This is a genomic window from Prochlorococcus sp. MIT 1303, from assembly GCF_001631965.1.
GTDB lineage: Bacteria > Cyanobacteriota > Cyanobacteriia > PCC-6307 > Cyanobiaceae > Prochlorococcus > Prochlorococcus marinus_D.
In genome coordinates this window covers 1-55,980 of record NZ_LVHK01000033.1, presented here as the reverse complement: position 1 = coordinate 55,980, position 55,980 = coordinate 1, and the positions used below count along the sequence as shown (strand labels likewise).

The 55,980-nt window shown below is 52.4% G+C and carries 47 protein-coding genes, 1 tRNA gene and 1 pseudogene; 25 read left to right on the top strand and 24 right to left on the bottom strand.

Annotated elements, in window-relative coordinates:
• Positions 1-970 (top strand): nitrate/nitrite transporter (locus PMIT1303_RS02950; RefSeq protein ID WP_231901268.1); only part of this gene is annotated, 970 nt, incomplete at its 5' end.
• 19 nt (positions 971-989) lie between these two features.
• Here PMIT1303_RS02950 and PMIT1303_RS02945 read toward each other — a convergent pair.
• Positions 990-3,764, bottom strand: coding sequence for an RNA helicase (locus PMIT1303_RS02945; RefSeq protein WP_063397443.1), 2,775 nt, complete (start codon positions 3,762-3,764; stop codon positions 990-992).
• Between the two features lie 131 nt (positions 3,765-3,895).
• Between PMIT1303_RS02945 and PMIT1303_RS02940 the strand changes: the two genes are divergently transcribed.
• From PMIT1303_RS02940 to bioA, 6 genes are all read left to right on the top strand, one after another.
• Complete coding sequence (locus PMIT1303_RS02940; protein WP_063397442.1) at positions 3,896-5,038, top strand: 8-amino-7-oxononanoate synthase; 1,143 nt, start codon at positions 3,896-3,898, stop codon at positions 5,036-5,038.
• Complete coding sequence (locus PMIT1303_RS02935; RefSeq protein ID WP_063397438.1) at positions 5,035-5,751, top strand: alpha/beta hydrolase; 717 nt, start codon at positions 5,035-5,037, stop codon at positions 5,749-5,751. Before PMIT1303_RS02940 ends, PMIT1303_RS02935 begins: the two co-directional genes overlap by 4 nt.
• On the top strand, positions 5,748-6,503 hold the full coding sequence (locus PMIT1303_RS02930) for a methyltransferase domain-containing protein (protein ID WP_063397437.1): 756 nt from the start codon (positions 5,748-5,750) through the stop codon (positions 6,501-6,503). Before PMIT1303_RS02935 ends, PMIT1303_RS02930 begins: the two co-directional genes overlap by 4 nt.
• Positions 6,470-7,168, top strand: a complete 699-nt coding sequence (bioD, locus tag PMIT1303_RS02925) for a dethiobiotin synthase (protein ID WP_231901266.1) — start codon at positions 6,470-6,472, stop codon at positions 7,166-7,168. Before PMIT1303_RS02930 ends, bioD begins: the two co-directional genes overlap by 34 nt.
• Positions 7,165-7,320 (top strand): hypothetical protein, encoded by a 156-nt coding sequence (locus tag PMIT1303_RS13730; protein ID WP_011825131.1) that lies wholly within the window; start codon positions 7,165-7,167, stop codon positions 7,318-7,320. The genes bioD and PMIT1303_RS13730 overlap by 4 nt, the downstream gene beginning before the upstream one ends.
• A 460-nt stretch (positions 7,321-7,780) precedes the next feature.
• The gene (bioA, locus tag PMIT1303_RS02920) at positions 7,781-9,109 is read left to right on the top strand and encodes an adenosylmethionine--8-amino-7-oxononanoate transaminase (RefSeq protein WP_063397435.1); all 1,329 of its coding nucleotides are present in this window, start codon (positions 7,781-7,783) and stop codon (positions 9,107-9,109) included.
• A gap of 41 nt (positions 9,110-9,150) precedes the next feature.
• Here bioA and PMIT1303_RS02915 read toward each other — a convergent pair whose 3' ends face one another.
• Together PMIT1303_RS02915 and PMIT1303_RS02910 are read right to left on the bottom strand one after the other, a co-directional pair.
• Complete coding sequence (locus PMIT1303_RS02915; RefSeq protein WP_063394933.1) at positions 9,151-9,417, bottom strand: DUF3143 domain-containing protein; 267 nt, start codon at positions 9,415-9,417, stop codon at positions 9,151-9,153.
• Positions 9,359-9,991, bottom strand: coding sequence for a J domain-containing protein (locus PMIT1303_RS02910; RefSeq protein WP_063397434.1), 633 nt, complete (start codon positions 9,989-9,991; stop codon positions 9,359-9,361). The genes PMIT1303_RS02915 and PMIT1303_RS02910 overlap by 59 nt, the downstream gene beginning before the upstream one ends.
• On the opposite strand from PMIT1303_RS02910, the gene rsmG reads away from it, so the two are divergent.
• On the top strand, positions 9,990-10,733 hold the full coding sequence (rsmG, locus tag PMIT1303_RS02905; RefSeq protein WP_063397433.1) for a 16S rRNA (guanine(527)-N(7))-methyltransferase RsmG: 744 nt from the start codon (positions 9,990-9,992) through the stop codon (positions 10,731-10,733). The genes PMIT1303_RS02910 and rsmG overlap by 2 nt on opposite strands.
• Here the strand turns inward: rsmG and PMIT1303_RS02900 are convergent.
• From PMIT1303_RS02900 to rpsT, 14 genes are all read right to left on the bottom strand, one after another.
• Positions 10,730-11,950: an aldo/keto reductase gene (locus tag PMIT1303_RS02900; protein ID WP_063397432.1), complete on the bottom strand. Its 1,221-nt coding sequence runs from the start codon at positions 11,948-11,950 to the stop codon at positions 10,730-10,732. The genes rsmG and PMIT1303_RS02900 overlap by 4 nt on opposite strands.
• Before the next feature lie 6 nt (positions 11,951-11,956).
• Positions 11,957-12,337: a ferredoxin gene (locus PMIT1303_RS02895; RefSeq protein WP_011825124.1), complete on the bottom strand. Its 381-nt coding sequence runs from the start codon at positions 12,335-12,337 to the stop codon at positions 11,957-11,959.
• A 16-nt stretch (positions 12,338-12,353) separates the two neighbouring features.
• Positions 12,354-12,746 (bottom strand): DUF1257 domain-containing protein, encoded by a 393-nt coding sequence (locus PMIT1303_RS02890; protein WP_063397431.1) that lies wholly within the window; start codon positions 12,744-12,746, stop codon positions 12,354-12,356.
• Entirely contained in the window at positions 12,746-12,949 is a 204-nt protein-coding gene (locus PMIT1303_RS02885) for a DUF2997 domain-containing protein (RefSeq protein WP_041375041.1), read from the bottom strand. The genes PMIT1303_RS02890 and PMIT1303_RS02885 overlap by 1 nt, the downstream gene beginning before the upstream one ends.
• Before the next feature lie 100 nt (positions 12,950-13,049).
• On the bottom strand, positions 13,050-13,841 hold the full coding sequence (locus PMIT1303_RS02880; RefSeq protein ID WP_063397430.1) for a HEAT repeat domain-containing protein: 792 nt from the start codon (positions 13,839-13,841) through the stop codon (positions 13,050-13,052).
• Positions 13,842-13,875: 34 nt separating this feature from the next.
• Positions 13,876-14,001: a hypothetical protein gene (locus PMIT1303_RS14200; protein ID WP_011825119.1), complete on the bottom strand. Its 126-nt coding sequence runs from the start codon at positions 13,999-14,001 to the stop codon at positions 13,876-13,878.
• A 51-nt stretch (positions 14,002-14,052) separates the two neighbouring features.
• On the bottom strand, positions 14,053-15,822 hold the full coding sequence (locus PMIT1303_RS02875; RefSeq protein ID WP_063397429.1) for a sodium:solute symporter family protein: 1,770 nt from the start codon (positions 15,820-15,822) through the stop codon (positions 14,053-14,055).
• Positions 15,823-15,864: 42 nt separating this feature from the next.
• Positions 15,865-16,935, bottom strand: a complete 1,071-nt coding sequence (rlmN, locus tag PMIT1303_RS02870; protein WP_063397428.1) for a 23S rRNA (adenine(2503)-C(2))-methyltransferase RlmN — start codon at positions 16,933-16,935, stop codon at positions 15,865-15,867.
• Positions 16,932-17,084 carry a high light inducible protein gene (locus tag PMIT1303_RS02865; protein ID WP_011130872.1) on the bottom strand — a complete coding sequence of 51 codons (153 nt, stop codon included), beginning with the start codon at positions 17,082-17,084 and terminating at the stop codon, positions 16,932-16,934. The genes rlmN and PMIT1303_RS02865 overlap by 4 nt, the downstream gene beginning before the upstream one ends.
• 59 nt (positions 17,085-17,143) lie before the next feature.
• A complete protein-coding gene (locus PMIT1303_RS02860; protein ID WP_063397427.1) occupies positions 17,144-21,268 on the bottom strand; it encodes a DNA-directed RNA polymerase subunit beta' in 4,125 nt (1,374 codons plus the stop codon).
• A gap of 47 nt (positions 21,269-21,315) precedes the next feature.
• On the bottom strand, positions 21,316-23,220 hold the full coding sequence (locus tag PMIT1303_RS02855) for a DNA-directed RNA polymerase subunit gamma (protein ID WP_063397426.1): 1,905 nt from the start codon (positions 23,218-23,220) through the stop codon (positions 21,316-21,318).
• A gap of 49 nt (positions 23,221-23,269) precedes the next feature.
• Complete coding sequence (gene rpoB / locus PMIT1303_RS02850) at positions 23,270-26,563, bottom strand: DNA-directed RNA polymerase subunit beta (RefSeq protein ID WP_011825113.1); 3,294 nt, start codon at positions 26,561-26,563, stop codon at positions 23,270-23,272.
• 283 nt (positions 26,564-26,846) lie between these two features.
• On the bottom strand, positions 26,847-27,680 hold the full coding sequence (locus PMIT1303_RS02845) for a TatD family hydrolase (RefSeq protein WP_011825112.1): 834 nt from the start codon (positions 27,678-27,680) through the stop codon (positions 26,847-26,849).
• A 47-nt stretch (positions 27,681-27,727) separates the two neighbouring features.
• Complete coding sequence (gene rpsT, locus PMIT1303_RS02840) at positions 27,728-28,030, bottom strand: 30S ribosomal protein S20 (protein WP_011825111.1); 303 nt, start codon at positions 28,028-28,030, stop codon at positions 27,728-27,730.
• A gap of 130 nt (positions 28,031-28,160) precedes the next feature.
• On the opposite strand from rpsT, the gene hisD reads away from it, so the two are divergent.
• Positions 28,161-29,489, top strand: coding sequence for a histidinol dehydrogenase (hisD, locus tag PMIT1303_RS02835; protein WP_063397441.1), 1,329 nt, complete (start codon positions 28,161-28,163; stop codon positions 29,487-29,489).
• Positions 29,490-29,494: 5 nt separating this feature from the next.
• Here the strand turns inward: hisD and rpiA are convergent, their stop codons facing one another.
• The 4 genes from rpiA to PMIT1303_RS02810 all read right to left on the bottom strand — a co-directional run bounded on the left by rpiA (position 29,495) and on the right by PMIT1303_RS02810 (position 33,980).
• On the bottom strand, positions 29,495-30,211 hold the full coding sequence (rpiA, locus tag PMIT1303_RS02830) for a ribose-5-phosphate isomerase RpiA (RefSeq protein ID WP_011825109.1): 717 nt from the start codon (positions 30,209-30,211) through the stop codon (positions 29,495-29,497).
• A 42-nt stretch (positions 30,212-30,253) separates the two neighbouring features.
• Positions 30,254-31,411: a trypsin-like peptidase domain-containing protein gene (locus PMIT1303_RS02825; protein WP_156486886.1), complete on the bottom strand. Its 1,158-nt coding sequence runs from the start codon at positions 31,409-31,411 to the stop codon at positions 30,254-30,256.
• A gap of 535 nt (positions 31,412-31,946) precedes the next feature.
• A complete protein-coding gene (locus tag PMIT1303_RS02815; protein ID WP_063397424.1) occupies positions 31,947-32,939 on the bottom strand; it encodes a hypothetical protein in 993 nt (330 codons plus the stop codon).
• Between the two features lie 39 nt (positions 32,940-32,978).
• Positions 32,979-33,980, bottom strand: a complete 1,002-nt coding sequence (locus PMIT1303_RS02810) for a hypothetical protein (protein ID WP_063397423.1) — start codon at positions 33,978-33,980, stop codon at positions 32,979-32,981.
• 585 nt (positions 33,981-34,565) lie between these two features.
• On the opposite strand from PMIT1303_RS02810, the gene PMIT1303_RS02805 reads away from it, so the two are divergent.
• The 6 genes from PMIT1303_RS02805 to grrM all read left to right on the top strand — a co-directional run bounded on the left by PMIT1303_RS02805 (position 34,566) and on the right by grrM (position 40,780).
• A complete protein-coding gene (locus tag PMIT1303_RS02805) occupies positions 34,566-36,776 on the top strand; it encodes an arylsulfatase (protein WP_231901262.1) in 2,211 nt (736 codons plus the stop codon).
• A 94-nt stretch (positions 36,777-36,870) separates the two neighbouring features.
• A complete protein-coding gene (locus tag PMIT1303_RS02800; protein WP_011130884.1) occupies positions 36,871-37,746 on the top strand; it encodes a formylglycine-generating enzyme family protein in 876 nt (291 codons plus the stop codon).
• 178 nt (positions 37,747-37,924) lie between these two features.
• Positions 37,925-38,806: an extracellular substrate binding-like orphan protein GrrP gene (grrP, locus tag PMIT1303_RS02795; RefSeq protein ID WP_063397439.1), complete on the top strand. Its 882-nt coding sequence runs from the start codon at positions 37,925-37,927 to the stop codon at positions 38,804-38,806.
• A 51-nt stretch (positions 38,807-38,857) separates the two neighbouring features.
• Positions 38,858-39,223, top strand: a complete 366-nt coding sequence (gene grrA, locus PMIT1303_RS02790) for a GrrA/OscA1 family cyclophane-containing rSAM-modified RiPP (protein WP_011825101.1) — start codon at positions 38,858-38,860, stop codon at positions 39,221-39,223.
• Between the two features lie 122 nt (positions 39,224-39,345).
• A complete protein-coding gene (gene grrA / locus PMIT1303_RS02785) occupies positions 39,346-39,585 on the top strand; it encodes a GrrA/OscA1 family cyclophane-containing rSAM-modified RiPP (protein ID WP_063397420.1) in 240 nt (79 codons plus the stop codon).
• A 19-nt stretch (positions 39,586-39,604) separates the two neighbouring features.
• Positions 39,605-40,780: a cyclophane-forming radical SAM/SPASM peptide maturase GrrM/OscB gene (gene grrM, locus PMIT1303_RS02780; protein ID WP_063397419.1), complete on the top strand. Its 1,176-nt coding sequence runs from the start codon at positions 39,605-39,607 to the stop codon at positions 40,778-40,780.
• 129 nt (positions 40,781-40,909) lie between these two features.
• On the opposite strand, the gene PMIT1303_RS13920 is transcribed toward grrM, so the two are convergent.
• Positions 40,910-41,119, bottom strand: coding sequence for a hypothetical protein (locus tag PMIT1303_RS13920; RefSeq protein ID WP_231901272.1), 210 nt, complete (start codon positions 41,117-41,119; stop codon positions 40,910-40,912).
• Between PMIT1303_RS13920 and PMIT1303_RS02775 the strand changes: the two genes are divergently transcribed.
• The 3 genes from PMIT1303_RS02775 to PMIT1303_RS02765 all read left to right on the top strand — a co-directional run bounded on the left by PMIT1303_RS02775 (position 41,118) and on the right by PMIT1303_RS02765 (position 44,986).
• Positions 41,118-42,482, top strand: coding sequence for a DUF1254 domain-containing protein (locus tag PMIT1303_RS02775; protein WP_369818697.1), 1,365 nt, complete (start codon positions 41,118-41,120; stop codon positions 42,480-42,482). The two genes, PMIT1303_RS13920 and PMIT1303_RS02775, sit on opposite strands and share 2 nt — an antisense overlap.
• Before the next feature lie 38 nt (positions 42,483-42,520).
• Positions 42,521-44,068, top strand: a complete 1,548-nt coding sequence (locus tag PMIT1303_RS02770) for a DUF1254 domain-containing protein (protein ID WP_063397417.1) — start codon at positions 42,521-42,523, stop codon at positions 44,066-44,068.
• Between the two features lie 444 nt (positions 44,069-44,512).
• Positions 44,513-44,986: a hypothetical protein gene (locus PMIT1303_RS02765; protein ID WP_063397416.1), complete on the top strand. Its 474-nt coding sequence runs from the start codon at positions 44,513-44,515 to the stop codon at positions 44,984-44,986.
• Between the two features lie 42 nt (positions 44,987-45,028).
• On the opposite strand, the gene PMIT1303_RS02760 is transcribed toward PMIT1303_RS02765, so the two are convergent.
• A complete protein-coding gene (locus PMIT1303_RS02760; protein ID WP_231901260.1) occupies positions 45,029-46,132 on the bottom strand; it encodes a mechanosensitive ion channel family protein in 1,104 nt (367 codons plus the stop codon).
• 267 nt (positions 46,133-46,399) lie between these two features.
• On the opposite strand from PMIT1303_RS02760, the gene rimP reads away from it, so the two are divergent.
• From rimP to PMIT1303_RS13045, 5 genes and pseudogenes are all read left to right on the top strand, one after another.
• The gene (gene rimP, locus PMIT1303_RS02755; protein WP_063397414.1) at positions 46,400-46,864 is read left to right on the top strand and encodes a ribosome maturation factor RimP; all 465 of its coding nucleotides are present in this window, start codon (positions 46,400-46,402) and stop codon (positions 46,862-46,864) included.
• Positions 46,865-46,917: 53 nt separating this feature from the next.
• Positions 46,918-48,372 (top strand): transcription termination factor NusA, encoded by a 1,455-nt coding sequence (nusA, locus tag PMIT1303_RS02750; protein WP_063397413.1) that lies wholly within the window; start codon positions 46,918-46,920, stop codon positions 48,370-48,372.
• Positions 48,369-48,647, top strand: a complete 279-nt coding sequence (locus tag PMIT1303_RS02745) for a YlxR family protein (RefSeq protein WP_011130895.1) — start codon at positions 48,369-48,371, stop codon at positions 48,645-48,647. Before nusA ends, PMIT1303_RS02745 begins: the two co-directional genes overlap by 4 nt.
• 63 nt (positions 48,648-48,710) lie before the next feature.
• Positions 48,711-52,085 (top strand): translation initiation factor IF-2, encoded by a 3,375-nt coding sequence (gene infB / locus PMIT1303_RS02740; RefSeq protein ID WP_063397412.1) that lies wholly within the window; start codon positions 48,711-48,713, stop codon positions 52,083-52,085.
• A gap of 25 nt (positions 52,086-52,110) precedes the next feature.
• A pseudogene (locus tag PMIT1303_RS13045) lies at positions 52,111-52,668 on the top strand (low-complexity tail membrane protein); the annotation flags it as partial.
• A 33-nt stretch (positions 52,669-52,701) separates the two neighbouring features.
• Here PMIT1303_RS13045 and PMIT1303_RS14320 read toward each other — a convergent pair.
• Positions 52,702-52,866 (bottom strand): photosystem II assembly family protein, encoded by a 165-nt coding sequence (locus PMIT1303_RS14320; RefSeq protein ID WP_369818040.1) that lies wholly within the window; start codon positions 52,864-52,866, stop codon positions 52,702-52,704.
• A 138-nt stretch (positions 52,867-53,004) separates the two neighbouring features.
• Between PMIT1303_RS14320 and PMIT1303_RS02730 the strand changes: the two genes are divergently transcribed.
• A tRNA-Thr gene (locus tag PMIT1303_RS02730) sits at positions 53,005-53,076 on the top strand.
• Positions 53,077-54,554: 1,478 nt separating this feature from the next.
• On the top strand, positions 54,555-55,742 hold the full coding sequence (locus PMIT1303_RS02720) for a DUF389 domain-containing protein (protein WP_063397409.1): 1,188 nt from the start codon (positions 54,555-54,557) through the stop codon (positions 55,740-55,742).
• Positions 55,743-55,980 lie beyond the last annotated feature (238 nt).

The following is a 55,980-nucleotide window of genomic DNA, read 5'->3' as shown; positions in this document are numbered from 1 at the left end:
TGCTGGGACTAGGGCGCTTGATGCAGGGATTGGGCAGTTCAGTTGCTTATCTCGGCGTCATCTATCTCGCCATGATCTGGTTGCCGCCAAAACGCATTGGATGGTCCCGGGTTTAACAGTAGCGATGGGCACTCTGGGCGCATCTTTCGCTCAATACCCACTTCTCATTCTGACGAAGTCATGGGGTTGGCGCGTCCCTTTGCTGGTTTGTACAGGGGCGGGTCTGGTCATCGCTTTCATGCTGTGGAAACTCCTACCCAAACGCCCCAATTGGTTCGTGGAGTTGATGCGAGAAGACGGGTTTGATCCAAAGAGTCCCCAACCACTCGCGAGTCTGATCAAGGAAATCATGCGCGACCGGAATATCTGGTGTTTTTCTCTCGCCGCAGCAGGTTTATATCTCCCGATCTCAGTGATTGGCGATCTTTGGGGAGTGACCTTCCTGCACATCCACTCAGGTTTGTCGACAGGGCTGTCGAGTTTGCTCACCACTCTCATCTTCATTGGTTTCGCCGCCGGAGGAATTGCAACTGGGCACTTATCCGATCGCTTGAAGCGCCGCAAGATTCTTTTTGTCACTGGAGCAATCTTGTCGTCCGTGATCGCCGTTGCGATTGCCTTGACGAACTCAGCCCCGCTTTGGTGGAACGCGATGTTGATGATCGCGCTCGGATTGACAACAGGTTCCCAGCTGCTGGCTTTCGTGATGACGGCCGACGTGGCAAAACGTCATAACCGCGCAGTCAAACTAGCTTTCGTGAACTTCGTTGTCATGGTGCTGCCAGTATTCATTCAGCCCGCTGTTGGCTTCCTTGCTCAAATAGGGGTTGCTAAGGGCTTGGTCCCATCTCCGGGCCAGGAACTCCAAGGCTATGGTCTCGTTGTCGTCCTGATGTTCATATCAACAGGGCTCTCCCTCTGCGTGAAAGATACGAAACCGCGCAAGGAGAAATTTGTCATCGCCCACTAACCAACCAGAACTCGCCTGATCAAGCCACCCGCTCTGTAGCAGGATTGAGTTCTTCGTCAACTGCAGCCGCATCTAACAGATCCTCTGCCTCACACACAGGGAAGCGATTGATCGCTTTCAGTGCCAAACGTGCATTACGACGCAACTGCTCACTGATCGCCTCGCAGTAAGGAACCTGTGCGAGCAGGTCCACCGTGCGGCGGAGGATCCGCACGACATCGCCCTCATCCAGTGACGTATTGGCAATCAGATCACTCCAGGCAGTACCACGGGCCCAGGCATCGACCAAACCCATCAGCTCAGGCTCCCACCAAGCGGGGACAACCACTTGGCAGCGCTCCTGTGCCCGCAAGAGCTCTCGGCGAATACCTGCTAGATCATGGAGGGCCTCCTCCGCACTCGCCGGTGGTGGGTAGCCACTCCAAAGATCAGGACGATTGACCTCCGTGCTGATCGCCTCGAACACCGCCGCCAGATTGGCAGGGTGCAAGTCATCCAAATGGCCACTCATCAATGCAAGACCCAGCCAAAGTTCGTTGTCGCCCCGCATCGCCGCCACAGTGCGTCCAATCTCCGTGGGATCCAAATCATCAAGACAACCAAAGTGCTGCAAGATCTCGATCAAACTCAAAAAGGTCTCCCAATGACGGTTGGCCCTCTGGTGCAGCAACTGTTGACGTTCGCAGATCTCAAGCTCAAGCTCCTCCATACGACGGCGATGTTTCTTGAGCTGTTTGCGATCCCCCCAACGATGAGCCGGTTGCTGCTCTAACTCTTCCTCAAGACCACGAACCCGCTGCGCCTGGGCCAACACCTCACCGGCCAGGTCGTACTGGGGAGTCGTCATGTCGTGACGCTTGGCCATATGGGCGACAGCAAGAGCAAGGCTTCCACTGTGCTGATCCCCATGACGAAGTTCGCCAGAGCGCTGCAGATCCGGCTCAATCATTTCAGTCACTTGCAAGCAGCTCAATTCCGCATGCAGACTGACAACCGCCGGACAGGGCAGCAGTAGCCAAACGTTCTCATCGGTTAGGCAAAGCAGAAGCGGAAACTGACCTGGGCCCTCAAGCTTGTCGACGATCACAGCTGGAGTGACACGTCCCCGCAACTGGGGGGCCTTCAGGCTCACCAACGTGCCAACACTGGCAAACTGCAAAGCCAGGGTGAGCTCATTGGCCAAGGTCTCCTCAGCCTGTTGCTGCAAAATCCGCAACAAACGCCGCTCCTCACGCAATCGACTGCGTCGCTTTTCATAATCCTCAAAGTCTTGCCAGGGAACATCACCAGCAACTCCCTGCAGTTGCCCCAGCTGTAGCCGCAGTTGTTCCAGCGATTCCTCCTCGTACACCAAATCCAGGCTGGCTAAATAGCGACCAAAACTGCGTTCTACAAGTTCCCTTGCCTTCTTGAGGTCATGGCGCTGCAACAAGTTCAGCACCATGCCGTAGCTAGGGGTGAACTGACTCACAAGAGGATCTGCTGGGCTGGTGGCCAGCTGGCCTGCCTCACGCACGCCCTCGAAACGACTTTGCACTGTGACCACATAACCCTGAGAATCCAACCCGCGCCGCCCGGCACGGCCCGCCATCTGTAAAAATTCACTGCCCATCAGTGGTCGGTGGCCACGCTCAGTGCGCTTCGACAACGCTGAAATCACAGTGCTACGTGCCGGCATGTTGATCCCTGCCGCAAGCGTTTCAGTGGCAAACACCACCTTCACAAGCCCCTGCTGAAACAACTCCTCGATCAGTTCCTTCCACGCAGGCAGCACACCAGCATGATGAGCAGCAATGCCCCGCAGTAGGGCATCAGCATGGATGCCATCACGAACAGCCTCTGGATTGGTCTCGCTATAGGTTCGAAGACGCTGGCGAATCTGCTCTTGCTGGGTCGGTGAGACCAGACACTGAGAGCCAAGATCCTTAACGGATTTATCACAGCCACGACGGCTGAAGATGAAATAAATCGCCGGCAACATTTCGCGCTCCGCCATCTGCGCAATCACAAATCTGATGGGCGGTGGTTCTGGCTGAGGGGGCTTAGGGGAACGCCCCTTGCGCTTGTGTCCCTTAGGAGCACGCCACACCTTGCTGTTGGGATGAAGTCCTGTGCCCGCATCGTTGAGCAAAGGATGCAATCCCTTAGCACTGCAGAAGCTGAACTGCAGTGGTACCGGCCGATAATCGCTGAACACCAACTGTGTAGGGCCATGCACCCGCTCGATCCAGTCGGTGAGCTGTCCAGCATTGGCCACCGTTGCAGAAAGCGCCACCAATTGCACAGACGCTGGACAATGAATGATCGACTCTTCCCACACCGTGCCCCGTTGAGAGTCATTCATGTAATGGCACTCATCGAGCACCACCGCTTCCACGTCAGCCAACGGATCGTCAGCCTGGTCTGCTTCCGCATAAAGCATGTTGCGGAAGATCTCGGTGGTCATCACCACAATCGAAGCCTCACGATTGACGCTCAGATCACCGGTCATCAGCCCCACGTTCTGCGAACCAAACTGTTCACGGAAATCGCGCAACTTCTGATTTGAAAGAGCCTTCAGGGGCGTGGTGTAAAAAACCTTCTGTCCATGGGCAATCGCCCTATGGATGGCATATTCGCCCACCAATGTCTTACCGGATCCCGTAGGAGCACTAACAACCACAGAATGTCCATGGTTAAGTGCGGCAATGGCCTCAAGCTGGAATTCATCCAGCGGAAAAGAAAAGATCGCGAATGGATCCAGTTCAAGCTTGGCGACGTCGGAAGCAGTCGTGACGTGCGCCACTGAACTCATGGTTTCAATCCTAAAGAGCCCTGCAATCCACTTCTGGCAATCGTTGGCATTGGCACCAGCCAACATGCCAACAAGGCAAAATCAAGCCAAAGAAGCCATCCTGAACTGCGCAGGGCTTGCAGACTGGACCCATGCAAAGCCAGCCCACAGCACGTCGCCGCCAGCTGCGCACCTGGCGGCCAGGGCCAGGGCCAGCTGAGTTCAAACCAGTGTCAGCTCAGGGGAAATCAAAACCTCTACTAGATCTGGCCAGCAACGATTACCTAGGCCTATGTCGGCATCCTGATCTGATCGAAGCCGCCGGAGCGGCCTTGCATTCAGAAGGTGTTGGAGCAGGTGGATCCAGGCTAGTAACTGGCAGCCGGCCAGTGCATGTTGCACTGGAAGAAGCACTCGCCGACTGGCTAGGTCGCGAGCGGGTCTTACTTTTCCCAAGCGGGTTCCAAGCAAACCTGGCAGCAGTGATCGCACTGGCCAACCGCAATACCCCAGTACTGGCTGATCGCCTAGCTCACCATTCTCTATTGATGGGTGTCAAAGCAAGTGGCGCCAGGCTGCAGCGTTATGCCCACAATGACCTGGCAGACCTTGAGCGGCGGCTCAAGCTCTGCCGGCATCATCAACCGCATCAACCGCCGCTTGTACTCACCGAAAGCCTATTCAGCATGGAGGGCACCAGTCCACCGCTCTCAACAATGGCCGAGCTCTGCGAAGTGCATGGTGCCAAGCTGCTCGTGGATGAAGCCCATGCCCTGGGTGTCATCGGTCCTCAAGGGCGAGGTCTTTGCCATGGGCTCTCTGCACCAGTGTCAATCATCAGCGGCACCTTCGGAAAAGCATTCGGTAGCGGTGGTGCCTTCCTGGCAGGTGATTCCGCCATGGGCGATCACCTTCTGCAAACCAGTGGCGCCTTTCGTTACACCACAGCACTGGCACCGCCTTTAGCAGCGGCAGCTCTCACTGCCCTAAACCTGATCCAATCTCACCCTCAATGGGGCAAGCAACTGCAAGAGCGTGCCGAACAATGGCGTGGTCAATTGGCCGCTAGCGGATGGGCTCGCCCACCTGGATATGGACCCATCCTCTCTCTGCTGATCGGTTCCGACCAACAAGCTCTGAATCGCCAAAGTCAACTCGAGGAAGCTGGCCTTCTTAGCGTGGCCATCCGTCCTCCCACTGTTCCAGAAGGCACGGCGCGCCTTCGGCTTGTGCTGCGCAGGGGGCTACCCGATGAGACATTGGAACGGCTGATGAGCGCCCTTGAAACTGGATGAAAGAGGTAATCGCCATGCACGGATGGTGTGGCGATAGCAACACCTGGCAGCTCTGGGCCCGCCATTTTCAAGCCCATGGCTGGTTGTGGCAAAGCCAAGAACAGGGCTACGCAACACTGCCACCGCTTCAACCCCAATGGCATAACGCCCCTGAACCACAAGCAGAGCAAAGGCGGGTGGTGGTTGGCCATTCTTTAGGCCCACACCTGCTCGCCAGCGAAGTGCTTGCGCAGGCCACCGATCTGGTGCTGCTGGCAAGCTTCGGGGGTTTCTTGCCCAAAGGACCAGCAAACCGTGCCCTACGCACTGGCCTAAACGGCATGCAAGAACGCCTCGGCACAGCAGCTGAAAGCGCCATGCTCCACACTTTCCTCGCTCGGGCCGCCTATCCAATGCCCGCTAGCGCCTTGCCAGCGGGACCCATCCAACAAGGCCTCTCAGCAAACGGCCGCAAGCAACTGCAGGCTGATCTCGAATTACTCATCAAAACTGATGGTTTACCAGCAGGACTTCCTGCCAAGACCAGGGTGCTGGTGGTCGAAGCGGCGCAAGACGCAATCGTGGCCCCTGCTGCACGAATCGCCTTGGTAGAAGCCCTGCTTAATCATTTACAAAGCCCCCCTTGCCATTGGATCTTGCCTGAAGCGGGGCATGCCTTGCTGATACCCGAACTCATTGAACGAGTGCACAAGTGGCTGGAGTCAGCCCCTTGAGCACTCGCTGGTCAAAACAAGTGTTGAGCAACTTTGAGCAAGCTGCAACCACTTACAACAGCCAGGCGCAATTACAGCGTGCTGTTGCCTGGAGGCTCGCCAGACAGTGTGCTCGGCAGCCGATTCCAGCAGGGTTCTGGGTAGACCTCGGTTCAGGTACAGGCCTAATGGCAGATGCTCTGGAGGCCTGCAATCCCGACCAAGCCGTCCTCCGCGTGGATGGCTGTCCCGAGATGCTGAAACATCAGCACATCACCAGCGCCTCACAGTTGTGGGATCTCAATGTAGGCCTGCCGTCTTGGCCCACATCACCCAGCTTGCTGGCCTCGAGTTTTGCCCTTCACTGGCTGATTAATCCTTTAGAACGACTACATGAATGGATGGCCGCTCTCACTCCTGAAGGCTGGCTGGCGTTGGCCTTACCGGTACAAGGAAGTTTCCCCCAGTGGCACCAAGCAGCAGCAACGGCAGGCGTGAGCTGCACAGCTCTGCCATTCCCCTCCCAAGCGTCATTGCTTGATGTGCTGTCCAGCAATAACATCCGCCATCAACAGCTACACCAGTTCACTCAACAGAGTCCTGAAGTCTTTCAGCTCTTGAAACCAATGCGCCAAATTGGTGCCCAGGCCAGCCCTTGCCCAAGCATGGGGGTTGGCAACTGGCGCCATCTCAAACAAGCCTGGCCACGTTGTAAGAACAGTGGAGAGGCACAACTCACATGGCTGATCCAACTGCTTTTAATCCAGCGATGACTGAGGCAACGACTCCTCTAATCGTCTGCGGCACAGACACCAACGTCGGCAAGACTGTGGTGAGTGCATTGCTAGTGCAAGGATTAGTTGCCACCTACTGGAAGCCAATACAGAGCGGCCTAGAGGAAGACGGTGGAGACCGCAATAGGGTTTGTCAGCTCCTTAATCTTCCCGCCGAACGTTGGCACCCAGAGGTCTATAACCTCCAGGCCGCAGTATCTCCCCACTGGGCCGCAGAACAAGAGAACTGCTGCATCAACCCCGATCAACTTGTATTGCCTGATCTATCTGGTCCTGTGGTAATCGAAACTGCTGGCGGCCTAATGGTGCCACTCAACCGTCAATGGCTACAACTCGATCAACTCGTGCGTTGGCAACTACCGCTCATCCTCGTTGCACGCAGTGGCCTGGGTACCCTCAACCACACCCTGCTCAGCCTTGAAGCACTGCGCTTGCGCAATCTGAAGGTCTTAGGCTTGGTGCTCAATGGTCCACCCCACCCCGACAATCCAAAAACCCTGGAACAATTTGGTGGTGTTCCAGTCATCGCTCAGTTGCCTCACTTACCCAATCTCACGGCAGCAACACTCGCAGAGCAGTGGCATCTGCAAGACCTGAGCCTTACCTTCAAACGGCTACTGAAATCCTGGAGTCAAGTTCAATGAACAAGCGTCAGTCATGGGCCACCGTTGGAGTTGTTCTTCTCTGTGGAGGAATCCTTGTGCTATTCACCGACATTGAAGTCGGCATGGTGCGCTGGGTCAACTGCGGCCCCCTCGCTACAGAAGGGGAACAACAAAGCGAGGTCTGCCGCTGAATCAGTCCCATCTCATCAATGCAACAACCTGAAGCAAGCCAAAAGGATGGATGAATTGAATTCAAACGCAAAACTCTCTGCAACGACAACGACAAGCCTTAGCGAATTCAGCATTCCTTCTTGATGAGTCAGCACATCTCCAAACGTGTCCTAAAAGTAATAAAACCAAATCAGCAGAATAGATCAACAACAAAGTAAATCATAATTATCTACAGCAGAACTACTCAAACACCTTTCAAGACATCATCAAAAAGAAGCTTGAGAAAAGCCTTGCAATAGCTTAAGACAAATCAAAGCACCACTTTGATAACAAGGATTTCATCACTTAATTAAAAGCACTAGCAAGCCATATCAAAATCCTCAAAGTGCAAATGGTGGTGCAATCGCCAAGCAATGGTTCTAGCCAAAGGATTGCAAAGAGCCATCGTGATCGGTTCAGGCCGCAACATCACAATCCAAGATGGCAACACAATCCCATCGGATCATGGATTGCTTCGATCCACTCGCCGCCCCAAACGCCAACAACTGGCATCCCCATCTCTGGCCTCCCTTCACTCAGATCGCATCGGCATCACCACCGCAACGTGTGATCGCGGCGGATGGAGCGCTGTTGATGCTGGATGGTGCACCTCCCCTGATTGATGCAATCAGCAGCTGGTGGGTCACCCTTCATGGCCATGCCAATCCCAGCATCGCCGCCGCCATCGCAACCCAGGCACAGCAACTGGAGCAGGTGATCTTTGCTGACTTCATTCATCCCCAAGCAGAACAACTGGCAGCGCGCCTCAGTGCCGTAACAGGCCTTCAACGCCTGTTTTTCTCCGACAACGGCTCTACCGCCGTGGAGGTTGCGCTCAAGATCGCTTGTCAGTGCTGGCACAACCGCGGCGAGCCTAGGCAACAACTCATCGCTTTCAACGGGGCCTACCACGGCGACACGTTCGGGGCGATGGCAGTGGGGGAGCGCAACCTATTCAGTGCCCCCTTTGAGGAGATGTTGTTTCCAGTAGCACGGGTGCCCTGGCCCGCTACTTGGTGGGGCGATGAAGAGGTTGAAACACGTGAACGGATTGCTCTAACTGAACTGGAACGCTGCCTTCAAACCCCAACAGCAGCAGTCATCTTGGAGCCATTAGTCCAAGGAGCAGGCGGCATGGCCATGGTGCGAGCGGAATTCCTACAAGGAGTCGAGCAACGCGTACATGCTGCGGGAGCCTTGCTGATTGCTGATGAGGTTCTGACTGGTTTCGGACGCTGTGGAGCCCTATTCGCCTTCAAGCGTGCAGGGCTTGCTCCCGATTTGATCGCTTTATCGAAAGGACTCACCGGGGGATTTTTGCCCATGGGCGTCACCATGGCCCGCGAAGAGGTTTTTGAGGCCTTCTTAGGAGATGATCCATCTCTCACCCTCTGGCACGGTCATAGCTTCACTGCTAATCCCCTAGGTTGCGCAGCCGCAAACGCAAGCCTCGATCTACTGGAGGCCAACCCAGAAAGCTACGAAAACTTTGAGGCTAGGCATCAACCTCATCTCGAAGCCCTAGCTGAACATCCAAAGGTGCAGCAACCAAGACTGACCGGCACCATCGCCGCCTTCGACCTCGCGATAGACGGAACCCATGGCTACCTCAATCCAGCAGGACGAATCGTCAAACAACAAGCCATCAACAATGGTGTCTTCCTGCGGCCTCTAGGTCAGGTCGTTTATCTGCTGCCTCCGCTCTGCCTCAATGACGCTCAGCTTGAGCAATGCTATGCAGCCATCCATTTAGGCTTGGAAGCCCTCTGAGTTCAAGCGCTCAACAGACAACAGAAGCAACACCGGCGTTCTTAAGGGCCTTCTGAAAGAGCAGCCTCCACATCGGAGCGGGGCAGACCATAAGGGAAACAGCACTGACTGCGCTGACCACCTTGCTCCCATGCAACCCTCAATTCTTCCTGCTCCAGAACGATTTCAGCTGACCATTCAGGCATGAGCCAAATCCATCGACAGGGATCCTCACAACTGCGCTCAGCACCTAGCCGCTGCAGCCAACTCTCAAGAGAAACGAGGGAATGGCGATCCAAAGGCGTCTGTTCGGGAGGCAACGACGACATTGATGACACCTGTTATTGAAATCCTGCCAGCAGTCTGTTCATTATTGAGCCAACTAGGCCAAACTTGCAGCTCACGTCCATGAGCCCAAGCCACTCCAAATCCAATCAGCAGGCTGAACATTAAAGTCAGCCCCAGAAGAAGCAGAGAAAACCACTCCCCCCCGGAAAGAGGACGGCGCACGCCAACCCCCTTCGTAGCACTAGAAGACATTGAAGGCAGCGCATCAGTGCCAACACTGGAGCTCGCAGCCAACAACCCTTCTGCCATCAGGCTGGCGTCATACGCCTGACGTCGCACCGGGTCGGTGAGAAGCTCATAGGCCTCACACAACAACTGAAACTGCTTGGCAGCCTGTTCAACAGGAAGCTGAGCCGTATCCGGATGCAGAACCTTACTGCGACGGCGGAAGGCTAGATGAATGGTTTCAACATCTGCAGAGCGCGCAACTCCCAGACGCTCGTAATGGCTCTTCGCAAGAGTCAAAACCAGAAGTTGATCGGCAACTCGCAGAAAATCATCTCCTTTCCCCTTGAACAATTCCATCCTAGAGAGAACTATGTTCTGATTGCCCATGTCAAATCAGGCCTGCTTTAGCAACCCAGGCCCGGAGCTCTGGAATGCCCTTGGATGGCATCCCTCCAGTGAACAACTGGAGCAAATGATCACCCTACAAGCCCTCCTTCGCCAATGGAATGCCCGGGTCAACCTCACCCGCCTGGTCGAAGGTGGTGACTACTGGATTTTGCAGGTGTTCGACAGCCTCTGGCCTCTGCAGAGCGAATTGCAGAACGCCCAACAACCACTTCGTTGCATCGATATCGGCAGCGGCGGTGGCTTTCCCGGTCTGGTGCTAGCCATCGCACTACCAGGCGCAAGTATCACCTTGGTGGATTCGGTAGGCCGCAAGACAGCTGCCCTAAAGGCAATGGCGGCAAAGCTAGGGCTAACATCCCGCGTCACGGTACGTAGCGAACGGGCAGAACTCACCGGGCAGGATCACTGCTGCCGAGGCTTGTTTGATCTCGCGATGGCTCGCGCAGTGAGCACAGCACCGGTTGTGGCCGAATACCTCGTCCCCCTTCTCAAGCCAAGCGGTGAAGCCCTGCTATTTCGTGGCCATTGGAGCCCCAACGATGCAAAGGATCTCGCCAAGGCTCTCAGATTGCTACAAGCCGATCTAATCAAGATCGAACGTCGCGAACTTCCTGACAATCGCGGGGTGCGTCACCAATTACGCCTGCGCGCAACGCTCCCCTGCCCAGCGACCTTTCCACGCCCAATCGGTGTACCTGCCAAGAACCCGCTCGGGTCTTAAACACTGGTCAGTCGTTGCTGAGGATGACCACCAAGACGGTTGCGCAACCTACGCAGCAAGCCTGGGATCTGATCACACCAGGGGCTGTTCACCAACACCTCCCTGAGGGCCGCCTCACTCACATCTGCATCAAGTGCTTCGGCATTCTCTCCAGGGAACCAGTGGCTGCCACTGCCAAGTAAGCCGTAGCGGGCTTTTGCATAACCCTCCATTCCCCAAGCCTCTACAAGATTATGAAGCCAAAGCAAGATCGGAAGATTGATCTCGCCTGGAGAGTCCTGCCAGGGCGGCAAACCCCTCTGCCAACTGGTCAACCAAGCCTCACCTAAAGCCAACTGTGCCGCATCAACGAGTCGCTGCTGAACTGGTGGCAGCAACTCAGCGGCACTCTGCAAGAAATCCACCGCCTCGAGATGCCGATCGAGATCACTGGGTCGCGCTGCGCCAACGCTGATCGTATGAACCCTTGGGTCTTGCAAGCAAAACAGATCGTTGAACACAATTGGATGAAGTGGAGCGCAGAGTTCCAGAAGTTGAGGCGAGGGACTATGCAGATGGCCACCCTTATCTGTCGGGCTAATGATGAAAACGCCTAGGTCATGACGAGCAGCTGCATCCAGTGCAGGATCATTGTCTTGATAAATGAAATACCAGTGCAGGTTCACATAATCAAAGGCATCCGTCTCGATCGCCTGCACGATTAGGTCTGTGGGGCCATGGGTGGAAAAACCCACATGGCCAATGCGTCCATCACCCTGCCAACGACGCAACACATCCATGCAACCTCCTGGTCGCAAGGTCTGCTCCAGATGCTCCGAAAGGTTGAGGCCATGGATGGCAACTAGATCCAATCGGTCACATCCCAATCGTTCAAAGCTGAGTGCCAACTCAGCCTCAAAGACTTTGGGATCCTCACGAGGAGGAACTTTGCTCTGCAACAGCCGCTGTGGATCCAAGACATCACGTAGCGCCCATCCCAACTGCCGCTCAGAGCTGCCGTAATGGCGTGCCGTCTCCACATGATGGAAGCCACAGGCCACCGCTCGCTCCAAAATGTCCTGCAGCAGTTGCTGCGACTCAGAGGTAATCACCTCCGCCTCCAAATCTGTCCAGCTCTGCTGAAAGCGCATCCCCCCTAAAGACAACACAGGCATTGATAAACCGGTGCGGCCAAAGCGGCGGCAAGGCAGAGAGCTCTGCTCCAAAGACGCCTTCATTAACTCTTAGGAGCCATGATTACGCCGCTTACGAGAAGTCCTTTGAAAGCCGAGAGGAAGCAATTCCAGAGCTTCTAATTGAGCTCTCAATTCATCTAGCTGCTCAAACTGCACCCATTTGATGCAGTTCACCGGGCAGGTAGCAATGGCTTCCTGAATGCGTTCCGTACTATCCCCGTCCTGCCGGATGGCCCGCGAGCGACCCATTGTTGGCTCGATAACAAAGGTGTTAGTCGCCACATGAGCGCAGTACCGACAACCAATGCAGACAGCCTCATCAACCCAGACAGCCTTCTCACGCAATTGGCCACCAAGCAGCGGCTCAGATCCGTTCGCCCGCTCATCAAGCTGGGCGGAAACCTGAAAAGCTGCCGATGGATCAATCAATGGTCAAGGTTGGATATCAGGAATCCCAGCGAGTTACCACCAGTTCGATAGCGCCGTCATCAGTATTGCGCTGCTCTGCCACCTCAAAGCCTTCCTGCGCTGTTGATGCCAACACCGTATTAAGGGCGTAGCGCTGGGTGAGCTGAGCAAGAAAACGTTCCACAGGAACAGATTGCCGCCAGAGGTCGAGGTCGGTCACCAATTCATAGGACCCGGTAGTCGAATTCAAACGGAAGCCAATATCACCACCTTCAGGCATGATCACAGCCAATTCAGCTGTGACTGTTTGTCCGCGATAGCCGCGAACAGAACGCTCCCCTTCTTGGGGGACATAACCAAGATCCTTGAGCGCCTGTAACAGGGGCTCTCGTTTGCGCAGGTGTGTCTTAACGGTGCTGAAGTGCGACATCAAAGAAGCTCGGCTGGAATGGACTGGGATTGATCCTGTGGACGGAGAAACGCCTCGGCTGTAGGTGTGCTTTGTTCCACGACACCGATGGATTCTTCAATCCGCTCGGTGAGAAGACGGCAGGCTTCACCAACCACTCCCTCAACACTCTCTTCAACACGTCCGTCTTGACGGATCCGGAATCGCACAGTCTGTTGAGGCATCCACTTCATCAGAAGGGTTCCAAATAATATCCTCCATCTTCAAGAGCTGACGTGTTGATTGTCACAAGACCCAAGTAAATCAAGGATCCCATCTGAGCCTTCAGGTCAAGCGTCCTTCATCTACAAGAGTTTGAAGCCGCTGAATCACCTCAGAGTTCTCCAACTGCTCAAGAGCGATGCGAGCCTCATCACGTACCGAGAGCTCTGCATCGTTGAGCAGAGAATCAACAAAAGCCTCCACCAACTCCTGGCGACGAGGTTCAGCCAACGTGTTGTAAAGACGTCCGAGGGCCCAGATGCAGTTACTTCGCACAACAGGCTCACCATCGATCTGCAAACTCATCAGTAATTGAATTGCAGCGATATCAGCATTAGCAGGAGAGGTGCCACCGGCTTCCGCCAATGAGCCGGTGGCCCATAGCCGTACCGCAGCAACATCGTTTTGAAGAACATGAATGAGGGGGTTGAGGACGCGGGCATCGGCGTAATTCCCCAGGCTCCAGGCGGTTGCCTTACGCACATAGGCATTGCAATCAGCCTGTAGCAACTGCAAAAGGGGGTCTAACGCTGGCGGGGAAGGATTTCGACCTAACGCATAAACAGCACTCATCCGTTCCACTGGACAAGGCTCCTTCAACAAGGGCAACAGCAAAGCCACTGCCCTGGGATCCCTATGTTCACAAAACACCCTTAGTCCCTGCAGACGCTCCTCATGGCCCTGCTTCAGCCAGTTAAGACCTGCGTCACACACATGCGCCACGTCTGAATGATCAGGATTGATCTCGTCAAGCGGATCAACGAACTGTTCAGCCGCCAACTCCTTGGCCAAGACATCAGGATCAATGGCCAGGTTGGCCAGACCTTCCTCTAGCTGTCTAGAAGCTTCACTCATGACCTTGATCGTAGAGGCATTAGGCCGACTGATCTCACCCGATTGGAGCCGGCGCGAGCATGTCCCCAGGCAACCAGATACGAGCAGTCACTGCCACCAGAGCCACCCCAAACAAAGCCACAATCAGGGCCGGCAACACGGTGGAACGTAAGAAATCCAAGGTTTATCAACACTTTCTCCCATTCTGCCGCCCAAGCCAAGACCTTGTAGATCATGCGACGCCCATCCGACTACGCAGCCAACCACGGGTTAAAGGCAGCACACAGCCCACAGCGACCACCAAACCGATCCAACCGCCTAGCTGCTGATGTAACAGAAACGCGCCAGTGCCGAGCAGACCGCCAAACAGAACACCGACACTAAGAATGAAGCGCAAACACAAACTCACCAGGGAATCGACCGGAGTGATCTCCAAGCGTTGACGCAAGCGACTCCAGCCTGGCCCTGGTGGCTGCACCTGATTCACAAAGCGCTCGAGCACTTGCGGCGATTCAGGCGGAGTCACCAGCATCACTACAACCCAGACCACAGCAGTAATCGCTGTGGTGATCATCAACCTGGTGCCGTAATCAGGAATTGTCACCAAGGGCACAACGGATGTACAAAGGCCCACCACAAAACCACAAACCATCGCCGCCAATTCGGCAGCAGCATTGATCCGCCACCAGAACCAACGCAGCACAAGCACCACTCCGGGCCCGGTACCAATAGCAATCACCAGACGAAACACTGTGCCGATGCTGTCGCTAATTAATGCGGTGATCACCCCGAGAACTAGCAGCAAAACACTGGTGAATTGACCGACCAGCAACAGCTCTCTCTGATCAGCATCCGGCCTTATAAAACGCTGGTAAAGATCGTGGGTGAGATAGCTAGCACCCCAGTTCACTGCGGTACTGACCGTACTCATGAAAGCCGCCACCAGAGAGACCACGACAAGACCAAGCACCACCGGTGGCAGGTAGGCCACAGCCAAGGTTGGGTAACTGAGTTCCCAGTCAGCCTGAGCTGGCAACAGCACTAAAGCGGCAAGAGCAACCAAAACCCACAACCAACTGCGCAACAGATAGTTGACCACCAGAAACACCCAGCCAGCCAGTTGAGCCTGACGTTCGTCCCGCGTGGCCAACATTCTCTGAATGAACTCACCACCACCGTCGCTGCGACGGAAACTCCACCATTGGACAGTGAGATAAGAAAGGAATGTGGCCACACTGATCTCGGCGCCACCAATCCAATCAAAGCCATCACCATTCCATTGCCAGGGCACGATCGCCAGCAGTTCAGGTCGCTCTAACCCCCTCAGTTGATCGAGCATGGCGTCCATCCCTCCGGCTGCATGAACGGCGGCCCACGCCACCGCCACCGCTCCCAAAAGAGCCAACAGCAACTGCACGAAATCGGTGATCACGACAGCCCAGAGGCCGCCAGCAACTGTGTAGACAAGCACCATCACAGCCACGACTGCCAACAGCACAACAGTGTCAGGGGTGCCGCCAAGCACTGCCACAGGGCTGCCAGACACTATGCCCAGGGCTTCTACGACCTTGCGCATGGCCAGGAAGGCATAGCCGATACCGATGCAATTCACCGGCAGTGCGAGCAAAAATGCTTTAATCCCACGCAGCCAGGCGGCAGGCGCTCCGCCATAACGCAGCTCGGTGAATGCAGCATCGGTCAGCACCCCACTCCGTCGCCAGAGCGGAGCAAAGACAACTGCCATGGCAACATGCGCCAGGCCGAAGCTCCACCATTCCCAATTGCCGGCCAATCCTCGTGTGCCAACCAGACCGGCTACATAAAGAGGGGTATCAATCGAAAATGTCGTTGCGGCCATCGAAGCCCCAGCCAACCAACCACTGAGTCGACGTCCCGCAACAAAGTAATCATCCTCACTTCGATTGCGACGAGACAACCAAAGCCCAATCACGAGAGTGATGGCGAGATAACCAACGAGGATCATCCAATCAATGGCAGCCATATCCCTAGGCGGTTGATCTCAGTGTGGCTCAGCTAGTCCATCTCAGCCGATGGCTGCGTGCTGGCGGCGGAGCTGGCCACAGGCGGCATTCTGATCCAGCCCTCGACTTGCACGCAAACTCACTGCCACCCCACGCTGCTCCAATACACGCCGAAAGGCCTCAATCGTCTCTGGATTAGGACGTTGAAAACCCTCATCGTCGATGGGGTTGTAGGCAATCAGATTCACATGACTCTGGAAGCCCCTAACCCGTTCCGCTAGTTCTTCTGCATGCTGAGGCTGATCATTAAGTGCTCCAAGCAGGATGTACTCAAAAGTCACCCTTCGACCAGTCACTGCCAAATAATGGCGACAGTCTTGAAGAAGAGTCTCGAAGGGATAAGCGCAAGCGGTAGGAATCAAACGTTCGCGCAACTCTTGATTGGGAGCATGCAGACTCACAGCCAGGGTGAACTGGGCGCGACCTAGACGTTGCATAGCAAGTTCTGCCAGCTGAGGCAGCGTATGGGGGACACCCACGGTGCTCACAGTGATACGGCGCTGAGCAATGCCTAGATCAATATTCAGGCAACGAATCGACGCCAAGACCGCTTCAATGTTGAGCAAAGGTTCACCCATACCCATGAAGACAACGTGGGAAGGACGGCGATCCATCGCCTCGCGCAAGCTCAACACCTGATCAACAATCTCGTGTGTGGCCAGCGATCGTTGCAGCCCTCCCTTACCGCTAGCGCAGAAGCGACAAGCCATTGGACAGCCCACCTGACTGGATAGGCAAACTGTGAGACGTTGCTGGGTTGGGATGCCTACACTCTCAATGGTTTCGCCATCAACCGTTGCCAGCAGCAACTTGGTCGTGTCATCCACCGCAACAGCCCGGTTCACCTCCAACAACCGCCCAATCGTGAGGCCTCGCTGTTGCAAAGAGATGCGCCATGACTTTGGCAACACTGTGATCGCATCAAAACTTCTGGCCCCCTTGGCATAGAGCCAGTCATGCAACTGACGGCCCCGGAAGGCTGGCTGGCCTTCTGCAACAGCCCAGCTCTCTAGTTCAGTAGCACTACAACCCAGTAACGCCTGATTGCCGCCAGGCAGATGGGTAGAACTCACCAGATCAACAAGCCATGCCCGAGTGTTGCCTCCACCACCATTAAGGCAATAAAGCCAAGCATCGCCATACGTCCATTGAGCTTCTCGTTATGGCTGTGAAAGCCATAACGAGGCTTTCGCCGTTGCGGAATGATGGTGGGCTCAAGCATGGATGAAGGCCTCAATCAAGCGTTTGCAAAGCAGAAACGAACGTTCAGGAGAGGTTTGCTCACTCCTCAGTGAGCAGCCCCTCCTGCTGAAGACCCTCGAGAGCGGATGGATCTGGCAGCTGTTCCTCCTCGAGTTCATTCTCACCAGTAGGACGAACAAAAGCAGCGAAGTTGCTAGCCGCTGGATCAATCCCATGACGACTGCGTGTGGCCTCCAAATCAGCGTCACTGGGGTCAGCCAACACAGCAGTCGAACTGGCCGCAGGAGCTGCAGGCATGTCCACGGTGTAATCCGGACGCAAGTTCTGCATTCGGCGATAGCCAGCAGGGTCCTCGGCGAGGATGTCCGGATGAGGCCCAGCTTCGGCTCGCAACTCTTCCTGGAAGCCACTGAAGCCAGTGCCGGCGGGAATCAACCGACCGATGATCACATTCTCTTTGAGACCACGTAGCCAATCGCTCTTACCCTCGATTGCGGCTTCAGTGAGCACTCGTGTGGTCTCTTGGAAAGAAGCCGCCGAGATGAAGCTGTCGGTGTTCAGAGACGCCTTAGTAATTCCCAGCAGAACAGGTGTGAATTCAGAAGGGGCTCCACCAGTGATCGCCATAGCCTGATTGGTGTCCTCCACCTGACGCAATTCGATCAACTCACCTGGCAGCAAAGTGGTATCACCAGCATCCTCAATCCGCACCTTGCTAGTCATCTGGCGCACAATCACCTCAATGTGTTTGTCGTCAATCGAGACACCCTGTGACTTGTAGACATTCTGAACCTCTGTGACCAAACGGTGCTGGAGTTTGGCGATCGCCTCTTGTGCCGCATCCATCAACGGCTTGCGCCCACGTAAATCCTCGAAAAAGCAATCGAGTAGCTCGTGAGGGTTAATCGGACCATCAGTGAGCAGTTCTCCAGCATGGACCTGCTGCCCATTGCTGACCATGACGTTACGACCTAGAAGAATTGGGTATTCGCCAATAGCATCATCTGCCTCAATCACAGTCACCGTGATTGATTCATCGTCTTCTCCTTGCTTGATCTCCACAGTGCCTGGCTTCTTACAGAGCACAGCAGATTCCCTTGGGCGACGAGCTTCGAGCAACTCCTCAATCCGCGGCAAACCCTGAACAATGTCTCCTGTCTTCTGACGTTCAAACACCAACAACGCCAAACCATCACCCCGCTGCACCAAATCGCCATCGCGAACATGCAATACAGAATCTGGAGACACCATGTAAGGGCGTCCAAGGCGCAAGGTGATTGCTTTTCCTTCAACCTCCTCTACCTCTCCGCAACAACTAGACGGCTCACCTTTTGCTAGCGAGTCGCCATCGACCAATCGCTGGCCTACCCCCACGAGGGGACTGCCATTGGTCGTCACCGTAATGGTGTCTTCATCACGCTCAACAATCAAACGTCGAACAGGGTCACCCTCCTGGGGAACAGGCAACTGGGCGATCCCCTCTTGCTTACAAAGGATCTGAGTTGTCGCGACCACATCACTGGCCTTAACCGACTGGCCGTCCTCAATCTGCAACTCGGTGTGAGTGGAGCCATGGCTTGAATCGGAGATTGTGTCGCGACGCACAAGGATGCTCTCGAGAATCACCAAACGCAATCTTTCGATGGTCTTAGCTCGCTTGTCACGCACAGCCTCTACATCCACAGTCATCTGAGGAGTGGTGTCAAACGTCTCAAGAATGAGTTGAGTTTTGAGTAGCTCTACGCCCTCAACCGATTTGATCAGCTCTCCATCCTTAAAGGCGAGTCGCTGGGTGGCCTTAATCCCCAGATGAGGGCCCTTCGGCTGCTTGACATGAGTCAACTCAGGGAGATGTGCCTCATTTGGGATGGTGTATTCCTCCACAGGTCTTAGCAACAGACCAGTCCCCTCAGGTGTGTCCACGGTCTGAACAAAGACCATGGCTTCTGAATTGATGCCCTTGGCAATCGTCTCGCCTGGGTTCACGATCTGGCCATCACCTGTGAAACGCTCTAAGGCCTTGGTTTCAGTACAAAGGTGGAAGCTGCCACTGCGAACGATGATTTCGCGCAGGATGTCGTTCTTCTGAGTCACCGTTACGATCCCGGCGGTCTGGCTGAAGATGTCCTTGACAACCTCAGTCCCGGCCTCAATCCACTGACCGTCCTCGATCATCAACAAGGAAATGTCCTTGTTGATCTCATGTGTCTCCTGAGGGATCCAAAGCAAGGTGCCACCCTTATTGACCTCAAAGCCATTCTTGGCTGAGCGAGCCTTCTTGATCGCCAGACCAGGGGCAAAGCGCACCAGCCCACCGGTCTGAGTGCGGAAGCGATCATCAGCCAACTCAGCCACCACTTCACCATTGCCAATCTTGCTTCCAGGAATGGTGTTGAGGCGATAACGGGTACCTTCTTTTGCCTCCAGATGCCAAAGTTCCCCTGAATGAGTGGACTCTCCGAGCAGCTTGAAGTCCTTCATCGTCATCGAGGTGGTCACGATCTGCACCTCGCGAGAATCCCCGATCGAATCGCGCAGACGCACCTCACCTCCAAACTCGCTGGCCTGGCTGGCCTCCGCCAACACCTGACCACGTTCGACTTTGACATTGCCCTGGACTACAGGCTCGGCATTGGGAGGAAGGTTGTAGACATCCCCAGCAAGCACCCAAAGTCGCCCTAAACGCTGCGCCTTCAGAGTGATATTTCCCTGACGGTCTTTAACTTCCCTGGGCTGAATAACCTGCTCATAACGAACCTGACCAGCCAGGTCACAAATCACGTCTTTAGTGGCCTTCTCCACGCTCTTTTTCACCGCAACAGACGCGATCTGAACAACAGTCACGTCCGCCTCGATCTCCTGACCATCACTAACGAACAGCAAAGATCCGGTAGTGATGTCGATCCTCTGTGCACGACCCTTGCCTGAAGGCTTCACAGTGAGAGTGAAGTCCACTTCAGACTGCTGAGCCTCTAGACCATGGGGTGTGCGATAACCACGCACACGGGCCTTGGGACCAAACTCAACTGTGCCAGCAACAGTGGAGCGAACCACACCAGTCTCAGCGGTAGACACACCACCGGTATGGAAAGTTCGCATGGTGAGCTGCGTACCCGGTTCACCAATGGACTGAGCAGCAATAATGCCGACGGCTTCGCCGAGATCGGCTAATTCGTTATGAGCCAATGCCCACCCATAACACTTCCTACATACGGAACGATTGGCCTCACAAGTAAGCGGTGAGCGCACCATGACCTCAGTGATGGCTGCCTTTTCGAAACGCTTAGAAAGCGGTGGATCAATTTCCGTATTACGTTCAGCAAGAATTTCGCCGTCAACATTGACGACTTGCTCTGCAGTGAGGCGACCAACAAGACGGCTACCGAAACCACCGTCTTCCACCTTCACAATGATGCCCCTAGTGGTGCCGCAATCATCCTCACGAACGATCACATCCTGAGCAACATCCACCAGACGCCGGGTGAGATAACCAGAATCGGCTGTTCGCAACGCTGTATCGACCAGACCCTTACGTGCGCCGTAAGAGGAGATCACGTACTCAGTAACCGTTAGACCCTCACGGAAATTGGTGCGAATCGGCAAATCAATAATCTCCCCCTGCGGATTGGCCATCAGGCCACGCATACCAACAAGCTGGCGTACCTGAGACATGTTTCCACGCGCCCCAGAGTTGGCCATCATCCAGACCGAGTTCAGCGGGTCGTTCTGATTGAAATTCTTCTTGACCGCATCAACCAAACGCTCATTGGTTTCTGTCCAGGTATCAATCACCTTGGTATGACGCTCAACCTCTGTGATTTCACCAAGGCGATAACACTCCTCGGTGGCCGTGATCTGAGCCTCCGCCTGGCCAAGCAAGTCTTGCTTGGCCTCAGGCACCTTGAGGTCTTCCACGGAAATCGACACGGCAGCCTGAGTGGCGTAGCGAAAGCCAAGGTCCTTGAGATTGTCCGCCATAGAAGCGGTTACAGCGGTGCCGTGTGTCTTGTAAGCCCATGCCACCAGTTGCTTGAGGGCCTTCTTATCGACAACCCGGTTGCGAAACTGCGGTGGGGTCCTCGCCAGTGCTGGCGAAGCGCTTGCCACAGCAGCCTTCGCGGCCTTGGACTTGGACTTGGACTTCGACTTGGACTTGGTGGTCTTGGTCGAAGGCTTGCGGGATTTCGGGGAGGTTGAGGTCATGGCTACACGCGAATCAGGTCAGGGAAGAAAGCTGGTATTGGAGTGACTCAGGCGGCGGCCACCGCATCGATAATTGTGTAATTCATCACCACGCGTCCCACTGTTGTAAGGATGTAGCGACTGATCAATGCTCCGTCTTCGTCGAAACGATCTCGGCGATAAGTCCACTGCTCAATGAGAGTGCCATCACTAAGTGATTCAGCCTTGAGAGGTTTGTCAATTTCATCTTCATCCTCTACCTCACCGTTGAAGCGAACCCAAACCCAGTCATGCAGTAGGAGTCTTTTATCTTCAAACGCATGGATGACGTCCTCTAAACCAGCATAGGTTCTGGATTGATCGCCAAACTCAGGAACAGAAGCTCCAGGCTTAATCGCCGTTAGGTAATAGGAGCCAAGCACCATGTCCTGGGAAGGCGTGATGATTGGATCGCCAGTGGCAGGTGAAAGGATGTTGTTGCTGGCCAACATCAACATTCGCGCTTCCGTCTGAGCCTCAATCGCCAAAGGCACATGAACAGCCATTTGGTCGCCATCAAAGTCTGCGTTAAAGGCAGGGCAAACCAACGGGTGAAGCTGAATGGCACGGCCAGCAACCAGCTTCGGTTCAAAAGCCTGTATACCCAGACGGTGCAGAGTTGGAGCGCGGTTTAACAGGATCGGGTGCCCCTCAATGACTTCCTGCAGCACCTGCATGACCTCATCATCAGCTCGCTGGATCAACTTCTTAGCGGCTTTGATGTTGTTAACAATGTTTTGACGAATCAGGCGATGGATCACAAAAGGCTGGAATAGCTCGATTGCCATCTCTTTAGGCAAGCCGCACTGATGCATCTTCAGCTTGGGGCCCACCACGATCACGGAACGACCGGAATAGTCGACCCGCTTACCTAACAAGTTCTGGCGGAAGCGACCCTGTTTGCCCTCAATGATGTCACTAAGTGACTTCAACGGGCGATTATTAGCACCAACAACAGTTCGACCACGACGACCATTATCGATCAGAGCATCAACTGCCTCTTGGAGCATCCGCTTCTCATTGCGAACGATAATCTCAGGAGCCAAGATTTCCTGAAGCCGCGCAAGACGGTTGTTTCGGTTAATCACCCGACGGTAGAGATCATTTAGATCGGATGTAGCGAAACGTCCACCATCTAGTTGCACCATGGGGCGCAAATCTGGAGGAATAACTGGAATTGCATCCAGCACCATCCACTCAGGCCTTGCGTTAGTGGCAATAAAGTTATCAATCACTCTCAAACGCTTAATCAACTTGGCCCGTTTCTGACCCTTGCTAGAGGAAATATCCTCTCTCAACTGTTCAGCAACCTCAGCCAAATTCAAATCTTCTAGCAATTGCTTTAGGGCTTCAGCACCGATGCCAACTATCGGCTCATTCTCAATCGTAGAATCTTCCGCATAGATCTCATCTTCGATCTCTAGCCACTCATCCTCAGTCAGTAACTGCTTATACTTGAGTTCTTTATGATCGCCAGGATCGAGCACGACATAACAGTTGAAGTAAACAATCTGTTCAACATCGCGTAGAGGCATATCTAACAAGATCGCCACATAACTAGGTATCCCTTTCAAATACCAAACGTGGGAGACAGGAGCAGCCAACTTGATGAAGCCCATGCGATGACGCCGGACCCGACTTTCAGTGACCTCCACGCCACAGCGCTCACAGACAATGCCACGGTGTCGAACCCGCTTATATTTCCCGCAATGACACTCCCAATCCTTTGAAGGGCCGAAGATCTTCTCGCAAAAGAGCCCGTCCATCTCAGGCTTAAGGGTGCGGTAATTGATCGTCTCCGGCTTCGTCACTTCACCCACTACCTGCCCATTAGGAAGTGTCCGCTGACCCCACTCCATCACCCGGTCTGGTGAAGCAAGTGTGATCTTGACGTAATCGAAGTGGTTCTCTGTACGGAGGTTGCTGTTAGTCATGAACGAATCGCAAACAGTTTGGGAAACGAAAAGCAGTTAGATAAGGCCGTTAATCTTCGTCGTAATCCGCTACTCCAAGGGATTCGTAAGTGGGTCGACTAGGAGTACTACGGCGAGGATTCACATCCTGCATCAGATCCACTTCTTTGCCTTCATCGGTATAAACAGCGATATCGAGCCCTAGAGACTGAAGCTCACGCATCAATACCTTGAAAGACTCGGGTGTCCCCGGCCTGGGGATAGGCTTGCCCTTGACGATTGCGTTGAGGGCTTCATTCCGACCCTGCATATCGTCTGATTTAACAGTAAGCAGCTCCTGCAGGGTGTAAGCGGCGCCATAGGCCTCAAGAGCCCACACCTCCATCTCACCTAAACGTTGGCCACCTTGTTGAGCCTTACCGCCAAGAGGTTGCTGGGTTACCAGTGAATAGGGACCTGTTGAGCGAGCATGGATCTTGTCATCAACCAAATGAACAAGCTTCAGAATCTGTGCATAACCAACGGTCACCGGCTGATCGAAAGGTTCACCCGAGCGTCCATCAATCAATTGAAGCTTACCAGGATTTTCAGGGTTGTAGACCCACTCCTTACCTGGCTGTTTGGCAGCTTCCTTGAGATAAGCCTCCACTGTCTGCTGGGACTTTTCAGCTCCATACATTTCATCAAAAGGCACCACCTTGACCCGACAGTCGAGATTGGCTGCTGCCCATCCCATTAAACACTCAAACACCTGACCCACATTCATCCGGCTGGGCACGCCCAAAGGATTCAAAACGATGTCAACTGGAGTGCCATCGGGCAGAAAAGGCATATCTTCGCGGGGAAGAATGCGACTGATGATGCCTTTATTGCCGTGGCGACCGGCCATCTTGTCGCCAACCTGGATCTTGCGACGCTGAGCCACATACACTCGAGCGACCATATTGGCGCCAGGGGGAAGCTCATCACCCTGTTCACGAGTGTAAATACGAACGTCCACAACTCGTCCTCGTTCAGTACTGGGAACACGTAGAGAGTTATCACGCACATCGCGCGCTTTTTCACCAAAAATGGCACGCAAAAGCTTCTCTTCTGGAGGCTGATCTGACTCACCTTTAGGTGTCACTTTGCCCACCAGAATGTCGCCGCTCTCGACAAAAGCACCGATGCGAATGATGCCCATTTCATCAAGATTGCCAAGGCTTTCCTCGGCAACATTGGGTATCTCCCTGGTGATCTCCTCGGGACCAAGCTTTGTCTGTCGTGCCTCGATCTCATACTTCTCGATATGCACCGAGGTGTAGAGGTCGTCCTTAACTAGGCGTTCGCTGACAAGAATAGCGTCCTCGTAGTTGTAACCCTCCCAAGGCATATAAGCGACCAAAACGTTCTGACCTAGAGCAATTTCACCGCCTTCACAAGCAGAACCATCCGCGAGAACCTGACCCACGATCACCGGATCACCCTGGCAGACAATCGGACGCTGATTGAGACAGGTGTCCTGATTTGAACGCTGATACTTCTGCAGGTAGTGGGTGTGATCAACCCCATCCTCATCCCGGACGATGATCGCAGTGGCATCCACGAATGTGACCATGCCATTGACACGGGAGATGGGCACCATCCCGGAATCACGAGCCACCTGAGTTTCGAGGCCCGTCCCCACCAAAGGCCGCTCAGGCCGCAACAGTGGTACGGCCTGCCGTTGCATATTTGATCCCATCAGAGCCCTATTGGCGTCATCGTGCTCGAGGAAAGGAATCAAGGAGGTGGCGACAGAGATCACCTGCACCGGCGAGAGCTGCACATAATCCACCTGCTCAGGTGGAACTTTTTCGAAGTCCTGGCGATAACGCACCGGAATTAATTCAGCGAGAATCTGTCCATCGGCATCAGTGGCCACATCACCAGGAGCTACACGACACTCATCCTCAAGATCGGCTGATAAATAGATGGGGTCTCCCTCCTTGATCAGGCGACCGTTCTCAACCTTCCAGAAGGGAGTCTCAATGAAGCCATACTGATTGACCCGAGCGTGGGTAGCCAGTGAATTGATCAAACCTGCATTCGGGCCTTCCGGTGTCTCAATTGGGCAGAGACGGCCATAATGGGAGGGGTGAATATCACGCACCGCGAAGCCAGCACGCTCCCTAGTTAGCCCCCCTGGCCCCAGAGCTGAGATACGACGTTTGTGGGTGAGCTCAGCCAATGGATTCGTCTGATCCATGAACTGACTCAGCTGACTGGAACCGAAGAACTCCTTGACAGCTGCAACGAGAGGCTTGGGGTTCACCAACTGAGCTGGCGTGAGCGAATCGGTCTCACCCACAGTCATCCGTTCTTTGATGATCCTTTCCAGGCGATTGAGACCAACCCGGACCTGGTTCTGCAAAAGTTCACCCACTGAACGCACTCGACGATTGCCTAGGTGATCAATGTCATCCAGGCTGGCACCACCCACATCAAGTTCTAAATTGATCAGATAATCAAGGGTTGAGAGCACATCCTCATGGGTGAGGGTACGCACCGTATCCGGGATTGTTAGACGCAGCTTTTTATTAATCTTGTAACGACCAACTCGGCCAAGGTCGTAACGCTTGGGATCAAAAAATCGGGTCTGCAGAAGCTGTTGTCCACCGCTTACTGAAGGAGGCTCACCAGGACGAAGCTTTTTATAAAGCTCAAGCAAAGCCTGATCCTCTGAACTAATTCCTTCCTCATTTGCAGCCTCAATAGACTTCTTGTAATACTCAGGGTGACGAAGCTTATCGATTACATCGTTATCTGATAGCCCCATGGCCCGCATTAAAACATGGGCATTAATTTTGCGTGTTTTATCAACACGCACATGCAGAAGGTCGTTTTTATCTGTTTCGAACTTTAGCCAGGCACCACGATTAGGAATAACACTGGCATTGTATGTTCGTCGTCCATTCTTATCCTGTTCATCCTTAAAATATACCCCTGGGCTACGCACAATCTGATTAACAATAACCCTCTCTGCACCATTGATAATGAACGTACCTCGCTCAGTCATCAGAGGAAGCTCGCCAATAAATACCTCCTGCTCTTTAATCTCACCTGTTTCCTTATTCACTAAGCGACAGGTCACATACATCTGTGATGCAAAAGTCGCATCACGGCGCTTGGCCTCTTCAACATCGTGGCGAGGCCGCTTCAATCGGTATTCATTGCCAACGAAGTGGAGCTCAAGCTTGCCTGTGTAGTCAGTGATCGGAGAAAAGCTATCCAACTCCTCGATCAAGCCCTCATCAAGAAACCACTTGAAGCTCGCCCGCTGAACTTCAACGAGATCAGGCAGGTAGGTGGCGGTCTTGGCGACCTGAATCGCGCTGCTGCTCATGCGGAGACCTGCAGTTGAGGAGTGAAATTGGAAGACCTGAACAATCGACGGGCCTAGATCCGAGTCGGCAGCCCAAAAGGAAGCGGCAGCAGCTCCTTGGCACAGGGAGCTGCTGCCGTACTTATGGGCTCAGAGATCTCGAGTCAAAAAGACTGACGTCAACAATGCACCAGAAGACAATGGGCGCTTCGGGCGGCAGGGAAGCAGAAAAACTGCATCATGGCCAGACCAGTCAACAATTTTACACTTGTAGGCCGCCAAACACCTGTCCAATGTCTTGAGATCAGGGCAAAGAGAACAATCGTCTTGCATTAGCCGTGCTACTGCTTGCGACTAAGGCCAAAGACTCCCCTCGAAGCTCAGCCACCCGAGAAGCCACCGCCTCGACGTAGGCAGGCTCATTGCGCTTACCCCTACGAGGCACTGGGGCCAGAAACGGGCAATCCGTCTCGACTAGAAAACGATTCTGCGGAACTTCGCGCGCGCAGGCGTGAATGGCCTCAGCCTTCGGGAAGGTGACTGTGCCACTGAAACTGATGTAAAGACCAAGATCCAAGCAGACCTCCATATCCTCTGTTGTGCCGCCCCAGCAATGCATCACCCCCCTAGGGCAACGACCCTCCTTCTGGCGCTGACGCAACTCCAACGTCATGGGATCAAATGCATCACGACAATGAATGATCACGGGTAGATCTAACTCCGTGGCCAAGTCCAACTGCGGTCTCAGCACAGCCAACTGCTGTTCAAGGTTTGAATCCCGGTAAAGATCAAGCCCCAGTTCACCAATAGCCACCACCCTTGGATCTTCAAGAGCTGCATCTCGCAAAAGCGACTGCGTCTGAGGATTCCAGTGCTGCGTGTCGAGGGGATGAACCCCCACTGAATAGCGCAGTTCAGGGAAACGATCCGCCAAAGCACGAATCGCAGGAATCTCTGCGGGTTCCACGCACGCATGCAGCAGACTCGCTACGCCGGCCTGTCGCCAGCGTGCAGCTACCTCATCGAGATCATCATCGAAATTGCGAAAGACGATGTGACAATGACTATCGATAAGAATCGGAGACGACACCAAAACCGAAAACGCATCTTTGGCCCCATTGTGCAGGCCTTTCCTCATCAAGGGAAAGAACAAGCCCTTTCACAATGGACCATGCCAAATCAGTCCTAAGTGCTTGGCGCCGGTTCAATCGCCTGCTTCACCGCTGCACTAAGACGAGACTTCTGATGGGCAGCGGTGTTGCGATGCAGAACTCCACGTTTCACCGCCTTATCAATTTTGCTGAAAGCCGAATCAATGCTGGCCTTTACATTCGCTTTAGCTGTCTCGCCAGGCTGCTGAGAATAATTACTACAAGCGCTGAAGCAACGCTTCATTAATGTGCGCATGGCCGATTTATACGACTTGTTCTCAAGACGGTTGCGCTCGGCAATCTGAACACGCTTCTTGGAAGACTTGTTATTGGCCACAGATGCTTGCGCTGATTCAATAATCCATCACAGTAACCCAGCACCAATTTTTTAGATGCCATTACAAGCGCTTTAAGACAAGCCAGAAGAGCAAGCCCTAACTTGATTTCAGATATTCAGGTTGCAGACTTTGACACAAAGCGGCCAGGCCGAGTCAGAGACTCCCTCAACCCTGATTCATTGTGTTCGGGATCGGCAACAAGCCAAGCTTGAACTAGAGCGGCTGGCCAACCGCTCTACCGGCAATTCTCAAAAGCAAGCCATGGCGACGGTGGAGGACATCCTCGACACCGTTCGCAGCCAAGGGGACCAAGCCCTGATGACCTTGACCGAGCGCTTTGACGGTTTTCGTCCAGAGCCATTGACCGTAGCTCCAGAAGAGTTGGAAGACGCCTGGCGAAAAACTCCCCAAAAACTTCAATCTGCTCTGGAGCTGGCCTATCGCCGTATCCAGGATTTCCATCAGCATCAACGACCGAATGACCTGATGGTGCAAGGCATCCACGGCGAACAATTGGGCCGCCGCTGGCGCCCTGTACAAAAAGCCGGGATCTACATCCCAGGAGGCCGAGCTGCCTATCCGAGCACAGTGCTGATGAATGCAGTCCCAGCCCAAGTAGCCGGCGTGGAGCAGCTGGTGATGACTTCACCCGCTGGAAGAGATGGTCAGATCAACAGAACCGTTCTAGCCGCCGCACACCTAGCAGGAATTCGTGAGGTCTTGCGTCTCGGTGGTGCCCAGGCCATCGCAGCCCTGGCCTTTGGCACTGAAACTGTGCCAAAGGTCGATGTGATCAGCGGACCCGGCAATCTCTACGTCACCCTTGCGAAAAAGGCCGTCTACGGGCAAGTGGGCATTGATTCGCTCGCCGGCCCAAGTGAGGTTTTAGTCATCGCCGACCAGAGTGCTCGTGCTGAGCAGGTGGCCGCCGACCTACTGGCCCAATCAGAACACGATCCACTTGCTGCTGCAGTACTACTCACCACCGAAGCAAGCCTCGCCGAACAGCTCCCATCCCATTTGGAGGCTCAGCTTAAGGGGCACCCTCGCGAGCAGATCTGCCGAGCTTCTTTAAGCAACTGGGGGCTGGTAGTGATCTGTGAAAACCTGGAAATATGCGTTCAACTCAGCGATCACTTCGCACCTGAGCACTTGGAGTTATTGGTCGAGCACCCGCACACCATTGCCGACCGCATCAAAAATGCCGGCGCCATCTTCATCGGCCCCTGGACCCCTGAAGCGGTAGGCGACTATCTAGCCGGACCAAACCACACACTACCGACATGCGGAACGGCCCGCTTTAGCGGCGCCCTGAGCGTGGAAACATTTCTGCGGCACACCTCTCTGATCGAATTCAATCGATCAGCCCTTGAGGCCACTGCTAACGCCGTAAGGGAATTGGCCAGCAGCGAAGGCTTGCACAGCCATGCTGAATCCGTGCGTATCCGCTTCGAATAACCCCTCTACTCACGGCGCTGTAGACGACGCACTCCCGCAACACCATCACTAATCTGGCCAACCAAAACTTCATCGGTGAGATTGACGAACAAACCGTTCTCCAAGACACCCGGAAGATTGTTAATTCGACACTCCAAATCCTCAGGGTCACCAATACCTCCGGCCATGCTCACATCCAAAACGAGATTGCCCTGATCGGTGACCACAGGACCAGCCTTGCACTGAGCCATACGCAAATCAGCAATACCGCCCAACTCAGCCAAGCGACCCTGCACCTGTCGCCAAGCACCAGGCAAGACCTCAACCGGAAGTAAAAAACCAAGATTGAGCCGATCAACAATCTTTGTGGAATCAACAACAACAACAAAGCGATCCGCTCTACTCGCGACAAGCTTCTCCTGCACATGGCAGGCCCCGCCACCTTTAATTAACTGAAAAGAGGGATCAACTTCATCAGCTCCATCGATCGCCAAGTCGATGCGATCCACGGCCGTGAGGTTACGCAAGGGAATCCCCAACTCCGCAGCCATCACTTCGCCTTGGAAAGAGGTGGTAACACCAACAATTTCCCGAAGCTCACCACTGGCCAGCTTGGCACCAAGAGCCTGGATCATCAGAGCTGCCGTCGAGCCTGAACCCAAACCAAGAACCATGCCATCTTTGATCTGCTCCACAGCGGCTGCCGCCACCGCTTGCTTCATCTGAGTTTGAAGGTCCGCCATCGTTTCTGAATCATCGGCGCGACGGTAGCAAGGGCAAGGGTTTCAACTAAGGCCAGGTAATGCGGCTGGATTAACCGAAAGGCTCATCTCTTGACCATTGCGCATGATCCTTAATGAGAAGGGGACACCGATCTCAGCCTGATCAACCTGTTTAAGCAGCGTTTGTGGATCAGAGACTGATGTTTCAGCTGCCGCAATCACAAGATCACCACGCCGCAAACCAGCTCGTTCCGCCGGGCTATCCGGCAAAACACTCTGCACAAGCGCCCCAAAGCGTTCGGGTAATTCCACCAGCGAATTCGGATCACGATTGTGCTCCCTGGCAATACGAGCTGTCAGCGGCACCAATTGGACACCCAAATAAGGATGCACCACCTCCCCACTGGTCAAAAGCTGCTCAGAAACATGTCGAGCCAAATTGATCGGAATAGCAAATCCCAAACCAGCGCCTGGACCAGAACGAACCAGTGTGTTGATACCGATCACCTCACCACGACCATTCACGAGTGGACCACCGGAATTGCCAGGGTTAATCGCGGCATCGGTCTGAATCAAATCCAGACGTTTATCAGAGAAGCCAAGGCTGCTGATATTGCGATGCAGGCTGCTAACAATGCCAAGGGTGACGGTGCGTTCAAGGCCATAGGGGGTACCAAGAGCGATCGCCCAATCGCCTACCTCAAGCGCATCAGAATCTCCAAGAGGGGCGGCCTCAGGACGTGTGCCCCCATCCAGTCGAACAAGAGCCAGATCAGTAACAGGATCCGTCCCAACAACCGAACCATCGTGTTGATCTCCATCGGCAAGGGTGACGCTGACCGCATCCACCCGTTCAACCACGTGGGCATTGGTCAGCACCAACCCCTCGTCATCGATCACGACACCCGAACCCTGACCCCGCTCACGCTCTGGCCCAATTCCTGGATCGCCCAAGAGATCTCTGAGCAAGGGATCAATCAGTGTGGGATCAAAGGGCTGACGTTGCACAGTGCGTTCCGTATCGATGCGAACCACTGCGGGCGCCACCTGACTTACCGCATCAGCAACGAAGTTATGGCTAGTCGTCCCATCTAAACCAGACAAAGCCCAAACAGGCTGAACCCCGGCTGCAAGAGGGAACAGCACGGACATCAAAAACAATCCCCAAAAGCGCTTCAAAACAATGCAACCCTGTTGCAGCAACAGTCTGAAAGAGATCATGACCGCGAGGCTAAGCCGAAACAGAGGAGCACGACAAAGCTGCGCAACCGATCTGCCAGAAGAATGCTGAAATCAATACTTTGCGTGCCTATGTGGTTGCTAATGATTTGAGGCCAAAAACCATTAGACCGGCTCCAACAAGAAATGATCAGCAGGCAAACTCCAGCAATTCAATGCTATATCGATAAAGCTACAGACAATCGTCAGCACAAAACCACCTGAAGACAAAAGCATTCGTTCTTCGATGGCAGAAGAAAAATGGCATCGAATCAGCCGAGCTATCTGCAGTTTAAGCAATAAAAGATCATACAAATCACTCCTGCCAAATAGGGCAAGTTGGATTTGGCCAAAAACGTAAGAGCTAGAAGGCATGGCAAAACTTAAGAAGGGATAACACACAGCAACCGTGATGAATAAAGGAGCAAAACTCGCATTAGTTACCCGCTAATATCAATCTCTATACATCAAGAGATATCGAAACAAAGGTCTGATAGAGATAAGATCTCCAAAGCAGAGTAGGACCGCCTAAAGACCATTAAGGGAAAAACCATCTCAAGCCAAGGTTGACACCATTCTGATAATTACTATAGCTATTGTCAGAATCATAACCAGCGTACTGAATACCAAAGTACTTCCAAGAAAGAGTTAATTGCGCTGAATTCCCAACTGTATAAGCAAGTCCTGCCTGAGCAGTTCCAGAGAGGTCCTTCTTGCCAGAAAGACCGAATCCTCCCGCATCCAACCTCATAAAAGCCTGCCATTCTGGGCTCATGGCATAGGTCGCCTGCATGCCAAGCAAAGGCTGAACCCAGGTGCGATCAATAGATCCGCTTGCACTCTTCTCCAACTCTGGTATTTCCTTCTTTGTTAACGTCCTGCCATTAACTTTCACATCCGCTGACAAAGACATATCCATATCCATGCCTGCATCAATGACTCGTGCGCCAACAAAGCCTATAAAAGTTGAGTCGCCTGTTTTCATGACTGGCTGTTCAATGGCACCAAGGCGATAGCGCAGAGCAAGATCAACTACAGACTGATTGAAATCTGTAGTTGATTTACTATTAAGCCTCAGGCCATCAATTGGAGGATTAAGCTCTTCACCATCAAAGCTATTTGTACCGCTCTGGTCCTCAGAAGACGTGCCATAAATAATCCCAGCCATGAAACCTAGTCGCCCATACTCCACAGAAGCTCTTCCTGTAAAAAGTCCTGTAACCGTAGCCAAAACATCGGCAAGGCTCGAGTTTATAGGCGCAGTGTTTCCATTGATTGTGATGTCTCCAGTGGTCGATAATGGCAGGAATCCATAAAGGTCTAAATACACTCTCCAATCATCCTCTTCCAATACATCCTCATTTTCTTCAACCACCTCATCATCATCAATCTGATCTGGTTCAATCGAAACCAAGACCTGACCCTGATCAGGATTGCGCTCATACAGAGATTGCTCTGCAAAGGCCTCAGAAGACAATATTGAAAAAGTAGAAATTGCAATCAGTGCTATTAAGGGTCGTGAAGGCATCATGTTTTTGTATTAGTAGGGAGGGTAATCAAAAGAATACTTTTAGCTACCAGTTGGGAATAGGAACTGTACCTGAGTACGGATCGTAAATTCACCTTGAAGCTTTTCTCCAAAGATTTCCGGCCTTACAGCATTCCAATAAGCACTTAGCGAAGCATTAACAGGTTGATCACCAATTTTAAAGACCCTACCTATCCCAGCTCCAATAGGAACCATCCAACCCTTACCATCATCAGCATTCCAATCATTCGTGATCACTGGTGAACTCGTGATGTACCAACCCTTCGGCATGTTGTAGTTAAGAAATGGCTGGATCAAAAGCTTATTCACATCTTTGCCTCCACGTCCTGAAAAGGACCAGACATTATTAGCAAGACCTCCTAGAACCCATGGGCCTTTGGTATAGACCACAACTGCTGAAGGCCCAGCACTCCAACGCTGAGAACTGATGCGAATATCGGTCGCCGATGGAATCATCAAAGTTGGACCAAGGCCGATCGTAAGATTCCCCTTAAGAGTTGGTACAAAGAAAACACTCGGATTGATATCTCCTATGGCTGTAAAGTCCACTCCGTCAGCCCATGGCTGATTGACAATTGGCACAATCGTTCGTGTGACCAAGGTGAGATCATCACTGATCTTGAATGGCACAACAGGCTGCACATTGACAACATTTTGCGTGCGATTATCACGTGCTGACGGGTCAATTAATGAAGGTGCCCATTGAGTTCCAGGCGTAGCATTCCACTGAATCGGGAAGCTGATCATGCTCGCAATCGGATTCTGGGCTTGCTTGGCCAAATCTTCCGTGTTGCCTTGATCTGCTCCAGCCTCTAGGTTCGCTTGTGAGCTCGATTCAGGGTCTACAGAATCTGCTTGAGCGATCTCCTCTTGAATGGTTAATGCCGAGAAATCAAATGGCTGCTCAGTATCAATATCATGATGCTCAGCAAAAGACGGTTGCATGACCATGGCACTGAGGGCAGCTCCTGCAGTCAGCACACAGCGTCTTAGTGGCAATGCTACTGGAGCAATTCTGACCATTGGTTAAAAAGATTTTGAGAATGTTATCCCCTCTTTTAAAAGAAAATTCCTATTAAGCGTTAAGAAAAAGTAATGAATCAAACCAGCAATCCAGAACCCATCACTGATCACCTCCCCAGAATGCTCCCGTCAATAAATAGCGAAGAATAAATGACTCTTATGCTTCATTTTTGATAGCAAATAAGACGAAACCCATCAGCGCGTCAAGGCATCATGAGAAAGTGATATCATCCTAGCATTGTTCAGGCATGGATGAGATCATTAAACAAGTTGCATACCCTAGTCTCTTCAATAACTTGAGAACGACTTCTTTCGATCAAAGCCTTGCATTTTTTTGAAATTTAGCAACAAGTCGACCTGGATGCACAAACAGCTATGGACTTATCCCTGTTAAATGGTGATCACCAATAAAAAATCTCCCACTTCAAAGCAAACATGAAATTCAGAATGCTTCTTTGGCTTGCATGTATCATAAGTTTCACAGCAACATCTGCCACCAACGCAGAAGAGATTAATCGCCGGCGACTTCCGATCGCAGATCCATATCCTCAGAAAGTTGTCGAGCGCTTACCAAGTCAAGTCAAAATGCCACGACAACATGTCGTCGAGGCACCCAAAGGAGCACCCAATGTTGTTGTCATCTTGTTGGATGATGTTGGCTTTGGTGCTCCTTCGCCCTTTGGCGGAGTGGTGCAAATGCCGGCCCTACAGGAACTAGCAAACAATGGCCTGAGTTATAACCGATTTCATACTTCAGCCCTATGTGCACCTACACGAGCTGCTCTTAAAGCTGGCCGTAATCACCATGTGATGAACATGGGTTCCATCCCTGAAATTGCGACTGGATATGCGGGCAATACCACATTTGTGCCTAACTATGCCGAACCTGTAGCCGAGATCCTCAGGCTCAATGGCTACAACACAGGCGCTTTTGGTAAATGGCATGAAACCCCTGGTCGTGAGACCACTGCTGCGGGCCCACAAACCCGATGGCCAACAAGGCAAGGATTTGAAAAATTTTATGGCTTCATCGGCGCAGAAGAAAATATGTATGAGCCTTCACTTCACGATGGGGTCACAATCATTGATTACCCAGATCGAGAGGATTACCACTTCCTTGAAGACATGACAGATCAGGCTATTGCCTGGATGCGCCAACAACAGGGACTGCGCCCAGACAAGCCTTTCTTTATCTATTATGCATCTGCTGGCTCACATGCACCACACCATGTAAGACCTGAATGGATTAAAAAGTACAAGGGAAAGTTTGATAAGGGCTGGGATATTATTCGAGAAGAAACGCTCGCAAATCAGATCGCAAAAGGTGTTGTACCCCCAAACACACAACTGGCAAAAAAACCAGCAAGTGTGCCGAACTGGGATGATCTTAGTGATGTACAAAAACGCATGTTTGCAAGACAAGCAGAGGTGTTCGCAGCTTTTACAGAATACACAGACTATCAAGCTGGGCGACTGATCCAAGCCATTGATGAGCTTGGTGAACTTGACAACACGCTGGTTATTTATATCAGTGGTGATAACGGCACAAGCTCAGAAGGGAACCAAACCGGCAACTGGAACTGGGGGCACATGTTTAACGGCATCCCTGAAACACTTGAGGCTCAGTTAGAGCATTATGACAATTGGGGTGATAAAAACACCTATCCACATATGGCAGTCGGCTGGGCGATTGCCTTTGATACTCCATTTGCATTTACCAAACAAATTGCCGGGGATTTTGGCGGTACACGCAATGGCACTGTGATTCATTGGCCTGAGGCCATCAAATCAAAAGGAGAGATACGCGATCAATTCTCCCATGTGATTGATGTTGCGCCAACGATCCTTGAAGCTGCTGGCTTACCCATGCCTGAACAGATCAATGGGATTGCACAAATCCCGATGCAAGGAACCAGCCTTGTTTATTCTTTCGATAATGCTGATGCACCTGAGCGTCACAAGGTTCAATATTTTGAAGTTGTTGGTAATCGTGGAATCTATCAAGATGGCTGGATGGCAAGAGCCACCGTTGGCCTACCATGGGAAGCACCCAAGAAGATGCATAGCGTCGCCAAAGATGATGGATGGGAGTTATACGACACGCGCAATGATTTCAGCCTAGCTAACAACCTGGCAACTCAGTATCCAGAACGGCTCGAGGCAATGAAACGACTCTTCTTGAAAGAAGCAATCGCCAATCAAGTGCTTCCCTTAGATGATCGGCTGTTGCAACGTTTAGTGCCTTCTGTTGCAGGCCGGCCAACGATAATGGGCTCGTCGAGGACAAAACTTGATCTCTACCCAGGCTCCTGGGATCTTGTTGAGGATGCCATCCTCAATGTCAAGAATGTTTCCAACAGCATTACAGCCAAGGTCGACATTGACTCAAGCCAAGATGCCAACGGCGTGATCATGGCCCAAGGGAGCCGCTTTGGCGGATGGTCACTTTATGTAGAAGATGGTTATCCGGCCTATGCCTATAACTACCTGGGCAATCTTCATACCTTCCGCAGTAACAAGAAAATCTCTTCTGGCAGCAACAAGATTCGCTTTGAGATGGATTACGACGGGGGAGGCGCTGGTAAGGGTGCAGATGTGCGCCTGCTAGTTGATGACAAAGTCACATCAACCGGCAGGGTTCATGCAACCGTTGGCACACGTTTTTCGATTGACGAAGGTGCTGATGTTGGCATGGATCGTGGGTCACCTGTTGCTCAACGAGTGATTGGGGATCAGCGGTTCAGTGCCTTCAATGGGACCATCAACAAGGTGACATTAGAGATCTATCCACAGTGACATTGGTTGGGCACTATGAATTTGCTCATACTTAGCCATCTTGGCTTTTAGGCAACAATAAAGATGGACACATTTCCACCTGCAGACTTTAATTGTGACCACATCTTTGCCAGTAGAGATGGTAACCATCCCCGCAGGGCTCTATCGAGTTGGCTGTGATCGCTGCTATCCGGATGGTTCAGTTCGCTGCTATCCGGAGGAAACACCCGCGCGAGAAGTGCAGCTTGACTCATTCCAGATCGACGTAGGGCCAGTCACAAATGCCCAGTTCCGAGCTTTCGTTAGCGCCACGCAGCATCTCACAGTCTCGGAGCTACCACCTGATCCAACGCTCTATCCCGATCTAGCGCCCGAGGAACGCATCCCTGAATCAGTTGTCTTTCAACCGCCTCCAGCAACGGTGGATCGCAGCAAACCCTTGAGCTGGTGGACCCTCATGGCTGGGGCTGATTGGCGTCATCCCCAAGGACCCGAAAGCACGATCGATGGCCTTGATGATCACCCTGTCGTGCATGTCGCCTATGCCGACGCCATCGCCTATGCCCATTGGGCTGGCAAGCGTCTCCCCTCTGCTGAAGAGTGGGAAGTCGCCGCCCGCGGAGGTCTTGTCGATGCCCAATACGCCTGGGGGAATGAACTCACTCCCAACAACCGCTGGATGGCGAACATCTGGCAAGGTCCTTTCCCTTGGCACAACGAGGAGCTAGACGGCTGGTTCTGGACCTCGCCCGTTGGCAGCTTTCCTGCCAACGGCTATGGACTCTTGGATGTTTGCGGCAATGTGTGGGAATGGACCAACTCTGTTTATCCCGTGGCGTCAGGCCACCAGGAACGGCGAACTATCAAAGGCGGATCGTTTCTCTGCGCAGATAATTACTGCGTCCGCTATCGCCCCTCTGCACTACAAGGCCAGACAGTAGACACTGCAACGTGTCATATGGGCTTTCGCTGTGCAAAAGGAGGGCCTTGATTGCTAACTCACTTAGAGAGCATCAACCCCATCACTAGGTCAAATTTCAACTGCAATCGTAAGCAGTTCGCAACAAAAGATGAATCCAGGTCAGTCAGTTTTCATAACAAAATTCCATAGGCTCACTCTTATTTGTGCATACAAAGTAAACTTGGATGATCTACTAATTGGCATTTTAATGAAGACACGAGGTATCGCGTTTGTGGGCTCTTTATTCGCATTAGCTGCCTTAACAGCCCAGCCACTCTCAGCAGAGACCTCCATGGAGTCGGTTGTACGCAGTGGCAAGCTGAACGCGGTAGTCATTGGTGACGAGCTGCCTTTTGCTAGCAAGAGCGACGCCGGCTTCAAAGGCCTAGCAATCGATGTTGTTGCAGCTGTCAAAAATGAACTTCAGGCATTTGCAGGCAAGCCGATCAGGCTTAATGCCTTACAGGTGAACTCAGTACAGGACGCAAAAGATGCCCTGCTTAGCGGCAAAGCAGACATCGCCTGTGGTGTTGCCTACTCCTGGGAAAGGGCAATGCTTGTTGACTACACCATCCCGTTTGCCTTGGGCGGGGTGAGGGTACTAGCTCCTACCGGCAATGATGGCACTCCCGCATCTCTTGCAGGCAAGACTGTTGGGGTCATTAAAGACACCGTTGCTGCACAAACTCTCGCGACAGCAGCCCCACAAGCGAATTACGTCTCCTACGACTCTCCAGCAGCAGCTCTTGCCGCCATGCGCTCTGGCTCTGTTGACATCCTCGGTGGAGACAGTCTCTGGCTCAAAGCCAATAAAGCCAGGGTGGCAGCAAACGCCGATATCGTGCCAATCGTTCCATACGGCCGCTCAGGTGTCGGCTGCATCATTCCAGAAAACAACTCCACAATGCTGAATTACAGCAACATCGCCATCGGCAAGATCTTGCAGGGCTATGTGAATGATGTTGCCCCTGTTCAAGCCATGGTCAATCGCTGGATTGGTCCAGGAAGTGCCGTTAACCTCAAGCAAGACTTGATCAAGGCCTACTACGCCACAGTCTTATCTACCGCTGCTCAACTATCTTTGCGTTGATCACTTGAAGCTGCTAATTCCAATCCTTCACATCCTCTTTTCTACAAACCCATGACACCTCGCTCTCTACTCGGCATATATGTGCTTCTGGCTTCATCAGCTGTTGTCATTCAGTCTGCTGAAGCTGCCGTTTACAATAAGCCTAACCTTTCAAATCCCATCGAAGCGAAAATTCAAACCGTTCGAACTGGCAGCTGGAAAGCATTACTTCAAGAGAATCAATCAAGCTCAAATGAAGGAAATGTTGCTCGAGCCTGGGGCAACGGTGGTGGCCGCGCATGGGGGAATGGTGGCGGTAGGGTTGTTCGCCGAGGATGGGGTAATGGCGGAGGATGGGGTAATGGCGGAGGATGGGGTAATGGCGGAGGCGGCTGGATGAATGGCGGCTACGGGGGCCGTGGCTTTGCTAATTGGTAACGATTAATACCACCCAGTCACGCGATGTCGACCAAGACAATGACCCTCATCAATGCTTTGGTCGATGCATTGATCAGCATTAGTACTGAATGAAACTGCACCACTAATGTAGTCATTACAGCATGGCAACTCGCTCTCTCATCAGCCTATATGCGCTACTAGCAACTTCTGCTGTAATCACACAATCTGCAGAGGCTGCAGTTTACAGTCAACCAAATGCTTGCAATCCAATTGAAGCGAATATCCAAGACATTCGCAACGGTAGTTGGAGCTTATTTCTAAGACCTAATAATATAATATTTGGCCAAAATGATCAGGCACGCTCCTGGAAAAATGGTAGTGGGGGTTTCTTGAACTGGTGAAAAGACAACATTCATCTCAATGACAACAGCAAGTCCTGACATCAGTCGCTTCGGTCCAATCGGGCTGGTAGTTGTTCAGTCCACCTCTCTATGCAATCTGGACTGCTCATACTGCTATCTGCCAGATCGTAAGAGCCGCAAGATCTTTAATCTTGAGCTTTTGCCTTTACTGATGCAAAGGATATTCGAAAGCCCCTTCTTTGGTGAAGAGCTAAGCCTGGTGTGGCATGCAGGGGAGCCACTGACCCTACCCTGCAGCTACTACGACAGAGCCACACAATTAATCAACGAAGCTGTAGAAAAATGGACTAATGGAACAGTTCATGTTGAACAGCATGTACAAACTAATGCCACACTGATCAACGATGCCTGGTGTGAATGCTTTCGCAGGAATCAGATCATTGTTGGCATCAGCGTGGATGGCCCCAAAGACATACACGATGCCAACCGTTGCTTCCGTAATGGGGAAGGCTCTCATGTCCACTCAATGCGAGGCATCGAAGCACTCAAGCGAAACAAAATCCCATTTCATGCGATTGCTGTTGTAACTGCAACAGCAATGGATCATCCAAATGAGATATATCAATTTTTTCGTGACAATGAAATTCATTCTGTTGGCTTCAATGTTGAAGAGCAAGAAGGTGAGCATACAAGTTCATCCATGCAAGGTTACGAGCGTGAAGAACAATACCGTCAGTTCCTAGGAAGCTTTTGGCAGTTAAGTGAGCAGGATGGTTTCCCTGTTGTACTGAGGGAGTTTGATCAAGTGATCAGTCTGATTCGTGAGAATCGGCGGCTTAATCAAAATGAACTCAATCGACCTTATTCAATTCTGAGTGTCGATTGGCAGGGTAATTTTTCAACCTTTGATCCTGAACTCCTTTCAGTCTCATCAAAGCTTTATGGCACATTTGATCTTGGTAGCATCCGCAAGATTTCGCTAATAGAAGCAGCTAAGACCGAGCGATTTCAAACATTATGGAAGGATATGCTGTCTGGCGTGCAACGCTGTGAGAAAGAATGCAACTACTTCGGCTTCTGCGGAGGCGGCATGGGAAGCAATAAGTTCTGGGAACACGGAAGTCTCAATTGTAGCGAAACAAATGCTTGTCGCTTCAACAATAAGATACCTGTAGATGTGCTATTAGATCGCTTTAAATCTAGCCCTCCAATAGACAACGAAACTCCTTTTTAACTCAAGCAATATTAGAGCGGCAAGAGTTGCAGTTTGTACTGATTAGAGCGACGCCCAAGTCATACTAAAAAATTTATCAGTACAATAAATAGATATGAAGAGCGATTGAATCATGATTAATCCATTCACTCAGGCTATCTGTAATCGCAGAATCTCTACGATCATCTCTGGGATATTAATGAGCACATTGGCGAATGGATTGTCAAGCCCAATGGGATTTGCAGAGACAACTGCATCAAAAAAAGTATCCCAGAATTTCACGACTCCAATACCCTCAGGAATTCTCACGCCAGACACCGTAAAGACGAGTGCTGGAACATTCAGATTTTTCGACGGCATGCCTGATAAAGAGACGGTTCGGAAAAGTTTTGAAAATCTCAAGTTCATTCGTGGCTATGAGACATTTCTGACCTTGATGCCAGCAGCAAGCATTGAAATGCTTCGCCATGGTCATGCAGAAGTAGGAGTCGATAACCACACGAAGGTGGCATTGATGGCCCCCTTGAACTCGAATCCTCTGTTCCTGACAGGCAATACCGACACCGTCTACGGATCGACGTTCTTCAACCTGAAGCAGACAGGGCCTCTGGTGATCGAGATCCCTGCCGGGCTTGGTCCAGGAACCATTAATGATGCCTTCTTCCGCTTTGTTGCTGATACTGGAGCTCCTGGGCCCGATAAGGGAAAAGGAGGAAAGTATCTCATCCTGGGGCCAGATGATGCTGAGCCAAATAATGCTGACGGCTATTTTGTTTTTCGTTCTCCTACGTATTCAAATTGGTTAATTCTTAGGGCTTTTCTTGATTCCAAGGGTAAGCCTGATCAAGCAATCGCTAATTATGAAAATGGTTTGCGTCTTTATCCCTATTCACAAAGGGACAACCCGGCTCAGATGAGCTTTATTCAAGTTGGCGAAAAGGTTTTCAATACAGTTCATGCCAATAATTTTGAGTTCTTTAATGAGCTCAATACCGTCATTCAGCGTGAGCCCGTTGCTTTCCTTGATCCTGAGCTAAGGGGATTGGCATCTGCTATCGGATTGGAAAAAGGCAAACCTTTTTCTCCGTCTCCAGAAGACAAAGAGATCCTAGAGGAAGCAATTCAAGTTGGTGTTGCCTACGTGCGCTCCGATATGGGTAAGCCCCGCAATCAGGATGTTTACTTCTATCAAGGCAAACAGTGGTTTACACCTTTTGGGGGTGGAAGTCATGAATGGCTTGTTGATAATGGTGCAGGTGGTCGAAATTTGGATGCGCGCAATAATTTCTTTTGGGGCTACACAGTGAATACACCAGCGATGGTGTTGCAGATGATTGGGGCTGGGTCGCAATATGGCGTTGTGGCCACTGATGCTAATAGTCGTTATCTCGATGGAAGCAAAACTTACAAGTTCACGATTGATAAGGATGTGCCTGCGAAAGACTTTTGGTCGATGGTCGCTTACGACCCGCAGACACGGTCTGAGCTGCAGACTGGCCAGCTCTTGCCAAGCAAAAACAGTGTCCGAAATCAGGATTTAGACGTGAACGCTGATGGCAGTATTGACCTCTATTTCGGCCCCAAATCCCTCACGGGGAAAGAAGCCAATTGGATTGAAACTGTTCCTGGTAAGGGCTGGTTTGCTGTGTTTCGTCTCTACGGACCGCTGCAACCTTGGTTCGACAAAATTTGGCAGCTCAATGACATTCAACTGATGGAATAATCCCAGCCTAATTTTACTAATTTCTTCTAATTAAATCCATGAAATTTTTTAAATCTTCTCTCGCCTCTGCTCTTCTTTTGGCTAGTACTTGTCTGGCTGTTCAAGCCCAAGATCTTAAAGCGAGTGGATATAACATGCCAATCCCTGAGGATGTTCTGACTCCAGATCGTGTCAAAACAAGGCTTGGATTATTTAATTACTTCGATGGTTTTCCTGATGACGAAACCATGAGTCTTGCTCGCCGGCAGGTTGATTTAGGCCGTGGTGTGCAGACATTCCTCAATTTCATGCCAGCAGCGTCTCTAGAGATGCTCTACGTGGGGCATCGTGATGGCTATGGCATGAAGCCAAATCAGGACATCGGCATCTTTGATGAGCTGATGAGTTCCAAGTCTCTTTGGCTCACTGGTAATACCGATACGGTTTACGCCTCGACTTTTCTCGATCTCAGTGATGGTCCGATCGTGGTGGAAGTCCCACCCGGTACCGGACCGGGAACCATTAATGATGCCTTCTTCCGCTTTGTGGTTGATATGGGAGGCCCCGGCCCCGACAAGGGCAAGGGCGGTAAATATCTGATTCTTGGGCCAGGTCAAGAGGCTCCTGCGACGACCGATGGATTTTTTGTGGCAAAGACCCCCAGCTACATCAACTGGTTGATTCTTCGTGGTTTTCTCGATGAGGAAGGCAAGACTGATACAGCACGAGACAGCTTCAAAAATTGCTTGAAGGTTTACCCCTATGCCATGCGGGCAAACCCTCAAGCCAACAATTTCAAGAACCTTACCGACTGGACGGTGAATACCATTCATGCCAATAATTTCAGGTTTTACGAGGAACTCAATGAGGTGATCCAGCGTGAACCTTCAGAGATGTTCTCCCCAGAGCTGCTGGGTATGGCGTCAGCCATTGGCATTCAGAAAGGCAAACCTTTTGCCCCGGATGCTGAGCAGAAAGCGCTGCTCACTGAAGCTGTAGCCATCGGGAATGCCACTGCCCGTTCGATCCTGTTTTCTCCTCAGGATCCAAAGGCTTACATCTACCCAAGTAGGGATGGTTACTGGCAAACCGGCTTTCCCGGAGGTAGTCACGAGTACCTCGTGAACAAGGGAAATGGTGGGCGCGATATGGATGGACGCACCCTTTTCTTCTATCTCGCCACGGTGAATACCCCGGCGATGGCGCTTGAGCTGCCTGGCGTGGGATCTCAGTACGCCTTCTCCTCGCGTGACAGCAACGGTGCATACCTCGATGGAGCCAACACCTACAAACTCACAGTTCCGGCTAATGCTCCCGCCAATCGCTTCTGGTCGTTTGTGGTTTACGACCCCCAGACCCGTTCGATGCTGCAAAGCAAGGAGTCGCCTTATCCAAGCAAAAACAACAAACGCAACCAAGACATGCTGGTTAATGATGATGGTTCCGTAGATCTTTACTTCGGGCCCAAAGCGCCAGAAGGGAAAAAGGCAAACTGGATCAAAACCATCCCCAGTAAAGGTTGGTTCGGGATCCTGCGGCTCTATGGTCCACTTGATCCCTGGTTCAATCAAACCTGGAAGCTGGGAGCCATCAAAAAAATGAACTGATTGCCAAAACGGATTGCCAAAACGTTGATCGTTCAGGCAACTGAGGTTGATTTGAGTAGGGCATAGTACTGGTTATCATTCTTAGCAAGTTACTGATCAAGCGAACTGAACTTTGGCCCCAATATCTTCATGCACCGTGAGCAAAGCTGCTCAGATCGCATCAGCATGTCACGAATGATAATCATCGGAGGGACTCGCGCAGCGGCTTAACCATCACCAGCGGTCAAAACAGGTTATACACTGATTTATACGCTCAGTATTGCAAGCAAACTAATGGACTTGCCTAAACAACCCATTGACTCAAATCATGAGCCACTTGCAGCAATCCCTAGGCTTCACAGATACCTACTGGTGTGTACCTAAGTGCTCAGGGCTAACTAGAATTACAATTGCTCTGCAAAATTCCAATCCCGCCATCATTATGGATGTGAATAGTCCTTTCCTATGAATCAATCACGCTTTGTGGTCGTTGGCCTGGTGATGGCCTCAGTGCTTACCCCTCAGTCAGCCATCGCCAAATGTGAATTCCTCATGCCTATTGGCGGTGATGGCAACAAGATCGTCAAAAAGAGAGTAGAGCGTCCAAAGGGTTTGATGGGAAGTGCCTTTGGCCGCACAAACTGGAATACAGACTTTGCTGTTAATCAGCCCTATCGCAATTACAAACTATTCTTCACTGCAGATTCAACCGATTCTGCCAGCTACCCAATTCAGGCCTTCCTCAAGTTCAGCGATGGCAGCAACCTTCAAGTTGTCAACGAATCCATGCGGCCGCCAATGGGTACCGGGAAAATGTTTGGTCCTATCCAAGCAATTCCTGGCAAAGCGGTGAGTCAAGTGAATTTCAAGGTAGGAACAGCAAAGGATCCAGGCGCTACAGGGTTCAGCTACCGAATTTCTGTTCAAGGCTGCTGGTAATCCAGTTGAACCATTAGAAATTGACCAGAAAATCGGGGAGGGTCAAATTGCACCTTCTCCCGATTCTTGATTGATTCCTATCAGAGGGTTCATCGTTTGCGTTTTTTGATTCGAGCCTGAATGAATCAAAGTGCGGGTGGGGAATGGCATGCCTGCACCATGCACTTCAACCACATCACCAATCTTGAGAAGCAACCTCTGCTGCAAGGCCCAAGCATCGCTTAGATTGCCACTAGAGGAATAACAGACCAAGCGTAGATTCAGACTCGAATCACCATAGCCGGTGAAATTCACGGCCATTTTCTTGCTCTGATCTACATCTGAATGATTAACTAAAACCTGCTGAAGATCCCTCACAATCGACTCAATCTTTCTACGATCGCCATAATTAACACCAAATTCAATCCAAATCCTGCGGTTGTCTATATCAGCAATATTAACAACAGGCTTACTTGTAAAGATGTTGTTTGGTATGTACACTGGCTGGCGATCAGAGGAGCGCAATTTGGTATAAAACCAACCGATATGTTCTACATTCCCAGAAAGATTTTCGGAGGGAATATCGATGAAGTCACTTACAACAAAGGGACGGTTAATGTAAAGGCTAAGGCCGCTTAAGGAATTCGAAACAATCCCCTTGGCCCCGAAACCCAATGCAACGGCGCCAACCCCACCTGCGGTAACCAGTACAGCAGGTGAAATGCCCATCAGATGCATCACCTCCAGGCATAAAATGACCATGGCTGCAATACCGATGGTCTTCTGAACAACATCGAATAGGAACAGCCTGTCTTTTTCACCAAAGCCCTGCAGCATCTGAGTGGCATAACTGTCTTGGTTTTGCTTGAGCTCCTTCTTCCAAGACAGCAGCGTCCATGAAAGACCTATGACCACAAGAATTCCAAACGCCTTAACACCATCACGCGGGAATTGAATCAATGACGGATCCAACAAATCCAACAGCCAACAGATCACTCCTACAAGTGCGCAACTCAGAGAAATGCTTTGCCTGCTACTGAGCAGCAATCCACGCCGCAACGAACCTGAGCGGAACCGCCTGCCACAAGTGTCTAGCAACAACCAACTGACAATGGCCAAAACAAGGCCGGCAATCGGCACCTGAAGGTTGAAGGGAAGGGGTGTCATCAGAGGCATAAGCAAGATGCATCCGCACAGGTTTGAATTGTCTGCGAAGCGTTAGTTCTGCGAAGCCAATCGCTTCCAAACGGCTGGCCGGCGCTGATTAGCGAATTCTCCAGATTCTCGATGGCTTGACGGCCTTCTTTGCATCAGTTGAACACAGCATGAAGAGGCCATCACCTAGATTGTCTTGATGCCTGGCGGGTACCTCCTTCGGGAGGCAGGTCACTTCTGAAGCCGGTCGGGCCAGAAGCCCAACCTTACCCCCTGCATTTGCCTCATCCTCTGCTCCCGGACCTGGAAACCCTCGCCTCGGCGACGGCTGCAGCAAAAGGCTACAAACTTTGCTGTGTACAGGTATTCACCCATCTGATTCCTATGACCATCCAGGTGCAGATCCGTCGCAAGGATGGCAGTGATGTCTCCCTCGACGACTGTGCTCATTTCAGCGCTTCTATGGATGAAGCCCTGGAGGCTTCCCAACTTTTTACTGAAGCGTATGTTCTGGAAATCAGCAGCCCAGGGATCGGAGATCAGCTCCACAGTGATCAGGACTTCCTGACTTTCAGAGGCTTCCCTGTGGAGATCAGCTTCCGCGACGACGATTCAGACCTTCATCAATCCGGTCTCTTGCACAAACGATCCGACGAACATGTGCACATCAACATCAAGGGACGCATTCAACGCATACCACGTAAGGCTGTGACCTGCGTGCGCCTTACCAACCCCACGGGATAAATCACTTTAACGATCAGCTCAGCTTCAGCACCGTTCCACTCTTTCCATCGTCGATGGCTCTCGTTCTACTCCCCGGCCTCAACAACCTGATCGAAGACATCAGCGAGGAGAAGAAACTCCCTACCCAAGTGGTGGAAGCAGCCCTGCGTGAGGCCCTCCTCAAAGGATATGAACGCTACCGACGCACTCTTTATCTAGGTATCAGTGAGGACCCTTTCGAAGAAGAGTATTTCAGTAACTTCGATGTTGGACTAGAGCTCGAAGATGAAGGTTATCGGGTCCTGGCCAGCAAAATCATCGTTGAAGAGGTGGAGAGCGAAGACCACCAGATTGCTCTTCAAGAAGTGATGCAAGTCGCTGAAGACGCCCAGATCGGTGACACCGTGGTGCTCGACGTTACCCCCGAGAAGGAAGACTTCGGCCGGATGGCTGCCGCCACAACCAAGCAGGTACTGGCGCAAAAGCTACGCGACCAGCAGCGCCGCATGATTCAAGAGGAATTTGCCGATCTAGAAGATCCCGTGCTCACAGCTCGTGTGATCCGTTTTGAACGTCATTCGGTGATCATGGCGGTGAGTTCTGGTCTTGGGCGCCCTGAAGTTGAGGCCGAGCTCCCACGCCGCGACCAGCTCCCCAACGACAATTATCGCGCCAACGCCACCTTCAAAGTCTTTCTGAAGGAAGTCAGCGAAGTGCCCCGACGAGGGCCTCAGTTGTTCGTTAGCCGCTCCAACGCCGGACTAGTGGTTTACCTATTTGAGAACGAGGTGCCCGAAATCCAAGAAGGCTCAGTGCGCATTGTGGCCGTAGCCCGTGAAGCCAATCCTCCTTCTCGTTCCGTGGGCCCACGCACCAAGGTGGCAGTTGACAGCATTGAACGTGAAGTGGACCCTGTCGGCGCCTGCATCGGTGCCCGCGGCTCACGCATTCAGCAAGTGGTTAATGAACTACGCGGCGAAAAAATCGATGTGATCCGCTGGTCACCTGACCCAGGTCAATACATTGCCAATTCCCTTAGCCCTGCTCGCGTTGAGATGGTGCGACTAGTGGATCCAGAAGGGCAGCATGCCCACGTCCTAGTCCCCCCAGATCAACTAAGCCTGGCCATCGGACGAGAAGGACAAAATGTACGCCTAGCAGCTCGTCTAACCGGATGGAAAATCGACATCAAAAACTCCCAGGAATATGACCAGGCCAGTGAGGACACCACCGTCGCCGAGCTGATTTCTCAAAGAGAGGAAGAAGAGGCTCTCCAACGCGATGCCGAATCCCGTTTGGCTGCTGAACAAGCCACCCGAGCAGAAGAGGATGCACGCCTAAGAGAGCTTTACCCCCTACCGGAAGATGAAGAAGAGTACGACCAAGAAGAACCTGCTAAGACGATGGCTGAAGACGAAAATGCATCCGACGCCGACGGCCAACCTGACGACTTAAGCAGCCAACTTGACACCTCAAGCGAACAACTCTCAAATGAAGAATCAGTAGAGGAAGAGGACAGAGCCCGGTGAACCAACGCCCCGTCCTGCGTCGCTGCGTGACCTGTCGCCAACTGCTGGATCGCCAGCAGCTTTGGCGGGTGATACGCGACCATCAGGAGGGTGTAGTCCTCGATGAAGGGATGGGTCGATCGGCCTATCTCTGTCCAAACGAGGCCTGCCTAGAGGAGGCACTCCGCCGCAAACGTCTACAGAAAGCCCTGCGTTGCCAGGTGCCCAATAGCGTTGTGGAGGTGCTGCAAAAGCGGCTCAATCACTCCTTTGATTCCGCCGCTGAGGCAAAATAAACAATGGCCCCGACTTGCTTGGAGCCCCGAGGCACTTCGTGCCCGGACCGACAGGAGCTTTTAATGACCAGCAGCGGCAAAATTAGAATTTATGAGCTGTCCAAGGACCTAGGCCTTGAGAACAAGGACGTGCTCCATGCCGCTGAGAAACTCTCAATTGCGGCCAAGAGCCATAGCAGTTCCATCAGTGACGATGAAGCAAAGCGCATCCGTGGCCTGTTGCGCCAAGGCTCCGCTGCTAATTCAGCTCCACCAAGCAAGTCGGAACCTGGAAAGACAATTCTGTCGGTGAAAAAAGCAGCGCCCACTGCCATTAAGGACGTTGCGCCACCAATGCGAAAAGCTACAAGCAGCTCAGAGATCAGCCAGGTCAAGCCATCCGCGCCTGCAAACCCCACACCAACAAGCCCTGAACGACTCTCAACGGAATCGGTCGCTCATCCTGCTCCACCGACTCGCCCAGTAAACCCCACTCCAACCCCGACAAGCTCGCCACCAAAAACAGCAGATCGTCCTGTCAACGCTCCTATCAGTCGTCCAGCAACCCCCAGCCGACCCACCGCTCCTACACCAAGATCAGCAAACAAACCCTCCTCCCCCGTACCTCCAAGCACGGGGAGCAAACACCCACGTGCCGGTCAGACGTCTACTTCGAGTAAAGCAACCACCGTTAGTGGAGGAGGCCCTCGTCCCAAAATCATCTCTAGGCCACAATCGCCAGCAGCGCCAGGACGCAGCGCACCCCCGGCCAAGCCATCAATCCCATCTGATCGCAAAGCTCCAAAACCAGAACTGGTGGGACGCCCTAAACCCAAGCGTCCTGTCGTAGCCCCTCCGAGCCGACCAGAGCCAGAGGGACAACGCCCTGACAAAAAACGGCCCGGAATTAGTCCACGACCGATCGGCGGACCAAATCAGCGCGCTAACACGCCCCAGCGCCCCGGCGCCCCCATAAGGCAAGGCAAAACCAGACCAGGACAGCCTCGTTCTGCAGGCAACACCCTCGAATTAGTGGGCAAGCCCATTCGGCGTGATCGATCCGACGCTGGCTCCGCAGGACGGGATAGCAACAACCGCCCAGGAGCACCCACCCGCCCAGGCATGCCTGCAGGCATGCGCAAACCGGTGGCACCTGGAGAGCTGATGCAGCTTCAAAAGCCCACCGGTAGACCTGGCACACCACCGCCACGCCGACCGGACGGAACCAGCGTCGGAACCCGCGGAGGATCCGAGGGAGCCACTCCACCTGTGGAACGCCCTGCCTCACCCACAGCACCCAAAAGACCTGGTCACCGCCCCGCTCAAGCCCCTGCTGCCGGAGCCCCAAGGAGGCCAGGTAGACCGGAGTGGGACGACAGCGCCAAGCTTGAAGCCCTGCGCAACAAGTCTCCCCAGAAGCAGCGCCAGAAGGTGCACATCATTGGGGAAAATGATGATGCCCTCACCGCAGAAACAAGCGGCTACGCAGGAGAACAACAGGCCGTCGTACTGACGGCCAGCCTGGCCCGGCCCGCCAAACCAAAATCGCAGAAAAAGCCCGCCTCCAAACCCGTGGCGGCATTACGCAAGCGCAAAAAAGAAACCACCCGACAAAGGCAACGCCGACGGGCAATGGAGCTGCGTGCAGCCCGCGAAGCGAAGCAGGTCAGGCCAGAAATGCTGATTGTTCCGGAGGCCAACCTCACAGTGCAGGAGCTGGCAGACATGCTCAGCATAGAGAGCTCCGAGATCATCAAATCCCTTTTCTTCAAAGGGATTACCGCCACAGTTACCCAGTCACTAGATCTTCCCACGATCGAAGCAGTGGCCGAGGAGTTCGGGGTACCTGTCCTTCAGGACGACATCGAGGAGGCAGCCAAAAAGACAACGGAGATGATTGAGGAGACTGATCTAGCCCACCTGATCCGCCGTCCACCTGTGGTGACCGTGATGGGTCATGTCGATCACGGCAAAACCAGCCTGCTGGATGCAATCCGCAAAGCCAGGGTTGCCGCAGTTGAAGCCGGAGGCATCACCCAGCACATCGGTGCCTATCAGGTGGAGATTGATCATGGCGGTCAGCCCCGCAAGATCACATTCCTTGACACACCAGGCCACCAGGCTTTCACTGCCATGCGCGCCCGCGGCACCAAGGTCACGGACATAGCAGTACTAGTGGTTGCTGCTGATGATGGTGTACGCCCTCAGACCCTGGAGGCCATCAGCCACGCACGCGCTGCCAAGGTTCCGATCATTGTGGCGATCAACAAAACGGACAAGGAGGGAGCCTCGCCAGAACGGGTCAAGCAGGAACTTTCTGATCAGAACCTGCTCTCCGAAGAGTGGGGAGGTGATGTGGTGATGGTTCCAGTAAGTGCCATCAAGGGCGAGAACATCGACAAACTTCTCGAGATGATTCTGCTGGTCACCGAAGTTGAGGATTTACAGGCCAACCCTGACCGTCTGGCCAAAGGCACCGTTATCGAGGCTCACCTCGACAAGGCCAAAGGGCCTGTTGCCACATTGCTAATCCAGAACGGCACCCTCAAAACCGGAGATGTACTCGCCGCCGGCCCAGTGCTTGGCAAGGTACGAGCCATGGTCGACGACAGCGGAGCCCGACTCAAACAAGCTGGCCCGTCTGGTGCCGTAGAGGCCCTCGGCTTCAGCGAAGTGCCAACAGCCGGAGATGAATTTGAGGTCTACCCAGATGAGAAGTCAGCAAGAGCCGTTGTGGGAGAACGCGCCTCCGATGCCCGTGCCACCAGGCTGGCCCAACAGATGGCCTCAAGGAGGGTGTCCCTCGCAGCCATGTCTGGCCAAGCAAGCGATGGCGAACTCAAGGAACTCAACCTGATTCTCAAAGCCGACGTTCAAGGCAGTGTGGAAGCCATCTTGGGATCCTTGGAACAATTGCCGAAGGATGAGGTACAGGTTCGCGTGTTGCTCTCCGCGCCGGGTGAAATCACCGAAACTGATGTGGATCTTGCGGCTGCATCCGGGGCTGTGATTGTTGGCTTTAACACATCCATGGCCTCTGGAGCCAAGCGGGCCGCGGATGCCACGGGTGTAGACGTTCGTGATTACGACGTGATCTACAAGCTTTTGGAAGACATCCAGATGGCTATGGAAGGTCTACTAGAGCCAGAACTGGTGGAAGAATCGCTTGGAGAAGCAGAAGTGCGTGCCGTCTTTACCATCGGCAAGAGCGCCGTGGCGGGTTGTTATATCACCGCAGGCAAGCTGCAGCGCAACTGCAGAGTGCGCGTACGGCGTGCCAAACAGGTGGTATTCGAAGGCGATCTCGACTCCCTGCGCCGCAACAAAGACGACGTCAAGGAGGTGGCCACAGGCTTCGAGTGCGGCATCGGCTGTGATCGCTTTGCTAACTGGGAAGAACGCGACATCATTGAAGCTCACAAACTAGTGACCAAGCGACGCACCCTGAGTAGCTCATGAGGTTTCGCCCCACCTACAACTTGTTGTGATTGCCCAACGCGAACCACTGCTCTGGCTTCAGCTCATCGCTATTGGGGCGATCCCGATAGAATTGCTTTTACTGAGACTGGTTTTAGCCGGGGCAGATCTGGGGCCTGTTCCAGTCTTCGAACGTCTACTCACCTGGGCTGTAGCGGTGTTAACGCCAACCCTCGTCCTCTGGAAACGCCCTGCCGACTGGGGATCACTACTGCTACTGCGGCGCCCACTGAGTCAACGCTCAGAGGCCCAGCGCCAGCTCAGTGGTCTTCAGCAGAGCTTGATCCCTCGCTTGAGCCTCTTGGTTGGATCAACAGCCCTACTGGCGATGTTCTGGTGGATCGATCAATCCTCCATTTTGGTGATGGACCTCTCGCCATTACAAGGCAGCTCTCGACTGGTCACACTGCTTACGGCCATCCCCCTACTTGCTCTCGTTCTTTGGCAGTGGCAACAGCTCACCCAGAGCCTCTGGCTTCTAACCCGCTCCGATCAGGAACTTGCCCAGGCCCCCTCTCTAAGCGAAGAACAACTTCAGCATGAACGACTTTGCCTGGGGTTGAGTCTGCTCACCATGCCGGCACTCCAAACCACTCCTTCAAGTTCCGCGACGGCGATCAATCCAAAGCAACCCACCAGTAAGGAGAAGCGCTCCGATCTGAATGGAGACATCAGAGAGGGGAACAATGCTCCCGGAGGAAGCACGCAAGCCCATCGTCAACAGACCGATACAGGCGGAAGCGAAGAAAGCGAACCAGAACACCCGCCGGAAACCCCGCCAAGGGCTGAGTGACTCTTGGATCAGTCGTTCTCTTAGCTCAGGATCCAACTTTGAGCCAGGACCAGAAGAATCGCCCAACAGTTCAAAAGCGCAATGCTTGAATGTTAAGTTCCGCTCACTGCCGGTGTAGCTCAGGGGTAGAGCAACTGATTCGTAATCAGTAGGTCGCAGGTTCAATTCCCGTCACCGGCATCACTCTTTGCAATCTTTCTCAGAGACCTTGGAGCAACATGCCTTTTAAAAGCCAAAGGTATATACGATCCCTATAGCCAAAAGCCAACCATGAGCAAAATACTAAAAAAGGCATATTTAGACCTGATTGCTCCTCAAGCAGCCGCCAGCTTTTAACGTATCTGAGCCACAATTAGCCAAATCATCGCTGATCCACTAGGCAGAATACCTTCAAATCTTTCGTCTAGCTTAGAAAAGGTATTAAGCAAGTATAGCACTATTCCTAAAGAATTATCCAAGATTTGCATCGCCTAACCCTTGGTAAGTTGATCACTAAAAAAGAGCGCAAAAGGGTAAGCATCATATGTTGTTGCACTTAACAATGGCCTAAAAGGTTAAATGCGAGAAGAAATCTCGAATCATCCAAAGAGATTCAGCAAACACTTTTACCAAAAGAAACCAAAAACAGCCGCATACGACTTCTGCTCGACCCAGGCTATCGATCTAGGAAGCACCATAAATCAAAGCAGATCAACAAAGGTCCCTATCAAGAATCAACAGATCTTCCAAAAGATCATTGCTGATCAAAGAAAGTAAATTAAATTAAAACCAGATTCCTGAACTAATTACCAGAGCTATTGAGCCTAACTCTCGAGCAAAACTTTACTGACATGATCCTGTCTCAACACCATTAAAGCAGTTCCAGTTTGTGTAATCAGTGAATCAAACAAGATCGCTGTTGAAGCACCAATGATTGACGCAACAAAAACGGCAATCATTCCTTCTCCAAGCTCAGTAGATTGCTTCATCTTTTGCATGGTGTGACTCTAATCGCTGCAAGCAATCTCTTCCATGTCTGCCGACTAAGCATTGTTCTGAGTCAAACGCAATTGTGAGATTGATCACATATCAGGAGATCAGCCCTGCTGGCGAAAGCAGGCATTGTCCTCACAAGCCTCTGGGAATGCATTGGTTTTGCTGCCCATTAAGCAGACCTGCCCTCCAGTAGTGGCCTTTGCATGCCTAAACAAGCCCAGCGAGCAGCAGCAGCAAAGAGAGTTCAACTGCCCCAATAACAATCTCTAGCATTAAGACATAAATCTTCCGAAATTAGCCTAACAAGACTAATCGCCTGTACTCATCTTTAATACTATTCAAAAGCAACCATTTAAATCATCGCATTCTCGCACGCCTAGGCCTGCCATAGGCACAAGAAATTTCCAAGGATCGCTAAAAAATGCACCATTCTTTATTGAACATCATACGACTCAATAATTTCGAAAGGACGAATATCCTCAAATGCCAGTGCTGAGCAAATTTTGTTAAGCCTGATTTGTTATAGCTGTCAATTCAAAGGCAATAATTAATCCTTGCAATAGAAGTTAATCCAATCCAGTATTCTGCATAAGTGTTGCAAGATCTCCTCCAATTACAGCTATAAACATCTGGGACAATAGTCCAACAAACTAGAAGTTCACCTAGGCGAGGTCATTAGAGGCATGGAATCCACTCGCCTGAAGCGAATGCACGACAGTTACAAAAAGGACGCCCAACTCGATGAAGTGTTTGTCGTTCTGACGATCGGCGCCAGCATGATTGCCACCTTGGGCCTGCAGGCCAACAGTGCTGCGGTGGTAATTGGAGCGATGGTTGTCGCCCCATGGATCGAGCCCCTACGAGCAAGTGCCTTCGCGGTGTTAATTGGCGATATAAGACTATTGATTGATGCCCTCCTAAGCCTCTTCGTAGGAGTGTTCATTACCATCTTGCTCTCCGCCTTGCTGGGAGAAGTCGCGAACCTCCCCAAATTGGGTTCGGAAGTTTGGGACCGCACGAGTCCAAACCTGCTCGATCTAGGCATCGCCTTAGTCGCAGGTGCAATGGCCATATACGCAAAGTTGCGCAGAGACGCCGTGAGTTCCCTCGCCGGCACAGCCATTGCCGTGGCTCTCGTTCCACCGATCTGTGTGATGGGTCTATTAATTTCTTATCAAAACTGGGCCGATGCCTTTGGGGCCGGATTGCTATTCGCTACCAACCTGCTCGGCATTCTTAGCGGTGGGCTTGTGATGATGGCCTGGAAAGAGCCCTCCTTTCTTCAGCGACTACGAGAAAGCAACCTCAGCGCCGCCAAATTTTTAGTGACGTTTGGCTTAACAGCACTACTGCTGATTCCCCTAACCAAACAGTTTGTGAGCCTTGTTGGCGAAAAGGATAGGGAGCAGACGCGCGACCAAATTCAACGCACGATTGAGACCTTCCTGAAGCGAGAGACCCTGACCTTCGGTGGCAAGGAGGCGAAGGCAAAAGTGGCAAGTCTTGAGATCACCTGGGAAAAGAACCCACCAGAGATTCTTCTTGTGGTATTAGTCACCAACCCTGCACAGCCCAGCCTCAAGCAGGTCTCAGCTGTACAGAAAGAAATCAACAAACGCCAAGAGCTGGATTACCAACTCATTGTTCAACGCGTTGTTGTGGTAGAAGGTCCTCCAGAGGAACCCAATCTGATCACAGGAAAAGAAGGGAAACTGATCAAAGATCCCACTCCAGAACTCACCACAAATACCATTAAAGACAAAGAAGAACAGTTTCAAACACAAGAACTAGGTATAGATCAGGAGCAAGAAAATATGCAACAAAGAACTCATGAAGCGACAACTCAACCAGCTGAGGCCAAGACTCCCTAAAGCCCTAAGACTTTGACTTTGACTTTAAACCTGATGCGAAAATTGTTGTTTTGATTCGTTCAGAAGCTCCCTGAGTTAAATGATCTGAGCTAATACACCAGAACAATCATAAAAAAACCCCCTCTTTAGAGGGGGTTGTGAGGTTCAGCTGCTGCCAAACCTTGTATTGGGGCTGATCAGATCAGCCAATCGCAGGAGCAATCAGAGCCACAGGTGTGGACTCAGCAGCTGCCAGGTC

Excerpts from the sequence above, each read along its gene's own strand:
- PMIT1303_RS02945 (WP_063397443.1), bottom strand. The coding sequence starts at position 3,764 with ATGAGTTCAGTGGCGCACGTCACGACTGCTTCCGACGTCGCCAAGCTT.
- PMIT1303_RS02940 (WP_063397442.1), top strand. The coding sequence starts at position 3,896 with ATGCAAAGCCAGCCCACAGCACGTCGCCGCCAGCTGCGCACCTGGCGG.
- PMIT1303_RS02935 (WP_063397438.1), top strand. The coding sequence starts at position 5,035 with ATGAAAGAGGTAATCGCCATGCACGGATGGTGTGGCGATAGCAACACC.
- bioD (WP_231901266.1), top strand. The coding sequence starts at position 6,470 with ATGGCTGATCCAACTGCTTTTAATCCAGCGATGACTGAGGCAACGACT.
- PMIT1303_RS13730 (WP_011825131.1), top strand. The coding sequence starts at position 7,165 with ATGAACAAGCGTCAGTCATGGGCCACCGTTGGAGTTGTTCTTCTCTGT.
- bioA (WP_063397435.1), top strand. The coding sequence starts at position 7,781 with ATGGCAACACAATCCCATCGGATCATGGATTGCTTCGATCCACTCGCC.
- PMIT1303_RS02915 (WP_063394933.1), bottom strand. The coding sequence starts at position 9,417 with ATGTCGTCGTTGCCTCCCGAACAGACGCCTTTGGATCGCCATTCCCTC.
- rsmG (WP_063397433.1), top strand. The coding sequence starts at position 9,990 with ATGTCAAATCAGGCCTGCTTTAGCAACCCAGGCCCGGAGCTCTGGAAT.
- PMIT1303_RS02910 (WP_063397434.1), bottom strand. The coding sequence starts at position 9,991 with ATGGGCAATCAGAACATAGTTCTCTCTAGGATGGAATTGTTCAAGGGG.
- PMIT1303_RS02900 (WP_063397432.1), bottom strand. The coding sequence starts at position 11,950 with ATGAAGGCGTCTTTGGAGCAGAGCTCTCTGCCTTGCCGCCGCTTTGGC.
- PMIT1303_RS02890 (WP_063397431.1), bottom strand. The coding sequence starts at position 12,746 with ATGTCGCACTTCAGCACCGTTAAGACACACCTGCGCAAACGAGAGCCC.
- PMIT1303_RS02885 (WP_041375041.1), bottom strand. The coding sequence starts at position 12,949 with ATGCCTCAACAGACTGTGCGATTCCGGATCCGTCAAGACGGACGTGTT.
- PMIT1303_RS02880 (WP_063397430.1), bottom strand. The coding sequence starts at position 13,841 with ATGAGTGAAGCTTCTAGACAGCTAGAGGAAGGTCTGGCCAACCTGGCC.
- PMIT1303_RS02875 (WP_063397429.1), bottom strand. The coding sequence starts at position 15,822 with ATGGCTGCCATTGATTGGATGATCCTCGTTGGTTATCTCGCCATCACT.
- PMIT1303_RS02865 (WP_011130872.1), bottom strand. The coding sequence starts at position 17,084 with ATGCTTGAGCCCACCATCATTCCGCAACGGCGAAAGCCTCGTTATGGC.
- PMIT1303_RS02860 (WP_063397427.1), bottom strand. The coding sequence starts at position 21,268 with ATGACCTCAACCTCCCCGAAATCCCGCAAGCCTTCGACCAAGACCACC.
- PMIT1303_RS02855 (WP_063397426.1), bottom strand. The coding sequence starts at position 23,220 with ATGACTAACAGCAACCTCCGTACAGAGAACCACTTCGATTACGTCAAG.
- rpoB (WP_011825113.1), bottom strand. The coding sequence starts at position 26,563 with ATGAGCAGCAGCGCGATTCAGGTCGCCAAGACCGCCACCTACCTGCCT.
- PMIT1303_RS02845 (WP_011825112.1), bottom strand. The coding sequence starts at position 27,680 with ATGAGGAAAGGCCTGCACAATGGGGCCAAAGATGCGTTTTCGGTTTTG.
- rpiA (WP_011825109.1), bottom strand. The coding sequence starts at position 30,211 with ATGGCGGACCTTCAAACTCAGATGAAGCAAGCGGTGGCGGCAGCCGCT.
- PMIT1303_RS02825 (WP_156486886.1), bottom strand. The coding sequence starts at position 31,411 with ATGATCTCTTTCAGACTGTTGCTGCAACAGGGTTGCATTGTTTTGAAG.
- PMIT1303_RS02815 (WP_063397424.1), bottom strand. The coding sequence starts at position 32,939 with ATGATGCCTTCACGACCCTTAATAGCACTGATTGCAATTTCTACTTTT.
- PMIT1303_RS02810 (WP_063397423.1), bottom strand. The coding sequence starts at position 33,980 with ATGGTCAGAATTGCTCCAGTAGCATTGCCACTAAGACGCTGTGTGCTG.
- PMIT1303_RS02805 (WP_231901262.1), top strand. The coding sequence starts at position 34,566 with ATGCCACGACAACATGTCGTCGAGGCACCCAAAGGAGCACCCAATGTT.
- grrP (WP_063397439.1), top strand. The coding sequence starts at position 37,925 with ATGAAGACACGAGGTATCGCGTTTGTGGGCTCTTTATTCGCATTAGCT.
- grrA (WP_011825101.1), top strand. The coding sequence starts at position 38,858 with ATGACACCTCGCTCTCTACTCGGCATATATGTGCTTCTGGCTTCATCA.
- grrA (WP_063397420.1), top strand. The coding sequence starts at position 39,346 with ATGGCAACTCGCTCTCTCATCAGCCTATATGCGCTACTAGCAACTTCT.
- grrM (WP_063397419.1), top strand. The coding sequence starts at position 39,605 with ATGACAACAGCAAGTCCTGACATCAGTCGCTTCGGTCCAATCGGGCTG.
- PMIT1303_RS02775 (WP_369818697.1), top strand. The coding sequence starts at position 41,118 with ATGCCTGATAAAGAGACGGTTCGGAAAAGTTTTGAAAATCTCAAGTTC.
- PMIT1303_RS13920 (WP_231901272.1), bottom strand. The coding sequence starts at position 41,119 with ATGCCGTCGAAAAATCTGAATGTTCCAGCACTCGTCTTTACGGTGTCT.
- PMIT1303_RS02770 (WP_063397417.1), top strand. The coding sequence starts at position 42,521 with ATGAAATTTTTTAAATCTTCTCTCGCCTCTGCTCTTCTTTTGGCTAGT.
- PMIT1303_RS02765 (WP_063397416.1), top strand. The coding sequence starts at position 44,513 with ATGAATCAATCACGCTTTGTGGTCGTTGGCCTGGTGATGGCCTCAGTG.
- PMIT1303_RS02760 (WP_231901260.1), bottom strand. The coding sequence starts at position 46,132 with ATGACACCCCTTCCCTTCAACCTTCAGGTGCCGATTGCCGGCCTTGTT.
- nusA (WP_063397413.1), top strand. The coding sequence starts at position 46,918 with ATGGCTCTCGTTCTACTCCCCGGCCTCAACAACCTGATCGAAGACATC.
- infB (WP_063397412.1), top strand. The coding sequence starts at position 48,711 with ATGACCAGCAGCGGCAAAATTAGAATTTATGAGCTGTCCAAGGACCTA.
- PMIT1303_RS02720 (WP_063397409.1), top strand. The coding sequence starts at position 54,555 with ATGGAATCCACTCGCCTGAAGCGAATGCACGACAGTTACAAAAAGGAC.